The sequence below is a fragment of the Brevundimonas denitrificans genome (assembly GCF_030160755.1).
GTDB lineage: Bacteria > Pseudomonadota > Alphaproteobacteria > Caulobacterales > Caulobacteraceae > Brevundimonas > Brevundimonas denitrificans.
The window spans coordinates 1-55,388 of sequence record NZ_BSOY01000006.1; the positions used below are offsets into that span (position 1 = coordinate 1).

Genomic DNA, 55,388 nt, shown 5'->3' on the forward strand with positions numbered 1-55,388 from the left:
CGGTCGCCGCCGCGCCGCGCGCGGCCGCGCCGGTTCGCGCCGCCGCCCCGGCCAAGAACTAGGGCCGGGACCATGAAAAACCTGTCGTCCTGGTCCATCCGGAACCCGGTTCCGATCATCCTCATGTTCGTGCTGCTGACCCTCGCGGGGATCAACGGCTTCATGGGGATGCGGATCAACAACAACCCCGACATCGATTTCCCGCTGATCAACGTCTATGCGGGCCGCCCCGGCGCGGCGCCCAGCGAGATGGAGGTCCAGGTCACCCGGCTGATCGAGGATTCCCTCGCCGGCCTGCCGGGCGTGCGCCACATCAACTCCCAGGTCACGGACGGCTCATCCTCGACCACGATCGAGTTCGAACTGGGGACCGACACCGAACGCGCCACCAACGACGTGCGCAACGCCATGAGCGGCCTGCGCGCCGACCTGCCGCAAGACATGCAGGAACCCAGCGTCCAGCGCATCGACATCACCGGCGACGCCCTGATCACCTGGGTGGTCCGATCGTCGACCATGACGCCGGAAGAGATCAGCTGGTTCATCGACAACGAGGTCAGCCGTTCGCTGCTGTCGATCCAGGGCGTCGGCGAGGTCAATCGCTCCGGCGGCGTGGACCGGGAAATCCGGGTCGAACTGGATCCCGACCGTCTCGCCTCCGTCGGCCTGACGGCGGCTGCGGTCAGCCAGGCCCTGACCTCGGTGAACAACGACCTGCCCGGCGGGCGGGTGACCATCTCGGGCTCCGAACGGTCCATCCGGACCCTCGGCGCCGCGGGTTCGATCGAACAGCTGCGCGAGACCCTGATCCCCCTGGGCGGCGGCCGGTCCGCCCGCCTCGGCGATCTCGGAACGGTCACAGACCACTGGAGCGAACCCCGCCGTCTGGCCCGCTACAACGGCCAGGAGGCTGTGACCTTCAACTTCCTGCGTTCACGGAGCGCCAGCGAGGTCAAGGTCGCCGAAAAGGTTCGCGACCGCGTCGCCGAGATCGACGAGGCCCATCCCGAGCTGACCATCGAAAAAGTCACCGCCAGCGTCGAATATATCGAGGAAAGCTATCTCGCCTCGCTGGAGGCGCTGGGCCTTGGCGCATTGCTCGCCGTCATCGTCGTCTTCATCTTCCTGCGGGACTGGCGCGCCACCTTCATCACGGCCATGGCCATGCCGCTGTCGCTGATCCCGGCGTTCGCCATTCTGGGGCCGCTGGACCAGTCGCTGAACGTGGTCACCCTGCTGGCTCTGTCGCTGACGGTCGGCATTCTGGTCGACGACGCGATCGTGGAGATCGAGAACATCGTCCGGCACATGCGGGACGGAAAGTCTCCGTACAATGCGTCGATGGAGGCCGCCGACGAGATCGGCCTGGCCGTCGTGGCCACCACGGCCACCATTCTGGCGGTGTTCGCGCCCGTCGGCTTCATGCCGGGCATCATCGGCCAGTTCTTCAAGGCCTTTGCCCTGGCGGCGTGCGTCTCGGTCGCCTTCTCGCTGGTCGTGGCGCGGACGCTGACGCCGCTGATGGCCGCCTATATGCTCAAGCACCAGAAGCACGAGGACGCCGATCCGTTCTGGATGAGCGGCTATCTGAAGGCCCTGCGCTGGTCGCTCGCCAACCGCTGGAAGGTGTTCGCCCTCGGCACCGTCCTGTTCATCGGTTGCGGCTTCCTGGCGTCCAGGGTGCCCTTCGAATTCTCGCCTTCGGGCGACGAGGGCCGGGCGGCCTTCTCGGTCGAACTGCCGCCCGGCGCGACCCTGGCCCAGACCGACGCCATCGTCCAACGGCTGACCCGCGACCTGCGACAGCGGCCGGAGGTGACCTCGGTCTATGCCTCGATCGGCGGCCAGGAGGTCAGTCAGGCCTTTGTCTATGCCGACATGGTCGACAAGGGCGAGCGCGCGCTGAGCCAGCAGGAATTCGCCCGCGAGATGGTCGACGGGTGGAAGACGATTCCAGGCGCCCGGATCGGCGCCGGGACCGGCAACCAGGGCGGCGGACCTTCGGACGGCACCAGCTACACCTTCGCCATTCTGGGCGACAATCCGGAGGCGCTGGCGACCGCGGCCCGCCAGATCGAGGCCGAGATGCGGACCGTTCCGGGGCTGGCCAATGTGGTCAACACCGCCTCGATCGCCCGACCCGAAATCCTCGTCACGCCACGGGCCGATGAGGCCGCCCTGATGGGCGTCTCGACCCGCGATATCTCCCAGACGATCCGCGTCGCCACCCTCGGCGACGTGGCGCAGAACCTGCCGAAATACAATCTCGGCGACCGGCAGGTGCCGATCCGGCTGCAGCTGACCCGCGAGGCTCGCGAGGACCTTTCGGTGCTGGAGACCCTGCGCGTGCCGACAGACAGCGGCGGGTCCGTGCCGCTGAGCGCCGTGGCCGACATCCAGTTCGGCGCCGGGCCGTCGCAGGTGCTGCGTCAGGATCGGTCGCGGATCGCCTCGATCACGGCCGAGCTGGACGGCATCCGCTCCGGCGAAGCCGATGCGGCGGTCAAGAAGCTGCCGTCGGTCAACAATCTTCCCGCGGGCGTACGTCAGGTGCCCGCCGGCGACGCCGAGTTCATCCAGGAGATGATCACCGGTTTCGCCGTCGCCTTCCTGACCGGCATCCTGCTGATGTACGCGGTGCTGGTGCTGCTGTTCCGCAGCTTCGCCTATCCGGTGACCATCATGGCCTCGCTGCCGCTGGCCATCGGCGGCGCCTTCGTGGCCCTGATGATCGGCGGCTCGAGCTTCTCGATCTCGTCCCTCATCGGCATCCTGATGCTGATGGGGATCGCGGCCAAGAACTCCATCCTCCTGGTCGACTACGTCATCATGTCCGAGAAGGATGGAATGGCGCGCTTCGACGCCATCATGGACGCGGCCCACAAGCGCGCCCGACCGATCCTGATGACCACCTTCGCCATGGGCGCCGGCATGATGCCGGTGGCCATGGGCTGGGGCGCCGACGTCGAATTCCGCCAGCCCATGGCCATCGCGGTGGTGGGGGGGCTGATCTCCTCGACCTTCCTGTCGCTTCTGTTCATCCCGCCGATCTTCACCATCGTCGACGACATTCCGGGCTTCGTGAAACGCGGGCCGGGCAATGTGATGAAGGCGGGACGGTGGGTCGCCCGGAAGGCGCGTGGCGGTCGCACGGTCAGCTTCGGCGGGTCGCGGGAGCGGTAGGCCCGGACCGGCCGGGGCTGGCGGCTAGTGGCTAGTGGCTAGTGGTTCGGCGCGTCCGGCGCGTCCGGCGCTGAACACCGTGCAGGCGGCGATCCGGCTGACCAGACCTTCCTTCCCTCCCCTTCAGGGGGACGGGCGGCGAGGCGCAGCCGGCCCCCGGGGGGGGCGCCAGTCACGCACCGGCGGCGCCCGGCCTGCAATTCCCCACCCTCTCGTCGCTCCGCGCCGACATCCCTCCCCACTTCGGGTGAGGGAAAGGCATCCGCGCGCCCTGTGCCGCGGCCCAAAACAAAACCGGCCGGGGTTTCCCCCGGCCGGCTGGTTCGACCCGCCTTGCGGCGAGGCGGTCTAGTATTTGAAGCGCAGGGTCGCGCCGTAAGTGCGCGGCTGACCCAGGAAGGCGTCGTAGGTCTGGGAGTCCAGCGCCGGGTTGTAGTAGGTGCCGTTCGGCTGGATCGTGGACTGGAACGCCGAGCCTTGCAGCGGAGCGTTGTAGGCGACCTGGATATACTCTTCGTCGGTCAGGTTCTGGACCCAGAACTCGGCGGTCCAGCGCTCATCCTCGGCGCCCAGCATGATGCGGCCGTTCAAGGTCGTGAAGGCCTCCTGCATCTTGTAGGGCAGCAGGTCGGAGCCGGTGTTGTAGTCGTCCATGTATTTGGCCGCCAGGCTGAAGCCGGCGCGGAGGCCGTTGCCGACGTTGCGGTCATAGTTGATCGAGCCGGTGGCCGACCATTCCGGAGCGAACGAGGCGCGGGCGCCCGGCAGCAGGGAAAGCTGCGGGAAGTTGCCCGGGCTGGACAGGTCGGCGGCGGTGAAGTTTCCGTACTGGGCGTCGGTGTAGGTGACGCCGCCCTGGAAGCTCAGGCCCTCGATCGGGGTGAACCAGACCATGTCGGCATCGACGCCGCGCGAGGTCAGCTCGGGGATCGACTCCACCACGAAGGCGGTGCCGAGGAAGGTGTTGAGCTGGAAGTTCTCGAACGTCTGGTCGAAGTAGGTGGCGTTCAGCAGCAGGGTGCGATCCAGCAGCGTCATCTTCACGCCGGCTTCGTAGCTGTCGACCACTTCCGACGGGAAGAACAGCGAGGCGTTGGGCGTGATGCCCGTCTGCACGCGGTCCAGGTTGTAGCCGAAGCTCTTGTAGCCGCGGGCGTACGACACATAGGTCAGGATCGACGGGTTCAGGCGGAAGGCGGCCTTGATCGTGCCGCTCAGTTCGCCGTCATCGAAGCTCTCGGAAACGCCACGGTTGGCATAGGCCGCGTTCGACCAGGGAAGGCAGAAGTTGCCGAGAATGGTCGGGGTGTTGGCGGCGCCGAGAACGGCGCCGATCGCTGCGGCGTTGCCGAGGGCGGCGGCGCAGGCGCCGCCGTTGCCGTTCACGTTGCGCTGCAGGCCCTGCAGGCTCTTGTCATCCATGGTGTAGCGAAGACCCAGGGTGATGTCGAACTGCTCGGTGACGTGCCAGGTGTTGTTGGTGAAGACCGCGTACGAGGTCGAATCCTGGTCGTAGACGTCTTCGAAGCCCTGCCCGACGGTGAAGCCGGGGCCCCCGCCGTTGACAGCGCCGCCGGTGCCCAGGCAGGCGCCGAAGCCCGGCGCCGTCTGGGCGGCGCGGGTGTAGCAGCCGATGGTGCTCGGGCTGATCGGCAGGGCCGGGTTGACGGCGTTCAGACGGGCGCTGAGCAGGAAGGACAGGAAGGGCGTGTAGTCGGCGCCGAAATACCAGCTGTCGGTGCGGCCGACCTCTTCCGAGGTGGCGAACACGCCGAGCAGCCAGTCGAACCGGTCGTTCGAGCCGGCCAGACGGAACTCCTGGGTCAGGTTGTCGACCGTGAAGCCGTAGTCGCCGTCGTTGACGCGGTAGGCGATGTCGGCGCCGGTGTAGTCGATGTCCTGGCCGAGGGTGGATTCCCACTCACGCCAGGAGGTGACCGAGGTCAGGGCGCCGTTGATGCCCGGGATGTCGATGTTGGCCTCGAGCGAAACGCCGCGGTCCGTGACTTCCTGATACGACGAACGGTTGGCGAAGCCCGTGCGCAGGAAGGGCAGCGGGCCGTTGCCGGCGGCCGGCGGGCGCTGGCCCGTGCCGGTCGAGAGGCCGTCGACGAACGGATAGGTCGGGCCCGTGCGAATCTGGGTGCCGACGCAGCAGAACTCGTCACGGCGCGAATAGTCGCCGATCAGGCGGAAGGAGACGTTGTCGCTGGGCAGCCACAGCAGCTGGCCGCGAACGGTGCCGAAGTCCTGGTTGTTGTCGGTGGTCTCGGGCCGCGGGCCGTCGCCGGTGTCGATGTTCATGAAGCCGTCGCGGACGCGGCGACCGGCGTACAGGCGGAAGGCGAGAGTGTCGCTGATCGGGCCGGTGACCGAGCCCGAGGCGCCCATGGCGCCGTAGTTGCCGACGTTCAGTTCGGCGTTGAACTCAGGCGTGAACGACGGGGCCTCGGTGATGATGTTGATGACGCCGGCCGAGGTGTTCTTGCCGAACAGCGTGCCTTGCGGGCCCTTCAGGACCTCAATGCGGGCCATTTCGCCCAGATCGCCGAAGCCGACCGAGTTGCGCGAGCGATAGACGCCGTCGATGACCACGCCGACCGAGCTTTCCAGACCGGGGTTGTCGCCGACCGTGCCGACGCCGCGGATACGGGCGGTGGTCGAGGCTTCCGACGACGTCGAGGTGACGGTCATCCCGGGGGTCAGGATCTGCAGGTCCTTGATGTCCCGAACGCCGGCGTCCTGCAGGGTCTCGGCCGACAGGCTGGTGACCACGATCGGCACGTCCTGCAGGTTCTGCTCACGCTTCTGGGCCGTGACGATGATGTCGTCGATGGTCTGCGGACCCTCCTGGGGCGCGTCCTGGGCGGAGGCGGCGCCGGCGAGGCCGAAGGCGCAGGCCCCGACCACGGCGGCCGACACTGTGGTGCGAAGAAGGTTGGTAAGGCGCATGGTGGCTCCCCGACATGGGCCGGGCCCCCGTCATGGACGGCGACCGCAGCGTTTCCTGATCCCTGGACCGCACCCTTCTGTGGAGCGCGGTAAGTCCAGTCTCCGGGGTAATCCAAGCGGGACTCAGCGACAAGGAGCGGGGGCCCTCAGCGCCTCATTTCCGCCACGGGGGAAGCCTGACTGTGACGCAAAAGCGACAGAAATCGATGACGCTAGGTCAATATTCGCCTAGTCCGTGCGAGTATCCATGGCCGCTTGGGCCAAAATCTTGCGCCTTCGTGTCGCCACGGCAAGAACCGCAGCCCCGGCGACGGCGGACAGGAACGAGCCGCCCAGCACCCCCAACTTGACCTCGACCTGTTCCGGCGAGTCGATGGCGCCCGGGAAGGCCAGAATCCCGACAAACAGGCTCATGGTGAACCCGACTCCGCACAGCAGACTGACGCCATAGAGCTCCAGCCAGGTCGCATCGGTCGGGCGGCGGCCGATCCTGAGGGCCGACGCCAGCCAGGCGGCGCCGAACACCCCGATCTGCTTGCCGGCAAACAGGCCGAAGGTGATGCCCAGCACCAGCGGCGCAAACGCCTGTTCCAGCGACAGGCCGGCGAAGGAGACGCCGGCCTTGGCGAAGGCGAACAGCGGCAGGATCAGATAGGCGACCCACGGATGGAGGTCGTGCATCGCCTCCCTCAACGGACTCTGGCCGTCTTCAGTCCGGTTGGAGACGGGCACGATAAGGGCGAAGGCCACGGCTGTCAGGGAGGTCGAAAGGCCAGCCAGCACGGTCAGGTACCAGACGAGGCCGAAACCCAGCACCCAGAAGGGGGCGGCGACCTTGCGCCGCGCGGCGAACAGGGCGCCGACCGCCAGCAGGCCCGCGACCCAGGCCAGAGGGACCCAATCGACGCCGCTGGAGAACAGGACGGCGATCAGGGCGATGGCGCCGAGGTCGTCGACGATGGCGAGGGTCAGCAGGAAGACCCGCAGCGAGGAGGGCAGCCTGCGCGCGGCCACGGCGAAAACCGCAAGGGCGAAGGCGATGTCGGTCGCCAGCGGGATCGGCCAGCCCTCGTGTGGTCCGTTCAGAAGGCCTGAAACGGCCAGATAGACCAGCGCCGGCGCGGCCATGCCGCCGACCGCGGCCAGGACCGGCGTCGCCAGCTTGCGCGGATCGCTGAGTTCGCCCTTGAGAATCTCGTATTTGATCTCCAGCCCGACCACGAGGAAGAAGACCGCCATCAGGCCTTCCTTGATCCACTCCGAGATCGTCAGCTCCAGCATCAGCGGGCCGATCTGGAGGATATGCTCGCTCTTCAGCCAGCCGAAATAGGCTGCCGACAGGGGCGAATTGGCCGCTATCAGGGCCATCGCCGCGGCGAGGCCCAGCACGATGCCCGAGGCGGCCTCGGTCTTGAGGAAGTCGAGGGTGATCTTGCGCGCCACGGCGGCCTCCGGAAACCTGGAAAGGACTGTCGTGGCGTCAGGTTATCGACGGACGCCGGACCGGATTCACGCCGCATCGGCGGGCGCGCCAGCCTGACCGGTGAAGCCCGGCCTGATCTCTGCGTCCTACAATACGCGAGGGCGCGCGGTATTCAACCGCCGGGCGGCGGTTGCGTCCGAAGGCCGGAGGCCGCATCTGCGGCGGATGCCCGTCTCGCCCAACTATGCTCCCGATCCGCGCTTCTTCGATCTGGGAGAGGACTATGGCGACGCCGTCCGGGCGGCGGCGTTCCCGAAGACCATCCTGCGGGTCCGCAACGACCGGGCCGCCGCGAGCGTGGGCCTGGAAACGCTGACCGACGAGGAATGGATCGCCCATTTCGGCCGGTTCGAGCCCCTGCCCGGCCAGCCCGGCCCCGTCGCCATGCGCTATCACGGACATCAATTCCGCACCTACAACCCCGACCTCGGCGACGGCCGCGGCTTCCTTGCGGCGCAGATGCGCGAAGCCCCCCTTGGCGCTCAGGCAGCGAGCGACCGCGTCGCAAGGGATAGCGCCTCCCCGGGTCGACTTCTCGACCTGGGAACAAAAGGCTCAGGACAGACGCCGTGGTCGCGGGCGGGGGACGGGCGGCTGACGCTGAAGGGCGGCGTGCGCGAGGTGCTGGCGGCGGCGATGCTGGAGTCGCAGGGCGTGCCGACCAGCCGGGCCTTTTCGCTCATCGAGACCGGGGAGGATCTGGAACGCGGCGACGAGCCGTCGCCGACGCGGTCGGCGGTGCTGGTGCGGCTGTCGCACAGTCATATCCGCTTCGGGACTTTCCAGCGGGCGGCGTATCTGGGCCGGACCGACATGGTCGAGGCGCTGGTCGAGCACGCGCGGTCCCTTTACCACCCAGGCGTCGCGGCCGGCGATGCGCCCGGCTTCCTGCGCGCCGTGGTCGAGGCGTCGGCGCGGCTGACGGCGCGCTGGATCGCGGCCGGCTTCGTCCATGGCGTGCTGAACACCGACAATCTGAACGTCACGGGCGAGAGTTTCGACTACGGCCCGTGGCGGTTCCTGCCGCACTACGAGCCCGGCTTCACCGCCGCCTATTTCGACCAGACCGGCCTCTACGCCTTCGCCCGTCAGCCCGAGGCGGTGTTCTGGGCCCTGACCCAGCTGGGCGGCGCGCTGAAGCTGGTCGCCGACGCCGGGCCGCTGACCGAGGCGCTGAACGGGTTCGGGCCGGCCTATATCCGCGAACTGCGCGCCGCCTTCCTGGCGCGGCTGGGGGTGCAGAGCCTTGGCGAGGCCGCCGACCAGCGGCTGCTGGACGCGACCCTGGCCCTGCTGCGCGAGGGTGGCGAGGCGCAGCGCTGGGAGCCGCTGTTCTTCGACTGGTTCGGCGGCTTCGCCTCTTCGGCGCGGGCGCTGCAGGGGCCGCGCGGGAAGCTGTATCAGGGCGAGGCCTTCGACGCCTTCCGCTTCGCCCTGTTCGAGCATGCCCCGGACCGTCCCGAGCGGCTTGAGGCGCCGATGTTCGCCGCCGCAGAGCCCGAAGAGATGCTGATCGACGAGGTCGAGGCGATCTGGGCCGCAATCGAGGCCGACGACCACTGGGCCCCGCTGCACGCCAAGCTGGCCCGGCTGGAGACCGCGCGTCAGGTTCTGTCGCTTAACCCCGCCTAAATCGGATTCAGATTACAGAGAATTATGCATACGGCCACGCTTCGGCCCCGTAGCTCTCGCAGAAGGCGGTCACGGATGGTTACGCTCACGCTTCGCGCACTTGCGGAACGGGTCATGCGATCCGACATCGCTACTGTTGCAAATCAAGAGAGCGCCCTCCCCGGCGTAGCCAAAATGACGACCCAGACCCTCACCCCCGCCCGCGCACGTCTCAACGCCAGCTATCGCAACCTGACCCTCTGGACGCTGCAGGGATGGATCGCGATGTTCTTCATCGCGGCCGGCTACGCCAAGCTGAGCGAGCCGATGGAGAACCTCGTCGAGCTGATGCGCTGGCCCGCCCTGGTGGCGCCGGAGATGGTGCGCGGCCTCGGCGTCGCCGAGATCATCCTCGCCGTTCTGGTGCTGGCCCCGCTGGTGTCGTGGACACACGGGCGACCCCTGCTGGTCATGGCCGCGAGCGGCCTGCTGGCGCTGGAGGCGGCGATGCTGACCCTCCACGCGGCGGGGATGGACGTGGGCCCGGCCGTGACCAATCTGATCCTGATCGCCATGACTGCGACCGTGCTCTGGAAGCGGGCGCGCGAGGTCCGCTGAGGCCTGGCCCTTGAGTGACGAATCCCGTCCCGCAAGCGGGCATGGCTGAAGACCGGGCCGGCGCCGCGCGAGGTGCGCGCCGGTCCAGAACGCCTGTCCTGAACTCATTCAGCCGGAGCCGGTGGCGCGTTCACGGGGCGCAGCGCTGCAATCCTGACTGACGGCCTCCCGGTCGGGGCGCATGGCCTGTTTGAGGCGAGCGATCTCTTCCTCGTCCAGTTCTTCGGCTCCCATCAGATCATTCCGGGCGCGACGGCTCGCATGGACCAGTTCGTCGAGTTTGGCGTGCAGGGCGACGTCCCGGCGATGCGCGTCCGCCGATCGCTCCTTCTGCTGGTTCAGAACCATTTGCGTCAGCGTAATGGCGAGGATCGACAGCGCGGCCGTCAATATCTCGACCGGCAGCCTGAGGGCGAACCAGGCGAAGCAAAAGGCGATCAGCGCGATCTGGGCGAAGGGATGTGCGGAGAGGTCGGCCACTCCGCTGCTCACACGGCAGCCCCAGGTCTCCAGCTTGTTTCGATCGTCGCCCAAGGTGCGCCTCGCGGTCGGCTGCTGACATGACGCCGGACCCGCAGACGACCGCCTCCCGTACGACGGTCGCCCGCGCCTTGTCCGCAGAACCCGTGTTCGCGCCGCCCCATAAGCACACGGCGCTGCCGACGGGTTCCATATCGCCGCGCGCCCGGAGGGGGTCAGGATCCGGGAGCCGCCATCCGGCAACGGTCGGAACAGACCTTCACACTTTCCCAGTCCCGCGCCCATTTGCGTCGCCATGAGAACGGCCGGCCGCAGACGACGCAGGTCTTCTGCGGCAGGTCGCGCTTGTCCGGGGCGCGGCCCAGATTGACGTGTTTGCGAGCCATGCCGACCTAAAGGCTTCCCTTTACGTCCACGTCAAGTTATGACTTGGCCATGGCGACCGCCGACGATCATCGCACCTATTCGATCCGCCAGCTCTGCCGGGAGTTCGGGGCGACCGCGCGCGCCCTGCGATTCTATGAGGACAAGGGCCTGCTGACCCCGGCCCGCAAGGGTCAGACGCGGGTCTATGACGCCCGCGACCGGGCCCGGCTGAAGCTGATCCTGCGCGGCCGACGCATCGGCTTTTCGCTGCTCGAGATCCAGGAGATGCTGGATCTGTACGACCACGACAATCACAACGCCCACCAGATGTCGGTCGCCCTGCGCCGGCACCGGGCCCAGATCGCCGCCCTGAAACAGCAGCGCGAGGACCTCGACGCCGCCATCGAGACGGCCGAGGAGGCCTGCGCGGTGATGGAGCGCAAGCTGGCCGAGTTCCGCCCCGACCTGCTGCCCGGCGCCGACGAATACGCCGACCTGCTCAAATCCCGTCTGAGCCCCGACCCCCTTCACCAGCCCTTCAAAGCGAGAGCGTAGTTCCATGGCCTACAAGGCGCCTGTCCGCGACCTGACGTTCGTCCTGAACGAGGTGCTGGAGATCGATCGCTATTCCAACCAGCCCGGTTTCGCCGACGTCTCGTCGGACCTGGTCGGCCAGATCCTCGAGGAAGGCGCCAAATTCGCCGAGGAGGTCATCGCCCCCCTGAACCGCATCGGCGACCAGGAAGGCTGCAAATGGGTCGACGGCAAGGTCACCGGTCCGACCGGCTGGAAGGAAGCCTACAAGGCCATGGTCGAGGCCGGCTGGCCCGCCCTGTCGGCCCTGCCGGAACACGGCGGCCAGGGCATGCCGGCCGTGGTGGCCATGGCTTTCGGCCAGATGACCGCCGCCGCCAGCGCCGCCTTCTCGATGTATCCGGGTCTGACGGCCGGCGCCTATTGGGGCCTGAACGCCAACGGCTCGGACGAGCAGAAGGCGATGTATCTGCCGAAGATGGCCACCGGCGAATGGGGCGGGACCATGAACCTGACCGAGCCGCAGTGTGGCACGGACCTGGGCCTGATCCGCACCAAGGCGGTCCCGAACGGCGACGGCAGCTATAATATCACCGGCCAGAAGATCTGGATCTCGTCGGGCGAGCACGACTTCACCGACAACATCATCCATCTGGTGCTGGCCCGGATCGAGGGCGCGCCGGCCGGGATCAAGGGCATCAGCCTGTTCGTGGTGCCGAAATTCTTCGTCAATGAGGACGGCAGCCTGGGCGCGCGCAACGAAGGCGCGGCCTGCGCCGGGCTCGAGCACAAGATGGGCATCCACGGCAACGCCACCTGCGTCATGGCCTATGAGAACGCCAGGGGCTGGCTGGTCGGCACCGAGAACAAGGGCATGGCGGCCATGTTCGTGATGATGAACGAGGCCCGCCTCGGCACCGGCCTGCAGGGTCTGTCGATCGGGACCGCCGCCTATCAGGCCGCCGTGGAGTTCGCCCACGACCGGCTGCAGGGCCGGTCGCTGACCGGGCCGAAGAACCCGGACGGCCCGGCCGATTCCATCATGGTTCACCCGGACGTGCGCCGCATGCTGCTGGAGGCCAAGGCCTTCGTCGAGGGCGGCCAGGCCTTCACCCTGTGGACCGCGCTGCAGGCCGATCTGCAGCATTCGAACGACGAGGCCGAGGCCCAGAAGGCCCGCGACTACATGGGTCTGATCACCCCGGTGCTGAAGGCCTATCTGACCGACAAGGGCTTCCACGTCGCCAGCCTCGCCATGCAGGTGCACGGCGGCAGCGGCTACACCGAGCATTTCCCGGCGTCGCAGTATCTGCGCGATGCGCGGATCACCATGATCTATGAGGGCGCCAACGGCATCCAGGCGCTCGACCTGGTGGGCCGCAAACTGCCGGCCAACGGCGGCCGGGCGATCATGACCTGGTTCGCCGACATCGACGCCTTCGTGTCCGAGAACGGCGCCGAGGGCCCGATCAAGCCCTTCGTCGACGGCCTGGCCGACGCCAAGAAGAAGCTGCAGGAAGGCACGATGTGGCTGATGCAGAACGGCATGCAGAACCCGGACAACGCCGGGGCGGCGAGCACCGACTATCTGCACATCTTCGGCCTGACGGCCCTGGCCTATATGTGGGCGCAGATGGCCAAGGCGGCGCAGGCGCAGGTGGACGCGGGGTCGAGCGACCCCTTCTACGCCACCAAGCTGATGACCGGCCGCTATTTCGTCGAGCGGATCCTGCCGGATACGGCGGCGCATCTGGCCAAGTTGAAGACCGGCGCGGACGTGCTGATGGCGATGCCGGCAGAGGCGTTCTAGGGACGCACTGATTTTCTCCCTCCCCCTCCGGGGGAGGATCGTCGGCGCAGCCGACGGGGTGGAGAGGGCTCGGCAATCCAGCCGCAGCGCCCTCGTCGCCCAGCCCCTCCCACCCGGCCGCTTCGCGGCCACCCTCCCTCGGAGAGGGAGGGAGAAGCTGAGCGTATGCCCATGAACGTCCTCAACGTCCCCGAGCCCGATTTCATGCAGGAAGAGGAGATCGTCCTCTTCTCCGACTCCGTCGGCAAATGGATCGACGAGCACGCCTCGCCCGAGACCGTGCAGACCTGGCTGGCCAATTCCAGCGTGCCGCGTGAACTGTGGAACGCGTCGGGCGACGCCGGCCTGCTGGGCCTGTCGATGCCGGAGGAAGACGGCGGCATGGGCGGGGACTACCGGCATGAGGTGGTGCTGATGCGCCAGCTGGGCTGGAAGGGCGCGGATCACTTCGGCATCTCGCTGCACAATGCGATCGTCATGCCCTACATCTGGCACTACGGCACCGCCGAGCAGAAGGCGCGCTGGCTGCCGCGGCTGCAGTCGGGCGAACTGGTCGGCGCCATCGCCATGACCGAGCCGGGCGCCGGCTCCGACCTGCAGGGGGTCAAGACCACCGCCATCAAACAGGGCAACCAGTATGTGGTGAACGGCTCCAAGACCTTCATCACCAACGGCCAGCTGGCCAATTTCATCATCGTCGTGGCCAAGACCGACCCGTCCGAAGGCGCCAAGGGCACCTCGCTCATCGTGGTCGAGACGGACGGGGCCGAGGGCTTCGAGCGCGGCCGGAACCTGCACAAGATCGGCATGGAGGGGAACGACACCTCCGAGCTGTTCTTCAACGACGTGAAGGTCCCCGGCGAAAACATCATCGGCGGCGGCGAGGGCCAGGGCTTCATCCAGCTGATGCAGCAGCTGCCGCAGGAGCGGCTGAACATCGCCGTCCAGGGGGTCGCCGCAGCCGAGCGCGGGCTGAAGGAGACGCTGGCCTACGTCAAGGAACGCAAGGCCTTCGGCAAGCGGGTGATCGACTTCCAGAACACCCAGTTCAAACTGGCCGAGGTGAAGACCAAGCTGACGGTGGCCAAGGTGTTCGTCGACCACTGCATCGGCCTGCATCTGAAGGGCCAGCTGGACGCCGTCACCGCCTCAATGGCCAAATACTGGGTCACCGACATCCAGGGCGAGGTCATCGACGAGATGCTCCAGCTCCACGGCGGCTACGGCTATATGAACGAATATCCGATCGCCCAGCTGTACAAGGACGCCCGCGTCCAGCGCATCTACGGCGGGACGAACGAGATCATGAAGCTGCTGATCGCGCGGACTCTGTAGGCGGGGTCCCGTCCTCGGGCCCGGCGCAGATGGCGAGGGCGTTGATCTGCGCCACGGGCCACAGCTGGCCTGCCCCGTCCTGGACCAGCACTTCGACGTCGTGGTCCGACGCCACCGCCTCGCGCGCCAGCGCCATGGCCGCGATGGCCGCCTTCTCGCAGGTCGCATACCGGCCGATGCGGCGGCGTTCGCAGACGATGCGCCAGCATCCGTCCGCCCTGATGATCGCGTAGACGAGCCGGGACATGGCCACCTCCACGATCAAAAATTACCGCGATATGTTAACGGGATTTTACGGCCAAGCTACGTTAACCGCGAATGATTTGATTTACACAGCTTTAGATGGTCACCAGGAGCCGGGCCGCAGACAAGACCGGGGGCCGTGGACTATGAAACCCCGATGATCCGCCTCCATGTCCCCACGCCCCTCGCCCCCGACGCCGCCGTCCTGCCGACGCTCGACCAGTCGCGCTACCTGACCCAGGTGATGCGGCTGAAGATCGGGGACGGGCTGCTGGTCTTCAACGGCGTCGACGGGGAGTGGCGGTGTGTGATCGCAGAGGCGCTCAAGAAAGGCGTGGTTCTGCGGGCCGCAGAACAGGTGCGGCCGCAGACCCTGGGGCCGGACGTGCAGTTGCTGATCAGCGTGGTGAAGAAGTCCGCACTGGAGTTCGCGGTCGAAAAGGCGACCGAACTGGGGGTGCGGCGCATCCGGCTGGTGGTTACCCACCGGACCCAGGTCCAGCATGTGCGGATGGACCGGCTGGACGCCATCGCCATCGAGGCGGCCGAACAGACCGGGCGGATGGACGTGCCCATGATCGATGAACCGGTGAAGCTGGGCGAGGTGCTGGACGACTGGGAAGCCGGCCGGCGGCTGATGTTCTGCGACGAGACCGGCGGGGCGCCGGCGGGGCCCGCCCTTCAGGCCGCGGGCGGGGACCCATGGGCCGTCCTGATCGGTCCCGAGGGCGGGTTTTCGCCGGAGGAGCGGGAGCGACTGCGGGCCCTGCCCTTCGCCACCGCCGTGTCGCTGGGTCCCCGGATCCTGCGGGCCGACACCGCCGCCGTCTCCGCCCTCACCCTCTGGCAGGCGGCCGTCGGCGACTGGGACCGCTAGCGGGAGCGCCGGCTTCGGAGCAGGATGCCGCATGTTCAACGAATTGGCCCTGTCGACGGTTATGGCCCTGCTCGCCGTCAGCATCCACGGCTTCGGCCTGTTCAGCCTCGGCCGCGTCCTTGAACTCTACGAAATCCGGGCCGGGCGATCCTATGTCGAGGGGCCGCTGTGGCGGCACGTGCTGCTGACCATCGCCGTGGTCCTGGGCCTGTTCGTCATCCATGGGGTCGAAATCTGGATGTACGCCGCCCTCTACAAGATGATCGGCGCGGTGCCCGACCTGCGCGAGGCGGTCTATTTCTCCAGCATCAGCTATGGCTCGATCGGCTACGACGACTCGCTGATGGCGCCGCAGTGGCGGCTGCTGGGCGCGATCGAGGGTGTGGCGGGCGCGATTCTGCTGGGCTGGTCGGTCGCCTTCTTCGTCAGCGTCATGACCCCGTTCACCGCCCGCAAGAAACACGGCATGGTCCACCGCGACATCCCTTGAGGAACGCGTCGTTTCGCCCCATCTAGCCGCGACAAGAGGGCTGAATGCATGACCGACGCCGCGCCGCTTTCCCGCGAAGACCTGATCAGGGCCATGTCGAAGGGCGCCAAGCCGAAGGACCAGTGGCGCATCGGCGCCGAGCACGAGAAATTCGGCTTCGACCGGTCGACGCTGCGTCGCCCCGCCTACGAGGGCGAGGGCGGCATCCTGGCCATGCTGACCGGCCTGCAACGGTTCGGCTGGGCGCCGGTCGAGGAGGCCGGCTACGTCATCGCCCTTGAGCGCAAGAACGAGGAAGGGATGACCGCCTCCATCTCGCTGGAGCCGGGCGGGCAGTTCGAACTGTCGGGCGCGCCGCTGAAGGACGTGCACGACATCTGCAACGAGACCGGCCAGCATCTGATGGAGGTCAAACAGGTCGCCGACCAGTTGAACCTCGGCTTCATCGGCGCCGGCTTCGACCCGCTGTGGCGGCGCGAAGACGTGCCGGTCATGCCGAAGGGCCGCTACAAGATCATGCGCGCCTATATGCCGAAGAAGGGGTCGCTGGGCCTCGACATGATGCTGCGCACCTGCACCATCCAGTCGAATCTCGATTTCTCGGACGAGGCCGACATGGTGGCCAAATTCCGCACCTCTTTGGCCCTGCAGCCGGTCGCCACCGCCCTGTTCGCCTGCTCGCCCTTCATCGAGGGCAAACCCAGCGGCTTCCTGTCCTCCCGCGCCAATGTCTGGACCGACACCGATCCGGACCGGACGGGCATGCTGGACTTCGTCTTCCAGGACGGCTTCGGCTACGAGCGCTACGCCGACTATGCGCTGGACGTGCCGATGTATTTCGCCAAGCGCGGCGAGACCTATGTCGACCTGTCGGGCCAGTCCTTCCGCCGCTTCATGACCGAGGGGCTGGACGCCCTGCCCGGCGAGCGGGCGACGAAGAAGGACTGGAACGACCACCTGACCACGCTTTTCCCCGAAGTTCGGCTGAAGTCGTATCTGGAGATGCGCGGCGCCGACGGCGGGCCGTGGAGCCGCATCTGCGCGCTTCAGGCCCTGTGGGCCGGGGTGCTGTACGACGGCGCGGCGCTGGCCGCCGCCTGGGATCTCGTCAAGAACTGGGACATCGCCGACCACGAGCGACTGCGCCGCGACGTGACCCGGCTGGGCCTCAAGGCCGAGGTGGCGGGCCGGTCGGTGCGCGACGTCGCCGTGGACATGGTCCACATCGCCCGCGAGGGACTGAAGAACCGCGCGCGCTTCAGCGGCGGCATGGTCGACGAGCGCGGCTATCTGTCAGAGCTGGAAGACATCGCGGACAGCGGCATCACCCCCGCCGACCGGCTGCTGGCGCTGTACAACGGAGAGTGGCAGGGCGACCTGACGCGGATGTACCGGGATTTCGCCTACTAGGCGGAAATGCGCCCTTAACACTGCCGGGCCTAACCTGTTTTCCATTGGGGACGGGGACGGCAGTATCGTGAGTTGCACCGCACAGATCGCACCGGATGATCAGGGCTTTGCATCAGCCTTTCTCGCCAGTCCGACCGCGGAAGGCGGCGGCGACCTTTCCACCTTCTTCGACGTCTCCCTCGACCTGCTGGTCATTCGCGAGATCGGCGGACGCGTGGCCAGGGTGAGTCCGTCCTGGCACACGACGCTGGGCTATACCCCCGAGGAGATGCGCGGCTTCCCCCTGCTGGCGCTGGTCCACCCAGATGACCTGCCAGGGACGCAGGACAGCGTCCAGGAGGTCGAGAACCGGCGGCCGGACGCCCCCGTCCTGGGCCATATCAATCGGTATCGTCACAAGGACGGGCACTATCGCACCCTGGAATGGCGCGCCCGTCGGGTCGGCGATCACGTCTACGCCGTCGCCCGGGACGTCACCGACCGGGTCGCCGCCGAACAGGCCCTGATCGACGCCAAGGCGGCGGCCGAGGCGGCCAACACCGCCAAATCCGAATTCCTCGCCAATATGAGCCATGAGATCCGGACGCCGCTGAACGGGGTCATCGGCATCGTCGACGCGCTGTCGCGCACCCCGCTCTCGCCGGAACAGGCGGAGATGGTCGACCTGATCCGGGGGTCTGGCGTGACCCTCGAACGGCTGGTCTCGGACATCCTCGACGTCTCCAAGATCGAGGCCGGTCAGCTGGATCTGGAATCCCGGCCCTTCGATCTGGAGGAGGCGCTGGAGCCCCTCGCGGTCATGGGCGCGCGGGCCGAGGACAAGGGTTTGGCCTTCCATGTCGAGCGCACGCCGGAGGCCCGCGGCGTATTCGTGGGCGACAGCACCCGCATCCGTCAGGTGCTGGGCAATCTGCTGTCCAACGCGATCAAATTCACGGCCTCCGGTTCGGTCACCGTCCGCATCGAGGCCTGGCCGGATGATCCGGACGCGCCGTCGGCCGCACACCAGCTGGCGATCATGGTCGAGGACACCGGCGTCGGCTTCAACGCCGGGCACGCATCCCGGCTGTTCGAGCGTTTCAACCAGGCCGACAGCACCATCACCCGGCGGTTCGGCGGCACGGGCCTGGGTCTGTCCATCTGCCGGTCTCTGGTGGTGATGATGGGCGGATCGATCGAGGCCCGCTCGACTCCCGGGGTCGGCAGCCGCTTCCGTTTCGTCCTGCCGCTGGACCGCGCAGGGAGCCTCGCCGACTATGACGCGCGCGAGACCAGCGCCGGACCGGCGGTCCCGACCCTCGCCGGGCGACCCATGCGGGTCCTGCTGGCCGAGGATCACCCGACCAACCAGCGGGTGGTGCAACTGATCCTCGGCGGTCAGGGGGCCGAAGTCATCACCGCCGACGACGGCGCCCAGGCGGTCGCGGCCTTTGAGGCCGGGACCTTCGACGTCGTGCTGATGGACATGCAGATGCCCGTCATGGACGGCCTGACCGCGACCCGGGCGATCCGCGCCTTCGAGGCCGCCATGCCCCACCGGCCGCGCACGCCCATCGTCATGCTGAGCGCCAACGCCATGGCCGAGCACCGGGCCGAATCCCGGGCTGCGGGCGCAGACAGCCATGTGGCCAAGCCGATTACGGCGGTCAGCCTCATTGCGGGCATTCAGGCTGTGCTTGAGGCCTGAGCGCGGGCTGCTGTCCGGGTCCGGGCCCCACCATGCTGAGCCGGTTGAGCCTCGGGGCCGGAACTGCGCGGGCCAGGCCTTGATCACCGGCCCCAACGGGCACAGGCTCGGCCGCAGCAGGCGGGAGGCTGATCATGAACGGGTTTGGCGTTGTCGCGGTCGTGGCCACACTGGGACTTGCCGGATGCCGGGAGCCCGCCGCGGTCGCCGGGCCTGAAGCGCTCCAGGCGGCGCCCCGACCGCCCGCGGCTCTGGGCGTCGCTTTCGACAAGGCCGCCGGCCTGCAGATGCGACCCTGCGATGCAGAGATGGGGCCGCGCTGCATGATCCTGTCTGACCCGGCCGCCGAGGAATTCATGCGCGACCTGCTCACCGTCCAGGTTCACGCCGGTCCGCTTGAGGCCGTCGCGGCTGAAGAAGCGGGATTCGTGCGCGACGCCGGGGGACGGCTGATGACCACCTACGGCCGGTTCGAGCCGGTCGCGGTCGAGGCGTTCGAAGTGAACGGCAAATCCGGCCTGCGCGCCGTGGTCGCCTGCGGCATCAGCGACCCCGAGACCGGCTTCCACGCCGCCGCCGGTGAATGCCTGTGGGCTGTCGTCAGCGACGGGGCGCAGTCCGTGGTGATCTCATCGAGCGGTTTCGGCAACGGCCTGGACGCCGCCGAGACGGCAGTGCGATCGGTGCGGTTCACGGCGGATTGACAAGGATTGCCATTAATCGGACCCTTTGGGTTGAAGGAGCACCGCCCATGGCCACCATGAACATCTCCCTTCCCGACCAGATGAAGGCGTGGGTCGAGGAACAGACCCGCAGCGGCCGCTACGGCAATTCCAGCGATGTTGTTCGCGACCTGATCCGGCGCGAACAGGTCAGGGCCGAGAAGATCGCCCACATGCAGCGGCTTGTGGACGAAGGGCGCGCAAGCGGCACTAGCAACAGAACGCCCCGCCAGATCATAGACGCGGCGCGCGGCGACCTTCGCAAGCGAGCCTAGACCTGCCTCGGCTGACGGTCAGTGAGGAAGCCGACCGCGACCTCGACACCCTATACCGTCTGGGTGTCGAGATGTTCGGCGTTGCGCAGGCTGACCGCTATATCGACGGGCTGCTTGGCGCGCTTGACCTGATCGCGGACTTTCCCGCCGCCGCCCGCTTGCGAACCGAGCTAAAGCCGCCGATCCGGGCCTATCCATACAAGTCGCATGTAATTCTCTACGACATCGAAGCGACAGGCGACGTTCTCGTCGTGCGCATCCGTCACGGGCATGAAGAGTGGTCCGACCTGGCCGGTGACATCCCGGACTGACATCGCGACCAGGCCTGGGCCTCGTGACCGCGCCGAGCCCATGCGCGCGCCCCTACCGCACCGCCGCCGTATTGCACTGGGCCAGTTGCACGTCCGTCAGGGCCGCACCGTCGCGCTCGTAGCGGGTGACCGCGCCGAAGCGGGCGACGAAGCGGCGGCATTCGCGACCGATCGGTTGGGAGACGCCGGGGCCGCGGGCGACGCAGACGCCGTCGGGGCCGCAGGTCCAGTTGCGTCCGTCGAAGATTTCGCTGCGAGCCTCCCCGGGCGCGGCCAGGACAGCGGCGGCGCCCGGGGTCAGGGCCGGAGCGGGTTGGGCGGAGATCAGGGCCGCCGTCGAGATCAGGGTCATGAGAAGCATGGCGCTTCCTCCAATGGGTCTTTCCAAACCGACCGGCTCAGGATAAAAGTAACCGGTCGGTCACCGATAAGTGCACGATCGGTCACTTTTGGTCAAGAGGTAATTTCGTTGGGCAAGGGCGAGGACACGCGGGCGCGGATTCTGGACGAGGCGATGCGTCAGGTCAGCGTGCGCGGCATGACCGGCGTCAGCCTGGGCGACCTCGCCGCCGCGATGAACCTGTCCAAGAGCGGGGTGCTGAAGCATTTCCAGTCGATGGAGACGCTGCAACTGGCCCTGCTGGACGCCATGACCGACCGGTTCGTGGCCGAGGTGTGGAAGCCGGCCGAGCCGTTCGCGCCGGGCCGTGAGCGGCTGGAGAAGCTGTTCGAGCGCGAACTGGCCTGGAACGACAGCGAGAACCTGCCAGGCGGCTGTCCCCTCACCTCCGCCGCGACCGAACTGGACGACCAGCCCGGCCCGTTGCGCGACAAGCTGAAGGACAACCGGGTGCGCTGGGGCCGCACGCTGAAGCGCGAGTTCCGCGCCCTGAGGCCCGAGGCCGACGACGCGACGCTGGAGACGCTGGTGTTCCAGTGGAAGGGCATATTGCTGGCCTATGGGCATTCCAAGCGGCTGCTGGACGACGAGTCGGCCCGGGCCCAGGCGACGGCGGCCTACCGGATGCTGATCGGCGGCTGAGACCGCAGCCGAAGTCCGCCAGACGCGCGTTTCCAGCGGGGCCGCCGCCGCGCTAGAACCGCGCCATGCCGACCGAGAACGAGCGCAAATACGTCCTGTCCGATCCGGCGGCGGTGCTGGCCCTGTGGGCCCCGGCGGAATGGAGCGAGATCCGGCAGGGCTACCTCCCCGGCGACGCCCGCATCCGGCGGCAGACCCGGGACGGGGTCGCGTCCGACAGCTTCACCTACAAGATCGATGCGGCGGGCCGGCTGATCGAGATCGAGACGGCGATGACCGAGCCGCGCGACTTCGACGACCTGTGGCCGCTCACCACGCGGCGCATCCACAAACTGCGGCGGACCGAGACCGACCGCTACGGTCTGCAGTGGGATATCGACCTGCTGCTGGACGCGGCGGGGGCCTGCTATTTCGCCATGGCTGAATGCGAGATGCCGGAGACCATGGACGCCCCGCCGGAGGTCCTGCCCGCGCTGGCGCCGTTCATCGCCTGCGCCGTGCCGCGCGAGAGGCAGGCGGAGTTCGCCAATGCCCGGCTGGCCGATCCCGGCTATGCTGCGGCGCTGAGATTCTGACCCGAGCGGAGCACGACATGACCGGAACCATTCGCGTCGGCATCGGCGGCTGGACCTATGAGCCATGGCGCGGCGTCTTCTATCCGGACAAGCTGAGCCAGAAGAAGGAGCTGGAATACGCCAGTTCGAAGCTGACCTCGATCGAGATCAACGGCACCTACTATTCCGGCTTCAAGCCCGAGACCTGGATGAAGTGGCGCGACGAGACGCCCGACGACTTCGTCTTCGCGGTCAAGGCCAGCCGGTTCTGCACCAACCGGAAAGTCCTGGCCGAGGGCGGCGAGAGCGTGGGACGGTTCCTCGACCAGGGGCTGACGGCGCTGGGCGACAAGCTGGGCCCGATCAACTGGCAGTTCATGGCCACCAAGAAATTCGATCCAGTCGATTTCGAGGGCTTCCTGAAGCTGTTGCCGAAGGAGAAGGACGGGATCCGGCTGCGCCACGCGCTGGAGGTCCGGAGCGGGACGTTCGACACGCCGCAGTTCCATGATCTGGCGGCGAAATACGGCGCGGCCATCGTCTATGCGGTCGATGAGGAAGCGCCCGAGTGGCCGCGGATCGACCAGCCGACGGCCGACTTCAGATACGCCCGGCTGATGTCGAGCCGCGAGGACGAGCCGACCGGCATGTCCCCGGCCGAGCTGGACGCCATCGTCAAACAGACGCGTGCCTGGGCGAAGGACGGCGACGTCTTCGCCTATTTCATCGCGGGGGCGAAGGTCCGCAATCCGGCGGCGGCGCAGGCGCTGATCGCCAGGCTGGGCTGAGGGGAAAGGGTCTTCCGGCGGTCCGCGGCCGTTCGACCGCGCCGCCGCCCGTCTTGAGCTGGATCAAGGCGCTGCACCCCCGGAAGGGGGGACCATCGGCTGATCGCCGGAGGACCTCATGGACGCGCAGTGGAAGCAGAAGATCGTCGCCATACTCGACGGCCACCGGACCATGACCATCGCCACGAACAGACCGGACGGCTGGCCGCAAACGACGGCCGTCGGCTACTCCAACGACGGGCTCACCCTCTACTTCCTGTGCGGGAAGGACAGCCAGAAGGCGGCCAACCTGGCCCGGGACGAGCGGGTCTCGCTGGCGATCAACAACGATCCCGATCAGGTGATGGCCATCAAGGGACTGTCGATGGCGGCGCATGCCCGGCGGGTGGTCGACCGGGCCGAGGGCGAGAAGGCCCTGGCCTTGCTATTCGCCCGGTATCCCGCCCAGAACGGGGTGACCATGACCCTGCCCTCGCCGGACGATGTCGCGCTCTTCCGCGTCGTGCCGAAGGTGATCTCGATCCTCGACTACACCCTCGGCTTCGCCCACACCGATCTCGTCCCCTGCGACGACGAGCCGGCCGGCCAATGAGCGGTCCGGACTTGTGCCGGACAGGGTGAAGGCACAAGTGGAGGCCAAAGGAGCCCTCCCCCATGCCCATCGCCACCCGCGCCTTCGCCGCCACGTCCAGCACCGCCCCGCTGTCGCCCTGGAGCTTCGACCGGCGCGACCCGGGCCCGGACGACGTGGCCATCGAGATCAAATTCGCGGGGGTCTGCCACTCCGACCTGCACATCGTGAAGAACGACCTGGGCAATACGACCTATCCGATCGTGCCGGGTCACGAGATCGCCGGCGTGGTGACGGCGGTTGGCGCCAATGTCGCCCGCTTCAAGGTCGGGGACCGGGTCGGCGTCGGCTGCATGGTCGACAGCTGCCGCCAGTGCAAACCCTGTCTGGAGGGCGAGGAGCAATACTGCGTGCCCGGCATGGTCCAGACCTATGGCTCGCCCGATCCCAAGGGCGCCGCCGTCGGCCAGAAGATCACCCAGGGCGGCTATTCCACCGCCATCGTCGTCGACCAGAACTATGTCGTCACCATCCCGGACAGCATCCCGCTGGACGCGGCGGCGCCGCTGCTGTGCGCCGGCATCACCACCTATTCGCCGCTGCGGCACTGGAAGGTCGGGCCGGGCTCGAAGGTGGCGGTGATCGGTCTGGGCGGCCTCGGTCATATGGCGGTCAAACAGGCGGCGGCCATGGGGGCGGAGGTGACCGTCCTGTCGACCTCGGACCGCAAGAAGGCCGACGCCGAGCGGATGGGGGCCAGGCATTTCCTCATCAACTCCGACAAGGCGGCGATGCAGGCGGCGGGCGAGAGCTTCGACCTGATCATCAACACCGTCTCTGCCACGCACGAGATCGCCAGCCATGTCCAGCTGCTGGCCAAGGACGGCACCATGGTCATGCTGGGTCTGACCACCGAGGGTCTGCCGGTCTACGCCATGGGCCTGTTGTGGCGCCGTCGGGCGGTCGCCGGGTCGCTGATCGGCGGCATCCGCGAGACCCAGGAGATGCTGGACTTCTGCGCCGAGCACGGTCTGGCCTGCGACATCGAGGTGATCGCCCCTGACCAGATCAACGACGCCTATGCGCGACTGCAGAAGTCCGACGTGCGGTACCGGTTCGTGCTGGATATGGCGCGGATCTGAAGAGTGGCTAGTGGTTAGTGACGAGCGGCGAGTGATTGCCGCTTCACTGACGGCGGGGGGCGGCGCTGACAGCGCCACTGCGCAGCCGGCGACCAGCCACTGACCACTAGCCACCAGCCGCCCTTCCCGCGCACCCGCCATCCGGCTAAAGCGTAGTCCTTGAAGGCCGTGCGTCAGACGCGGCTCCAAGGGACAAGGAAACGCACATGGCTCGAGTGGCTCTGGTCACGGGTGGAACCCGCGGCATCGGCAAGGCGATCGTTCAGCGGCTCAAGGAAGACGGCATGCTCGTCGCCGCCGGCTATTCCGGCAATGTCGAGGCGGCCGAGGCCACGGCGAAGGAACTGGGCGTCTCCATCGTCAAGGGCAACGTCGGCTCGTTCGACGACTGCGCCCGGGCCGTGAAGGAGATCGAGGACCAGCTCGGCCCCATCGACATCCTGGTCAACAACGCCGGCATCACCCGCGACGGCTTCTTCCACAAGATGAGCTCGGAGCAGTGGTCGGACGTGATCCGGGTGAACATGGACAGCGTGTTCAACATGACGCGCCAGGTCATCAACGGCATGCGCGACCGCGGCTTCGGCCGGATCGTCAACATCAGCTCCATCAACGGGCAGAAGGGCCAGATCGGCCAGACCAACTACTCGGCAGCCAAGGCCGGGATGATCGGCTTCACCAAGGCGCTGGCGCTGGAGAACGCGCGCAAGGGCGTGACGGTCAACTGTATCGCGCCGGGCTATATCGACACCGAAATGGTCGGGGCCATGGACGAGAAGGTCCTGGCCGGGATCATCGCCCAGATTCCCGTGGGAAGGCTCGGAAAAGGCGAGGAAATCGCCGACATGGTGTCCTGGCTGGCCGGTGAACGTGCCGGATATGTCACAGGCTGCACCCTGTCGCTGAACGGGGGTCAGTATCTGGTCGGCTGACCGGGTCCTGCCCAAAATCCGCCGCGTGCCGATTGCACCACTGCTCGCCATGGAGTTGACGGCGAGGGTCAGAACGGCGCGAACGCCGCTTCCGGCGGCGATTGCGATCGCCCTCGCCGCGGCGGCGCTGTCGTCTCTGCCCATGGCCTCCCAGGCTCAGGCCCAGAACCAGGCCAACGCCCAGGCCGAACAGGCCCAGGCCCTGCGCAACCGCAACGCGGCGGCCGCACGCGCCGTGCCGCCGACCGGCCGCTATGTGGCGGAGTCGGGCGAGGCCTTCATTCTCGACCGGTCCGGCCAGCGCCCCCTGTTGCGCTTCGATCGACGGGACGAGACCTGGGTGCTGCGGCCCACCGCGGCCCCGCGCGGCGACGTGATCTATCGCAATGACGCCGGCGACCAGTTGCTGCGGGTCACCCCCGGCGGCGGCATGACCGTTTATACGCCGCGCGCGCCCGGCGGCTCGCCCGCCTCCTTCACCGGCCCTGGCCAGAGCCTGACCCCGCCGATTCTGGGGCCTTTACAGCTATGGAGCTTGATGGCGCGACGGAGCGACATGATCAGTCAGGCCCTTGGCCGTCTGGTCGGCATCAATCTGACCGGCGAGCGCTCCGAGCCCCTGTGCGTCGAGGCCCTGATTGTGACGACCGACGCCGTCCTTCGCATCGCCCGTTCGCCGACGGCACGACGAAGCCTCGACAGACTCACCAGCATCACCATCATCGAGGGCGAGCGCGCCTCCGTCACCTATATTGGCGGACGACTCGTGGTGACGGTGGATCCCGATGAAGGAATGGCGGGCCGACCATCCTCGGCGCGCGTTATCCAGGTCTTCCTGGCGGCGCCGCCAGCGCGACGCTGACTCTCCCTCTCCGAACTCTTCACGCGGTCCGAGGTCGTCTGGACCCGCTAGGTTGTGAAGACGTCCTTGGCGGCCCGCACGGCCGCGAAGACCTCGGCGTCGCTCGCCCGCACGAACGGATTTGAGGCCTTTTCCGCGCCGATGGTGGTCGGGACCGTCGCCTCGCCCCGCTCACGCATCGCGAAAATCTCCGCCGCCCGCGCGGCCATTTCAGGCCGGTCGTCGACGCTGAGGGCGAAACGGGCGTTGGCCGCGGTGTATTCATGGGCGCACCAGACGACAGTCTCCTCCGGCCAGGCCGCCAGGGTCTGCAGACTGTTCCACATCTGCGCCGGCGTGCCCTCGAACAGCCGTCCGCAGCCGAGGGTGAACAGCACGTCGCCGACGAAGGCCTGGGCGTCCGCGGGCGAGCGGTAGACGATGTGGCCGAGGGTGTGGCCGGGCGCGGCGGTCACCTCCAGCGCCGTGGTTCCCAGCATGACGGTGTCGCCGCCGGTGACGATCCGGTCGATCGGCGCGGCCTTGCGCACCTCTTCCGGGCCGACGATCTCGCAACCGGTCTCCGCCTTCAGCCGGGCGTTGCCCTGGGTATGGTCGGGGTGCCAGTGGGTGTTGAGGATCAGGTCGAGCCGACCCCAGCCGCTGCGCTCCAGATCGGCCAGAATGGCGTCCGCATCGGGCGTATCGATCGTAGCCACCGCCCCTGTGTCCCGGTCCCGAACCAGAAAGCCGTAGTTGTCGTTGAGACAGGGAAACAGGCGCACGTCGAGGGTCATGCGCGCATTCTAGCAGCCGCCCCCGGCGCGGCCTATGGTGGCTCCATGCGGCGCAGTATCGAGGAACTCCGGACCTTCTACGGCGAGCCCACGGGGGCCCTGGCGCGCCGGCTGCTGGCGCGACGACTGGAGGACGCCTGGGGCGAGGCGACCAACAGCGACGTCCTGGGCATCGGCTACGCCACGCCCTGGCTCGACGCCTTCGTCGGGGCCCGTCGGGTGATCGCCGCCATGCCGGGCGGCCAGGGCGTGGAGCCCTGGCCCTCGATCGGCAAGAACCGCAGCCTGCTGGTCGACGACCGCCGCCTGCCCTTCGCCGCCGGGTCGTTCGACCGTATTCTGCTGATCCATGCCCTCGAGGAGGCGGACGACGCCCAGGGGCTGATGAATGAGGCGGTGCGCGCCCTGTCTCCGGCCGGGCGGATCATCCTGGTCGCGGCGGCGCGCGGCGGCCTGTGGGCGCGGGCCGAGACGACGCCTTTCGGTCACGGACGGCCCTTCACCCGCCGCCAGCTGGAAAAACTGGTGCGCGGCGCGGGTCTGGAGCCGACCGCCTGGTCCCAGACCCTGTATGTGCCCCCCTGGGGGCCGCTGCTGCCGCTGGCCGACGGGTTCGAACAGGTGGGCAAGCGGGTCATGCCGGGCGCGGCGGGCGTCATCCTGCTGGAGGCGACGCGGCAGGCCTATGCCCGCATCCGGCCCGGCGGGGCCGTGGCCACGGCGCCGGTGATGACGCCCGCGATGCAGCCGCAGCCGGCGTCGCGATCATCGCGCGATCTGCCCGGTGATGATCTGGCGGGAAGCGGCGAACGCCCTTAAAGCCCTGCCCATGCAGCGATTGATCCTGATGCGTCACGCCGAGGCGGAACGGGCGGCCGGTTCCGGTCGCGACCGCGACCGCGTGCTTTCCGCGCGCGGCCGCAGGGACGCCGCCGCCATGGGTCGGGCGCTGGCCGCGCGCGGCATGCGTCCCGATCTGGCGCTGGTCTCGCCCGCCGCCCGCACGCGCCAGACGTGGGACCTGCTGCATGACGCCTTCGGGGACGTGCAGGTCCGCGACGACGAGCCCCTGTACAACGGCGGTTCCGAAACCCTGCGCCGCTTCGTGGAAGCCGGAGAGGATGAGGCCGGCTGTCTGATGGTCGTGGCCCACAATCCGGGAATCCACCTGCTGGCGGTGGAATATCTGGTCGAGGGCGCGGCCTCGCCGGCCATTCTGGACCGGATGAGCGGCGGCTTTCCGCCGGGGGCGGCGGCGATCTTCACCGTCGACGTCGCCGGACGCTGCGCCTTCGAGGGCTTCATCCAGCCGCGTGATCTGGGCGGCGAATGACCGGGGTCGCCTACAAGCTGGTCGACCGGGCCGAATGGACGGCGGCGCTGGCCGCCGGCGCCTATGCGGGCTCGGCGGTCGATCTCGCCGACGGCTATATCCATATGTCCACGGCGGCCCAGCTGGCCGAGACCGCGCGGCGGCACTATGCCGGACGGACCGGTCTGGTGCTGGTCGAGGTCGCCCTGGAGCCGCTGGGCGAGGCGCTGAAATGGGAGGCGTCGCGCGGCGGCGACCTGTTTCCGCACCTGTTCGCCCCCCTTCCCGCCACGGCCGATGCGCCGCAGCGCGGGTTGTCGGTCGATGCCCAGGGCGTGATGCGATTTGAGGACGGAACCGTCGGATGGCCGTAACCGACATCGGCGCGGCCCTGCTGCGCGCGCTTGATCCGGAAACCGCCCATGGGCTGGCCATCCGGGCCCTGCAGCTGGCGCCCCTGCCGCCCGCGCGGGCCGATGACCCCATACTCGCCACCACCGTTGCCGGTCTGGCCCTGCCCAATCCGGTCGGTCTGGCCGCCGGTCTGGACAAGAACGGCGAGGCCCTGCACGGCCTGTCGCGGCTGGGCTTCGGCTTTGTGGAATGCGGCTCGGTCACGCCGCTGCCGCAGCCCGGCAATCCGAAGCCGCGCCTGTTCCGCCTGAGCGAGGACCGCGCGATCATCAACCGGATGGGGTTCAACAACGCCGGTCTGGAGGCCTTCGCCGCCCGGCTGGCCGACCGGCCCCGCGACGCTGTCGTCGGCGCCAATCTGGGAGCCAACAAGGATACGGAGGACAAGGCCGCAGACTATGTCGCCGGACTGATCCGGCTGAAGGGTCTGGCCGACTATGTGACGGTCAATGTCTCCTCGCCGAACACGCCGGGCCTGCGCGCCCTGCAGGGGCGGGCCGCCCTGGACGACCTTCTGGGCCGGCTGGCTGAGGCTCGCGGGGACGACCCGACTCCCGTCTTCCTCAAGATCGCGCCGGACCTGACACCGGCCGAAATCGCCCTGATCGTCGAGGCCAGTCTGGACCACGGGATCGACGCGCTGATCGTATCCAACACGACCCTGGACCGGCCCGACAGCCTGCGTTCGAGCCATCGGGCCGAAGCCGGAGGACTGTCCGGCGCGCCGCTGAAGGCGCGGGCCGGGGCGGCCCTGCGCGCCGCGGCGGAGGCCGCAGCCGGCCGCCTGCCCCTGATCGCGGCCGGGGGGATCGACAGCGGGGCCGAGGCCTATGCCCGCATCCGGGCCGGCGCGTCCGCCGTCCAACTGTATTCCGCCCTGATCTATGAGGGTCCGGGCCTGATCGGGCGGATCAAGCGAGACCTCGCCGCCCGCCTGCGTGCCGACGGGTTTTCCACCGTCGGCGAGGCTGTTTCGACCGCCCGTTGACGGAGCGTTAGGGCAAGCAGGCCATGATCACGGGACGGGCGAAAACGCTCATTCCGGGGACCCGCATGGCGATAGCCACAGCCGACATGCCAGCTGACGAGTCCGTCGCCGATCCCGGCGACTGGGCCGGCGCGATCCGTCAGCGGCGCAAGGCGCTGCTGCAGCGGCTCGGCATGGCCTCGGCCAGCGCCCTGATCTTCAGCCCGCTTCTGGGCTGGTCGCTGAGCTTCGCCTGGGTCGTCGGCTATTTCGTCGTCCAGCTGCTGGACCTGTGGGTCTTCGCGCCGATCGTCAGCGGCAAGACCGAGCGGCTGCGCGGCCTGCGCCGTGTCGCCGGCTGGATCATGCTGTCCGTGAACGCGGCCTATTTCGGCAGCCTGTCGGTGCCGCTGTGGATGACTGGCGGAGCCATGGGCGGCATCTGCGCCGTCATGCTGCTGTCAGCCGCCGCCATCTACGCGGTGGTCAACGCCCCCCGGTCGACCTCGGTCATGCTGATGACCGCCTCGATCCAGTTCCTGTATCTGGCGGCGACGCCGGTGTTCATGGCCATCCACGGGGCGACGCCCGGCTTCGTCACGGCGGCGGCCATCGCCGTCGGCGTCTTCATCACCTACTGCCTCTCGACCTGGCAGCGCATGAACGAGGCGCGACTGTCCGAGAGCGCCGCCCGTGTCGAGGCCGAGGAAAAACGGGCCCAGGCCGAGCACATCATGGCCGGCCGCAGCGCCTTCCTGGCCGCGATCGGACACGACCTGCGCACCCCGATCAGCGCCATCCTGACCGGCGCCGCGGAACTGGAGCGCGGCGCGACGGACGCCGCGGCCCGCTCACAGGCCCATCTGATCACCGACGCCGGCTTCATGATGAAGGCCATGCTCGACGACCTGCTGGACCACGCCAAGCTGGAAGCCGGCCACATGACGGTCGACCAGGTCGACTTCAACCTTCGCGACCTGCTGAACCAGACCACCCGCCTGTGGCGCGGACCGGCCCGGGCCAAGGGGCTGAAGCTGCGGGTCGAGGGCGCCGCATGCATCCCGGCCTCCGTACGGGGCGATCCGATGCGGGTGCGTCAGGTGCTGAACAATCTGATCTCCAACGCGATGAAATTCACCGAGACGGGGTCGATCACCCTGCGTCTCAACGCCTGGAGCGAGGAGCCCGCCGGGCATGCGGTGCTGATCACGGTGGAGGACACCGGGCCCGGCATGACCGCCGACCAGGTCTCGCGCCTGTTCACCCCCTTCGACCAGACCATGTCGGGTGTCAGCGCCGTCCACGGCGGCACCGGCCTGGGCCTCGCCATCAGCCGCCAGCTGGCGGAACTGATGGGCGGCCGGGTGACCGTCCGCACACGTCCCGGCGCCGGCGCCAGCTTCACCCTCTCCCTGTCCCTGCTGCAGGGCGACGCCGTCGCGGCCGCGCCACAGGCGCTGGATCAGGAAAGCCGCGACGCCGTCGCCCACGCCCTGTCCGGCCGTCCGGCCAGTCCTTCCGCGCCCGCGCCGGCTGCGCAGCCGCTGGCGCCGGCGTCCCGGCCCGTCGCGGCGGCGGCTCCCACGGCTCCGGTCCCTGAGGCCCTGTCCGCCGAAGCCATGGCCGCCCGGATCCTGGGCTCGGTGGCGGACCCGATGGATATCGCCGTCGCGGCCGGGGCCCAGCCTGATCCGGTCATGGAGGACGGCGAGGAGGACGAGGATCGGCCGATGCGGGTGCTGGTGGTGGACGACCACGACATCAACCGCCGCGCCATCCAGTTGATCCTGCAGCCGCTCGGCTGCGACATCGCCACGGCCGCCGACGGCATGGCCGCGCTGAAGATCTGCGAGCACACGGCGTTCGACCTGATCTTCATGGATGTGCGGATGCCCGAGCTGGACGGCCGCGAGACCACCCGCCGCATCCGGGCCGGGGACGGTCCCAACGCCGGCGTGCCGATCATCGCCGTCACGGCCGACACGGCGGCCGAAGACATCGCCGCCTGCACCGCAGCCGGCATGACCTATTTCGTGCCCAAGCCGATCACGCCGCCGATGCTGCTGGGGGCCATCACCCATGTGATGACCATGGCTCAGGCGGACGAGGCCCCGGAGCCCGAAACCGTGGCGGCCTGACCACGGACCTCGGCGACCAGTCGGTCGGCGAACCCCGGGTCCTTCATCCCGCATTCCCAGACCGTGACCACGCGCCAACCCGCAGCCTCCAGCGCAGCCGTCGCTGACAGGTCGCGGGCGCGGTTGCGCCCGATCTTGGCGGACCAGTAGTCCGCATTGGCCTTCGGCGCCCGCGCGCCGCGGGGGCAGTCGTGGCCATGCCAGAAACAGCCGTGGACGAAGACCGCCACGCGCCGCCCCGGCATCACCAGATCGGGCCGCCCCGGCAGGCCGCGCCCGCCGAGCCGGTAGCCGATGCCCGCCGCGCGCAGAATGCGACGCACGGCGAGCTCAGGCGTGGTGTCGCGGCCCTTCACGGCGCGCATGACGGCGCTGCGCTTTTCCGGGGTGAAGACGTCGGTGCTTTTCACGATCCGCTCATCCCGGCGAAAGCCGGGACCCAGTTCTGTCCAGCATGACGCCGGCGCCTCAGGACAACCGCCCCTCATCACAACACCATGCCCATCACCCAAAAGCACTGGGTCCCGGCTTTCGCCGGGATGAGCGGAGAGAGAAGGATCCTAAAGCTGAGCCAGAAGATGCTCGGCCGAGGAGACGCGGAATTCGCCGGGCTGTTCGATGTTCAGCTGGCTGACCACGCCGTCCTTGACGATCATGGAATAGCGCTGCGAGCGCTCGCCCATGCCGAAACCCTTGGCGTCCATGGACAGGCCCAGCTGGCGGGTGAAGTCGCCGTTGCCGTCGCCCAGCATGATGATCTCGTCCTTGGCGATGCCCTGGCTGTCGGCCCAGGCGCCCATGACGAAGGCGTCATTGACCGAGACGCAGGCGATGGTGTCGACGCCCTTGGCGGTCATCTCGCCGCGAAGATCCTTGAAGCCCGGAAGATGGCGGGCCGAACAGGTCGGGGTGAAGGCGCCGGGCACTGCGAACAGGGCCACGGTCTTGCCTGCGAAGATCTCGTCGGTGGTGACGGGCTTGGGGCCGTCGTCGGTGGCGCGGGTCAGGTTGGCCGAGGGGATGCGGTCGCCGATCTGGACGGTCATGGGCAGGCTCCGAAGGGGTGTGAGGACGCAACGTCCCCGACCAGATAGGGGTTGCGGCGTCGGACGCCAACCGCATCGTGTTCCCATATCGTGTACCGGCGCCGCCTTGCGTCCGCGGGCCCGCGTCCCGATGATAGGACCATGGACGATTTCCAATCCCTGGTCGGACGGCTGCTGGTGGCCATGCCGGGCATCAGCGACAGCCGGTTCGAACACGCCGTGATCCTGATCTGCGCCCACCGGCCGGACCACGCCATGGGGCTGAGACTGGACCGGCCCGCGCCGGGGGTGAACCTGAAGAAGGTGCTGACCAAGCTGGCGACCGAGGCCCCGGACGACGCGGCCGGGCGGCAGGTGCTGATCGGCGGGCCGGTGGAGCGGGAGCGCGGCTTCGTACTGCACACCGACGACTGGCTGATCGACGACGCCTCCGTAGCCTTCGCCGAGGGTCTGGCCATGACGGGCACGCGCGAGGCCCTGCTGGCCATGGTCGACCCCGCGTCGGGGCCGCACCGGTCCGTGCTGCTGCTCGGCTACGCCGGCTGGGGCGAGGGTCAGCTGGAGGATGAGCTGGGTGAGAACGTCTGGCTGACGGCCGACGCCGATCCGGAACTGATCTTCGACCCCGACTACGAAGGGAAATGGGCCAAGGCGCTGGCGGGACTGGGCGTGGACCCGGCGCAGTTGTCGGGGCAGAGCGGGCGGGCGTAGGCGGCCGAACGGCGATCAAAGGCCAGCAGAGCTTCAGCCCTCAGACGATCATCGCGTTCCGGCCGTCATGGCTCGCTTCAGGGACACGTGCGGGTGGGCCTCCGGCTCTGGAGGGTCCAGTCATTGGCCGACTCATTCCATCGCGCATAGATCGTGTGCCGGCAGGTCTCCCGGATAATCTGCTGGCCAACCCTGTCGGTGCGCGGCTTGCGCCACTGGTACTGGCGGCGGCCGTCCGGCATGTCCAGAACGGTGTCAGGCTGCCCGTAGCGGGCGATCGCGACCTCAACGGGCTGGTTGAGGAAGTCGATCCTGTGCGTCGGGGTCGTGGCGCACGCGCCCAGCGCCAGCACGCCCGCGAGCACGGTGATTATCCGGTGCATGTCGATTCCTCCCAGAGATGCATCCAGCACACGATAACACAACCTCTGCGCCCGACCTAACCGCGCCAGGCGGGCGGGATCCGTGCCTAAGCCGACCGCGCCTTGATCGGCGCCGTCCCGTCGGCCAGCGACTCGTTCAGATAGACCTCGGCCTCCTGGGCTGGGAGGGCCTGGGCGTAGCCGAAGCCTTGGCCGTAGTGGCACTGGGCCTCGAGCAGGAGCTTGGCGAGGCCGGCGTTCTCGACGCCCTCGGCGACGACTTCCAGCGACAGGTCGCGGCCCAGGTTGACCACCGACTTGACGATCTTGGCCGAGCCCTCGTCCTTGTCCATGGTCAGAACGAAATAGCGGTCGATCTTCAGCGTATCGAACGGCAGCTTGGCCAGCCAGGTCAGGGAGCTGAAGCCGGTGCCGAAGTCGTCGAGCGCCAGCGAGGCGCCGGCCTCGCGCAGCCGGGTCAGGGTCTCGGCGGCGCGCGAGGTGTCGCGCATGATGTCGCCCTCGGTGACCTCCAGCTTCAGCGCGCCCTTGGGCAGGCCGGCGTCGGCGATGATGCGGGTCACGTCCTCGACCAGATTGGGCCGTTCGATCTCGCCGACCGACAGGTTCACGCTGCAGAACAGCTTGCCCGCCGAAGGGTGCCGCCCCAGCCATTCGGCCAGCTGGCGCGAGGCGGAGGTCATCATCAGCAGGCCGAGGTCGTTCATCAGGCCCATCTCGTCGGCCAGGCCGAGGAATTCGTCCGGCGGCACCAGACCGCGCTTGGGGTGGCGCCAGCGGGCCAGGGCCTCGAACCCGGCCACGGCGCCGGTCAGCAGGTTCACGATGGGCTGGTAGAAGGGCTCGATCTCGCCGCGCACGAAGGCGTTGCGCAAATCCGCCTCAAGAGCCAGCCGGGACAGGCTGTCGCTTTCCAGCGCCCGGCCATAGGCGGCGACCCCGCCGCGGCCCGCCGTCTTGGCCTGTTCGACGGCCAGCTCGACCCGGCGCAGCATTTCCGCCGGGTCCGGCGCGTCGGGACCGCCCTCGGCCTGGGCCGAGCCGATCGAGACGGTCGGATAGATGTCGAAACCGGCGACCCGAAGGGGCTGTTCCAGCGCCTCGCGCACCCGCTCGGCCACCGTGCCGGTTCCGCGCGGGGCCAGGACGGCGAACTCGTCCTCGCCGATGCGGGCGGCGTTGGCGTCCTGGGCAAAGGCCGCGTTCAGGCGCGACCCCAGGGCCGCCAGCACCAGATCGGTGCGCTCATGCCCGAGGGCCTCGTTCAGGCGGCGGAGGCGATCCACATCGGCCACCACCAGCTCATAATCGCCCGGCTGGGTCAGCTGCTCGCCGGCGCGGACCAGGAAGGTGCGCCGGTCCAGCAGGCCGGTGAGGTGATCCCGGTGCGAGGCGGCGAATTTGGTTTCCAGGGCGACCACGCCCGCGGCGCGCAGGCCGTCCTCCAGCCAGACGCCGCGCCAGATGCAGGTCTCGGAATCGCGCATGCGCAGGCGGACGGCGACCTCGGTCCCCTCTTCCTGCGGCTTGAGGATCTTTTCGGCCAGCGAGCGATCCTGGGGAATAGCCACGGCGGTGAAGGCGGCGCCCGAACACTCCGGCGCCAGCGGGCCGAGCCCCAGCGCCCGGGTCGCGCCGGTGAAGCGCATCTGGTCGTCGGACGGCGTCCAGATCCACAGGGCGGTGTCCGCGGCGGCCAACGCCTCAATGGCGGTCGTCGCGTCCCAGGCCAGACTTCTGGAGCGAGTGTTCAAACGCCTGAAGGGTCCCGACAGGACGGCCGGAATCAGCCGCCGCGCCCGACCCCGTCATTAACGACGCCGAACAGGAGATGATCTGCCCAAGCGCCGTTAATTTTGAGATAAGCCCGGGCCTGTCCCTCAAGCTGGAAGCCGGTCTTTTCGAGCACCCGGCGCGACGCCGTGTTGTCCGGCACACAGGCCGCCTCGACCCGGTGCAGGTTCAGCTCATCGAAGGCCCAGGCGACCATGGCCCGGACCGCGGCCGTGCCGTAGCCGCGACCGGCGAAGCTTCGTCCGATCCAGTAGCCCAGCGTCCCGGTCTCGGCGACGCCCCTGCGGACGTTGGACAGGGTGATGGCCCCGACCAGCGACTGATCCGAATCGGCGAAAACGAAGAAGGGCCAGGCGTTCCCGGCCTCCATTTCCCGACCGTAGATCGACAGGCGCCGCTTGAAGGCCGCGCGGGTCAGGTCATCCTCGGGCCAGATCGGCTCCCACGGCTGGAGATAGGCGTGCGACGCCAGCCGCTCGGCCGCCCAGGCCTCATGATCCGACGCGCGGGGGGGACGCAGGGTCACGCCCTGGCCCTTCACCACCGGCCCGGTCGCCTCATTGATCCAGTCCAGCAGGGCCATGGGCGAACGATAGCGGGCCGGAGATCAGCCGAAAAGGGCTTCGCGGAAGGCCGCGCCCGCCGGGGCTGCGGCCCTGGGTCCCAGCACCGCCGTGGCGCAGCGGCCGGGTGTCAGGGAGGCCGCGGCGGCGCTCCGGACCGTGTCGACGGTCTGGGCCAGCGTCCGTTCGGACATGGTCTGCGAGGGGATCAGGGCGCCGAAGATCAGCACCTGGGCCGCGGCGCGGGCGGCGCGGGCGGCGGGGCTGTCATCCGACATCCACAGGCCGGCGTTGAGCACCGCCTTGGCGCGGGACAGTTCGGCGGCGGTCGGACCGGTTTCGGCCAGCCCCTTCAGCTCGGCGGCGCACACCCGGGCGAGCTCGACGGCCCGGTCGGCGGCGGCCCCGGCGTAGACGCCCAGCAGGCCGGCGTCCTCATAGGGCTCGTGATAGGCGTCGATGGCATAGGCCAGGCCGCGCTCCTCGCGGGCGCTCTGGAACAGGCGCGAGGCCATGCCGCCGCCGAGGATCTCGGTCATCAGCCGCGCCGCCGCATAGGCCGGATCGGCGGCCGAGGGCGCGGGCAGCTGGAAGACGATGTTGGCCTGTTCGATCCGACGGGTCAGGGCGGCGGCGCCGCCGGTGAAGCGCGGCGCGTCGGGCGCTTCGGCGGCCGTTGACGTCTCGCCCCCGAACCAGCGCTCGGCCAGGGCCAGGAGTTCGTCCTCGTCGACGGCGCCCGAGACGGCGACGACCATCCGGTCGGGCGAATACAGGCGGGCGCGCCAGTCGCCGATGGCGGCGCGGGTGATGGGCTTCAGGCTGGCGATGGAGCCGAGGATCGGCCGCCCGAGGGGCTGGCCCTCGAAAGCGCGGGTCTGGGCCATTTCGAAGACGTGGTCGTCGGGCGTGTCGAAGGCCTCGGCGATCTCCTGGGCGACCACGTCCTTCTCACGCTCGATCTCGGCCGGATCGAGCGTGGGCCGGAAGACGAGGTCGGACACCACCTGCATGGCCAGCGGCAGGGAACCGTGCAGGGCGCGGACCTCGAAACTGGTGCGCTCATAGCCCGTGGCGGCGTTGAGCGACCCGCCCTCGGCCTCGATCCGTTCGACGATCTCGCGCGCGCCCATGTCGCCGGCGCCCTTGAACACCAGGTGTTCGAGGCAGTGGGACCAGCCGGAGGTCGCTTCGGTCTCCCACTTGGCCCCGCCGCGCACGGCGACGGTCAGGGCCAGGGTGCGCAGGCCGGGCATGGGATCACAGACGACGCGGACGCCGTTGGACAGGGTGTGGAGCGTGGCGGTCAGGAGGTGAGCCTTCGGCGAAGCAGGACGACGTAGAAAACCGCCAGCGCCAGCGCCAGCCCGAACCATGTCAACGCATAGCCGAGGTGGTTGTTCGAAAAGGCGGCGGGCGGGGCGGACGGCTGGAGCGCCTCCCACTCCGGATTGGACGAGGTCAGGGCGAACAGGGTGTTCGGATCGGGATCAGCCACGCCCAGAGCCCGCGCCATGGCCGGCGTATCCCGGGCGAAGAACCGCCCTTCGTCCACCGGCAGGGCCATCGGACCCGGCGGCGGCGTTTCGCGCACCTCGGCCACCAGGGAGAAGGACTCCGTCGAGGCCGCGACGGGCGGGCGGGCGGAAATGGTCTCCGCGACAAAGCCGCGGTCGATCAGGAAGACCGCCGGGAAGCCTGCGGGACGACAGACCGAGATAAGCCGGACGCCCGGCTCGCCGGCGTGAATGGTCTGCAATTCGACATACGGGGCCGTCGCCAGCCCCGGACAGTCGACGGCGACCTTGCGGAAGGCGGGGTCGTGCAGGGCCATCACCGAGGCGAGCGGTGCGGGCGGGGTCGCGGCGGCCGCCTCCGCCCGGTCGATCAGGCCGTTCTTCCACTGCATCCGCTGCACCTGCCAGACGCCGAGACCGCAGAGCAGGGCGAAGGCCAGGGCGGCTGCGAGGGTCAGGAGGACGGGAAACCGTGCGCGTGTCGCCTCAGCTGTCATGGCGCGACTGTCCCTACTTGTTGCGCATCTGCAGGGCGATCATCACGCCCTTGCCGGGTCGCATCAGCCCCAGCGACAGGCCCGCGACCAGCGGCAGGGCGACGAGGAGCATGGCCCAGATCGGGGGATTGTACGCGACCTGAACGAACAGGGCGCCGAACACCACGATCCCGCCGGCGATCTGCATGATGAAGATGGCGGCGCCGTCGCCGGTGTTCAGGCGGGTGAAGTCGAACCCGCAGGCGGCGCAGCGATCGACCACCTTGAGAAAGCCCGTGAACAGCGTCCCCTTGCCGCAATGCGGACAGCGGCAAAGCAGACCGGCGCGGATCGGGTTGATCCGCGCCGGCTCAATATCAAGCCCTGTGGGGCCGTCGGTCACCCGAAGGTGACGTAGACGAAGGCGAAGAGGAACAGCCAGACCACGTCCACGAAATGCCAGTACCAGGCCGCCGCCTCGAAGCCGAAATGCTTCTGCGGGGTCATCTGGCCGGCCATCAGACGCAACAGGCAGACCAGCAGGAAGATGGTGCCGAGCAGGACGTGGAAACCGTGGAAGCCGGTCGCCATGAAGAAGATCGAGCCATAGAGCCCCGAGTTCGCCGCCTCTTCGTTGAAGAACAGGTTCTCGTGGAGAATGTGCTGGTACTCATAGACCTGCACGGCCGTGAACAGGACGCCGAGCAGCACGGTGATGAGCAGGCCGGTCTTGGCCGCCTTGCGGTCGCCGACCTGCAGCGCATGGTGGGCCCAGGTCACCGTCGTGCCGCTGAGCAGCAGGATGACGGTGTTCAGCAGCGGCAGTTGCCAGGCGTCCAGGGTCTCGATGCCCTTGGGCGGCCAGGTGGACCAGGCGGCGGCGGTGTCGGCCCAGTTGCTGATTTCCGGAATGTGGGCGCGGGCCTCGTTGAAGACCGCCATTTCGAAGAAGATCCAGAAGAAGGCGGCGAAGAACATCACCTCGGAGGCGATGAACATGATCATGCCGTAGCGCAGACCGATCGAGACGACCGGCGTGTGGTCGCCGGCCTTGCTTTCCTTGATCACATCCGCCCACCAGGCGAAGGCGGACAGCAGCACCCCGGCCAGGCCCGCGAAGAACAGCGCAGCCTTGCCGTCCGACAGCAGGGCGGTCGCGATCGGGCCGGCGTCAGGGCCGACGATGCCCTTCATCCACACCACCGCCCCGACCATCATGATCGTGACCGCGATCGAGGCGATCAGCGGCCAGGGGCTGGGATTCACCAGGTGATAGTCGTGATGCGGAGTGGCGTGTGCGTCGGCCATCTGGGTCTCTTGCAGCAGTCGAGAGTCGTATGAGGCAGGCTATAGCGTCGGCTATCCGGCCGCGCCAGTGGGGGCGGCGGCGTTTGCGGCCTGATCGAAGCCCTGGGTGGGGTAGAAGGTGTAGCTGAGGGTGATCTCCTCGACCCCGCGGGCCTCGCGATCGGTCGCCATCTCGGGGGCCACGAAATACTGGACGGGGAATTTCATCGTCTGGCCGGGCTGGATGGTCTGCCCCTCGAAGCAGAAACACTGCAGCTTCTGGAAATAGGGTCCGGCCCGTTCCGGCACGACATTGTAGGACGCCGTCGCGTGGATCGGCGCGTCAGAGGTGTTGGTCACGTCGAAGAAGGCGATGCCGGTCTCGCCGATTCGCACCCGCTGGGTGACCTGTTCGGCGCGGAAGGTCATGGGCAGGCCGCGCACATTGGTGTCGAAACGGATCAGGACGGACTGGTCCAGCTGCACGTCCGGCGCCTTGTCGGCCTTGCGAACCGTGCCGTCGAAGCCGGTGACCTGGCAGAACATGCGATACAGCGGCACGGCGGCGAAGGCCGCGCCCGTCATGAACATCACCCCGCCCACACAGGCGATGGCCGCCATGGCGTTGGCGCCGGGCCTCTTCATCGGGCGTATTCGACCGGCTGACCGGCCGCGATGGCGTCGGCCCGGGCGTCGATGTTGCGCTTCAGGTTCAGCACGGTGACGGCGAACACCAGCACGATGAAGGCCACGAGGGCGCCGGCGATGGCGAGATTGCGCTTGTTGCGGGCGGACAGTTCTTCAGGTGTCAGACGGCGCATGATCTTTACAGTCCGGGAAGTGTGGTCAGGCTCTCGACCAGCAGGGCGGCGAACAGGGCCATCAGATACAGGATCGAGAAGGCGAACAGGTTGCGCGCCGGTTTGGCCTCGGCGCGGACATCATACAATGCGGCCTCTCGTCCCACGGCCTCGGCCTTGTCGGGCTGGTCGCCGGCGCGGCTGCGCCACAGGCGGACGGCGAGGAACAGGAAGCCCAGGCCGCCGATCCCCGACACCGCCAGATACAGGACCCCGCCGAGGCCCAGCAGGCCCGGAGCGACGGCCACCGGCACGAAGACGAGGCTGTAGATGAGGATCTGCAGGCGGGTGCTCTTCGCCCCGCGCGCCACCGGCATCATGGGAATGCCCGCGCGGGCGTAGTCTCCGGCCGAATACAGCGCGAGGGCCCAGCTGTGCGGCGGGGTCCACAGGAAGATGATGGCGAACAGCAACCAGGCCTGCCACGGGGCCTGACCCGTCGCCGCCGCCCAGCCGATCACCGGCGGAAAGGCCCCCGCGGCGCCGCCGATCACGATGTTCTGGGGCGTCCGGCGCTTCAGCAGCAGGGTGTAGAAGACGGCGTAGTAGAGAATGGTCATCAACAGCAGGCCGCCGGCCAGCCAGTTGGCGGTCATGCCGAGCAGCATGACCGAGAAGATCGACAGGATGACGCCGAAGGTCATGGCGTCATTCTTGTTGACCCGCCCGGCCGCCACGGGCCGTCCGCGGGTGCGCCGCATCAGGGCGTCGGTCTCGCCCTCCAGCGCCATGTTCAGGGCCCCGGCCGCCCCCGCCCCGACCGCGATGCACAGGATGGCGATCGCAGCCGACAGCCAGTCGAGCTCGCCGCCCGCCACGACCAGACCGGTCACGGCGGTGAAGATGACCAGCGACATCACGCGCGGCTTCAGCAGCTGGAAGAAGTCATCCGGCTGGGCCATCGAGATCGCGGGCGGGGGGGCGGTTTCGGTCATCGCATTTTCAAAAAGCCAGAGGCCGCCCTTTCGAACTGAAAGAGCGGCCCCCGATTGGTGTGGTCCGGACGGACCGGTCTAGTGCTCGTCGTCCTTGACCACCGGCAGTTCGTTGAACTGGTGGTGAGGCGGCGGCGAGGACAGGGTCCACTCCAGGGTCGTGGCGCCTTCGCCCCACGGATTGGCGACGCCGGGACGACGCCGGATGGCGGCCTCGGCCAGCATGATCAGGAACACCAGCACGCCGACGAGGGTGATGACGTAGCCGATCGACGAGACATAGTTCCAGTAGGCGTAGCCGTCAGAGTAGTCGACGTAGCGCCGCGGCATGCCCTGCAGGCCGAGGAAATGCTGCGGGAAGAAGACCAGGTTCACGCCGATGAACATGATCCAGAAATGCAGGCAGCCGAGGAACTCGTTGTACTTCACGCCGAACATCTTCTCGAACCAGTAGTAGAAGCCCGCGAAGATGGCGAAGACCGCGCCCAGCGACAGCACATAGTGGAAGTGGGCGACGACATAGTAGGTGTCGTGCAGGCTGTAATCGATGCCCGCATTGGACAGGACCACGCCGGTCACGCCGCCGATGGTGAACAGGAAGATGAAGCCCATCGCCCACAGCATGGGCGTCTTGAAGCTGATCGAGCCGCCCCACATGGTGGCGATCCAGCTGAAGATCTTCACGCCCGTGGGCACGGCGATGATCATGGTCGCGGCGATGAAATAGGCGCGCAGGTTCACGCCCATGCCCACCGTGTACATGTGGTGCGCCCAGACGATGAAGCCGACGAAGCCGATGGCGACCATGGCGTAGGCCATGGCGAGGTAGCCGAAGATCGGTTTCTTCGAGAAGGTCGAGACGATGTGGCTGATGATGCCGAAGCCCGGCAGGATCAGGATGTAGACCTCGGGGTGGCCGAAGAACCAGAACAGGTGCTGGAACATGACGGGGTCGCCGCCGCCGGCCGGGTCGAAGAAGCTGGTGCCGAAGTTGCGGTCCGCCAGCAGCATGGTGATGGCGCCGGCCAGGACGGGCAGCGACAGCAGCAGCAGGAAGGCGGTGATCAGCACCGACCATGCGAACAGCGGCATGCGGTGGATGGTCATCCCCGGGGCGCGCATGTTGAAGATGGTGGTGATGAAGTTGATCGCGCCGAGGATCGAGCTGGCGCCCGCGACATGCAGCGAGAAGATGGCCAGGTCCATGGCCGGTCCCGGGTGGCCCATGGTCGACAGCGGGGGGTAGATGGTCCAGCCGCCGCCGAAGCCGAGGCCGCCGCCGGGCTCGCCGGGAACGAACAGGGAGATGATCAGCAGCACCCAGGCCGCAACCAGCAGCCAGAACGAGATGTTGTTCATGCGCGGGAAGGCCATGTCCGGCGCGCCGATCATGATCGGCACGAACCAGTTGCCGAAGCCGCCGATCATCGCGGGCATGACCATGAAGAAGATCATGATCAGGGCGTGGCCGGTGACGACGACGTTGTAGCCGTGCTTCGACTGCTGGACGAGGCCGAGCAGGTCGACCACCGAACCGTCCGTGAAGATCTGGATGCCCGGCTGGGCCAGTTCCCAGCGAATCAGGCCCGACAGGGCGCCGCCGACCAGGCCCGCCATGATGGCGAACAGCAGGTAGAGGGTGCCGATGTCCTTGTGATTGGTCGACAGGAACCAGCGGGTGAAGAAGCCCGGCTTGTGGTCATGATGCCCGTCGTGGTCGTGGGCGAGGTTTTCGGCTGCGGTGGCCATATCTGTGGGGCTCTCGCGGTTCGTTACTGAGCGGCCGGAGCGACGGCGGGAGCCGTGGCGGGCGCAGCGGGTTGAGCAGGGGCGGCGACGGGGACAGCGGCCTCGACGGCGGTGGGGGCGCCGGTGGCGCCGGCGGCGACCTGGGCGGCCGTGCCGCCCGGAGCCTGATCCGGCGTACGGGGCGTCATCGAGCCGCCCTTGGAGGCGACCCAGGCGGCGAATTCAGCCTCGGTCACGACGTTGATCTGGATCGGCATGAAGGCGTGGTCGACGCCGCACAGTTCCGAGCACTGCCCGTAGAAGACGCCAGTGCGGTCCGCGCGGAACCAGGTCTCGTTGATCCGGCCGGGGACGGCGTCGGTCTTGAGGCCGAAGGCCGGCAGGGCGAAGGCGTGAATCACGTCCGTGGCGGTGACCAGAACCCGCACCGTCTTGCCGACCGGCACCACGATCGGCTCGTCGGCGGCCAGACGATACAGGCTGTGCGGCATGCCGCGAGCGGCGATCTCGTCTTCCGGCAGCATGTTGGAGACATATTCGGCCACGCCCTGGTCCGGATATTCATAGGACCAGTTCCACTGGTTGCCCGTGGCCTTCACCGTCAGGTCGGGCGTCGGCATGTCGTGATAGGCGAACAGCAGGCGGAACGAGAACAGCGAGATGCCTACCAGGATCAGCACCGGCAGCACCGTCCAGACGATCTCGATCAGGGTGTTGTGGCTCCACTTGGCCGGAACCGGATTGGCCTTCTTGTTGTAGCGGATGCAGATCCAGATCAGCAGACCCAGCACCAGCAGGCTGATGAAGGTGATGATCGGCATCAGGATGGCGTCATGGAAGAAATGCGCCTCGACCTTCAGCGGCGACGCGGCCGGCTGCAAACCGAGACCGCCGTCGGTCGGCTGACCGACGAGCTCCTGCGCCCACGTCGGCGTAGCGGAGAAAACGGCCAGGCTCAGGGCGGTGATCCCACCGCCGATGATCGCCCGGGCCCGCGTGCCCATCCCCATGCGAGATATCCTCATTAAACCGTTTCGCCGCAAACGCTTGCGAGTGAATCGCAAACAATCGCCGGGACCCGGCGGTCCGCAGCGGTACTTCGCGCGGTCCATATCGCCCCCTCCTGCACTTGCCAAGCGATTGCGGTCGGAATGAACGCCGCAGGACATTCCGTCGCTGGATTAAATCTCCGTCATGTTATGACAGCTACCTTGCGTCACCAGATACCTTGCGATACGTCATCTTCATCACAAGGAGGGCTCACAGTGCCTGAAACAATCGAGATACAGCTGAAGAAGGGGGTCCTGACGCTCTGCGTCCTGGCCCTGCTGAACCGGCACGACAGCTACGCCTACGAGATCGCCTCCACGCTTTCGGACGCGATCGACATGGGCGAGGGCACCATCTACCCGCTGATGCGGCGGATGCAGTCCGACGGGCAGGTGGAGACCTACATGGTCGAATCACCCTCGGGGCCTTCCCGCAAATATTACCGCCTGACCGACGCCGGACGCCGGGCCTTCGAGGCCCAGACGACCGAGTGGCGGGCCTTCGCCCGCGCGGTCGAATCCATCCTGGACGCCACGGCGCAACCCGCCGCGCCGGTCCGGACCACCGAAGACGTGACCGCCGAAAGGGGAGCTGAACAATGACCCGCGCCGAATTCATGGGCCGGTTGAGGCGAGGACTGGTCGGCATGCCGGCCGCCGCCGCCGACGAGATCGCCGCCGACTACGAGATCCATTTCGAGGACGGCGCCGCCGCCGGCCGGTCCGAGGCCGAAGTGGCCGCGGCGCTGGGCGACCCGGACCGTCTGGCCCGCGAGTTGCGCGCCGAGGCGGGGGCGCAGCGCTGGCACCAGGAGCAGAACCCGTCCGCCGCGGCCGGGGCCATCTTCGGCCTGATCGGCCTGGGCGCGATCGACATCCTGATCCTGCTGCCGATCGTCTTCCCCGTCTTCGGGGCGGTGCTGGCCGTGCTGGTCAGCGGCGTGGCGATCTTCCTGGCCGGCGGCGCCGTGCTGGTCGCGGGGCCCTTCCTCGGCGCCCCCGGCGGGGTGCTGGCGGCCATACTGATGGGGGTCGGCCTGATGGGGCTGGGCCTGTTCATGGGCGGCCTCATGGCGGTCCTGACCAAATGGCTGATCGACGCCACCGTCTGGTACGCCCGTCTTCACTACCGGGTGCTGAAGCCCGCGCTCGACAACCAGCCTCAAGCCTGGGGGAGGAACTGACATGATCCGCAATCTTCTGATTATCACCGGCGTCGGCTTCGTCCTGGCCCTGGCCGGGATCGGGGGCGCCGTGGCCCTGGTCGGCAATGACGTCCAGCGCCACGACTGGACCTGGGTCGTCACCGAAGGCCCCGCCGGCGACGACAGCATTCGCTTCGAGCGCGGCGAGGTCGATCCCGAGGTCACCCGCACCCTCCCCTGGACGGGCGGCGACCAGTTGTCCGTGATGATGCCGGGGCACGTCGTCTATCGTCAGGGCGAGGAGGCCGGCGTCTCGGTCACCGGTCCCCGGGGCATGGTCGACCGCGTCCGCCTCGAGAACGGGCGACTGACCCTGACCGGCTATGACGAGGACGAGGAGGAGCGGGGCTATATCCGCTGGAGCCGTAACGGCATCCGCGCCTGGAGCGCCACCGAGGCCCTCAAGGTCGTGGTCACCGCCCCCTCGGTCACCCGTTTCGAGACCGCCGCCGACGGCGACCTGTCGATCCGGGACTACGACCAGCCGGCGCTGGAGGTGACCGTCAACGGCTCGGGCGACGTCCGCGCCCGGGGCCGGGCGACCACGCTGAACCTGACCGTCAACGGCTCGGGCGACGTCGAGCTCGACGAGCTTGTGGTGACCGACGCCAAGGTCTCGGTCGCCGGACGGGGCGATGTCCGTGTCGGGCCCACGGGCCGGGCGGATATCGAGGTCTCGGGGCGGGGCGACGTGACCCTGACCCGGACCCCGGCCCAACTGGCCCAGTCGATCACGGGGTGGGGCGAGGTCGATCAGGACTGAATACGGACGCCCCCGGTGACGCGGGGACGGTCAGCCCCTACTTAGGCTCCATGACCGTCCCCGTATCCCTCCCCGCGATTCTCGATTCCGCCGACGTCGGCTCCGATGAAGCCCTTTCCATTCTCCAGGACGTCCTGACCGGGGCGGACGACGGCGAACTGTTCCTCGAGCGGTCCGAGCTCGAATCCCTGGTCTTCGACGACGGACGGCTGAAGTCCGCCGCCTATGACGCCTCCGAGGGCTTTGGACTGCGGGTGGTGGCCGGCGAGACGGCCGGCTACGCCCACGCCAATGAGATCAGCGGCCCGGCCATCCGCCGCGCGGCCGACAGCGCGGGCCTCGCCCGATCCGGTCATGCCGGGGTCGTCGCCGAGGCGCCGCGCGCCACCAACCAGCAACTGTACGCACCGGTCGATCCCCTCGCCTCGCCCGCCTTCTCCGACAAGATCGCCCTGCTGGCCGAGATCGACGCCTGGGCGCGCGCCCGCGATCCGCGCGTCGTCCAGGTCTCCGCCAGCATGGTCGGCGAGCGTCGCCACATCGAGATCCTGCGCGGCGACGGCCGGCGCGTCACCGACATCCGGCCGCTGGTCCGGCTGAACGTCTCCGTCACGGTCGAGAAGGACGGCAAGCGCGAGAGCGCCTCGTCCGGCGCCGGGGGCCGGGCCGGGTTCGAGACCTGGATCGCGCCCGAGCGCTGGCAATGGCAGGTCGACGAGGCCCTGCGGCAGGCGCTGGTCAACCTCGAGGCCGTCGACTGCCCCGCCGGCGAGATGGACGTGGTGCTGGGCGCCGGGTGGCCGGGCGTGCTGCTGCACGAGGCCATCGGCCATGGCTTCGAGGGCGATTTCCACCGCAAGGGCAGTTCCGTCTTCACCGGCATGATGGGCAAGCGGGTCGCGGCGCCGGGCGTCACCGTCGTCGACGACGGCTCCATCGCGGGCCGCCGCGGCTCCCTGTCGGTCGATGACGAGGGCACGCCGACCTCGCGCACCGTCCTGATCGAGGACGGGATCATGGTCGGGCTGATGCACGACCGGCTGTCGGCGCGTCAGCTGGGCGCCAAGGCCACGGGCAACGGCCGGCGCCAGTCCTTCGCCCATATGCCCATGCCGCGCATGACCAACACCTTCATGGAGGGCGGCAGGGACTCGCAGGCCGATATGATCGCCTCGACCAAGCGCGGCCTCTACGCCGCCAATTTCGGCGGCGGGCAGGTCGACATCACCAACGGGAAGTTCGTCTTCCAGTGCACCGAGGCCTACCTCATCGAGGACGGGAAGATCACCGCCCCGGTGCGCGGCGCGACCCTGATCGGCGACGGGGCCACGGCCCTGCAGCACGTGCAGATGATCGGCGACGACTTCGCCTTCGACCCCGGCGTCGGCGTCTGCGGCAAGGGCGGCCAGGGCGTGCCGGTCGGCATCGGCCAGCCCAGCCTGAAGATCGCCGGACTGACGGTGGGCGGGACGGCGGTCTAGGGGGCGGGCTTCCACTCCGGCCCCACGACGTCGAACCCCCGCGCCACGAGCCCGTCCAGCACGCCGCCTTCGTCCGCCAGCAGGCGGAGCGGGGCGACACCCATGGTCACGCCCGGCGAGATCATCGCTGTCTCGATCGCCGCCGCCCATTGCTGTCTCAACTGGGGTGCGATCTCGGGGTCGCCCCACGGCCAGCACTGGTTCAGCGCCCGGTCGATCGGAGACGCCACGACGTCGGCGACGCGCAGGGCGCGCCAGTCCTCGGCCCGCTCGCGCGCGGCGTCAGGGCCCTGTTCGGCGGCGGCGATGGCGGCCTCGACACAGGGGACGTGGGCGGTCTGGGGGGCGGTGATCAGGCTGTCGATCAGTTCGTCGCCGCGAACCGTGCCGACCGGCCGCACCGACACCCGCGCCCGCCGCGCCGCGCGCCGGATCACGTCCATGGCGTCGTCGCCGCTTCGGCCCTGCCTGTAGCCGGCCTTGTCCTGCATCAGGTCGAAGCCGACGAAGAGCAGGCTTTTGGTCCGCCAGTCCTGATTGCGGTCGTCGGCCATGATCGCCTCCAGCCGCGCCTGGTATTCCGGCGTCAGATAGTCGGCCGTCGTCTGTCCCTGCGGCATCAGGCCGATGGTCCGGGCGCGCCAGATGACCCGCAACAGGTCTGTGACCGAGGCCCGGCCCTCCTGCGGGGACAGGATCTGGTCCGACCGCGCCGCCGCCGCCTCAAGGTCGTCGGGACGCCAGGCCAGGTCACGCGGAATGCCGGTGATGGCGCCGACGAGAATCAGGGTGCTGTCGCCCCGGGTCACCGTCCACATCGGCGCGCCGGAGCGGCGGGCCAGCACCACGATCTCGTCCAGTTCCGCCGCCTGCGGCTCCGGCGTCTGGGCCCCGGACCGGTCCGGCAGCCCCGCCCCGGCCAGCAGAACCAGGGCTGAGACGGCGATGGCGAATATTCTCACGACTATACCTGTTTCATTTCAATATAACCAAGTAACGCCGCGCCCACTTCAGAACACAAGCGTGACATTCTCGTAATGATGACTTCGATTTAATCCACCTGTCTGTCTTGTAACTGGAGAGCGGCGCGACAGGACGCCACACCTTCGTCACACGACGAGGGGAATCCTGCAATGACCAAGACCATCCTGCTGGCGACGACGGCCATCCTGTTGAGCGCCGGCGCGACCGCGGCCCAGACGCCGCCGCCGGCCCCCGCGCCCCAGGCGGAAGCCTCGCAGCAGGGCGTGCTTGTCTTCACCCCCGACTTTTTCGCCAGCCAGCGCCCGAACACGGCTCTCGACATGGTCAGCCGGGTCCCGGGCTTCTCGGTTCAGGACGGCGACGGCTCGCGCGGCTTCGAAGGCGCGGTCGGCAACATCCTGATCAACGGCTCGCGACCGGCGTCCAAGAACGACACGGGCTCCTCGGTCCTGTCGCGAACCCTGGTCCCCCAGGTCGAACGCATCGAGCTGATCCGGGGCGGAGCGCCCGGCATCGACATGCAGGGCTATTCCGTCGTCGTGAACGTCATCACCAAGGGCCAGGCCAGCACCGAGCAGATCCTGACGGCCAATATGGCCTTCTTCGAAGGCGGTACCGATCGCGGTTTCGGCCAGTACCAGTTCACCCGCCGCAACGGCGACCGGGTCTGGGGCTTCACCATTGCCGACGGCGTGTCGATAAACGATTCGAACGGCGTAGGCCGTGTCATCCGCCGCGACTCCAACGGCGCCGTGACCCGCGACGAGGGCTACTTCGACGACCAGACCGGCGGGGGTCAGGCCGTGCGGGTCAATTTCGCCGACGCCTTCATGGGCGGAAAGATCGACCTGACCGCCCGCCTGGGCGTCAACGACTACAGCCAGTACAGCCTCCAGGACGGGCCGACGACCCTGCGCGACAGCCGCTTCGCCGAAGAAGGCACGAGCGGCGAGGTCGGCGCGGTCTTCACCCGGCCGATGGGCACGGGCCTCACGTCCGAGACCCGCTTCATCCGCGAGTGGAACGACTTCGAGAACGCCTCCACCTTTGTCACCACGACAAACGGCGTCGCCGGACCGCTTCAGCGCTTCGCCTCGGAGGGCAACGCCTCCGAAACCATCCTGCGCTCGCTGCTGCGCTGGGAACGTTCGCCGGCCCTGACGCTCGAGGCCGGCGGCGAGGTCGCCTACAATATGCTCGAAATCGACCAGGCGCTCACGGACGGCGGAGTCGCCATTCCCCTGCCGTCCGATCAGATCATGGTCGAGGAGACCCGGGGCGAGCTGTTCGGCAAGGCGACGTGGCGCGTGCGGCCGGACCTGAATTTCGAAGGCGGACTGCGACTCGAGGCTTCGACCATCACCCAGTCCGGGGACGCCGACCAGGAGAAGAGCTTCTATTACGCCAAGCCGCGCCTGCAGCTGACCTGGACGCCACGCCCGCAGAATCAGGTCCGTTTCCGCTTCGAGCGCGACGTCGGCCAGCTGGACTTCGGTGACTTCGCGGCGGGCGCGGACCTGGAAGACGAACAGCTGTTCGGCGGCAATGTGAACCTCGAGCCCGAGGAGCGCTGGATCTCCGAGCTCACCTATGAGCGCCGGTTCCTGGGCGACGGCATCTTCTCCATCGGTTACCGGCACGACGAGATCATCGGCGTCATCGACCGTCTGCCCCTGCCGCAAGGCCTGTCGGCAGTCGGCAACATCGGCGACGGGACGCTGGATCAGCTGGCCGTCAACTTCGTTCTGCCGCTCGACTGGACCGGCTTCTCGGGCGGCCAGTTCCAGTTCCGGAACACCTGGAACGACACGGCCGTGACCGATCCGACCTCGGGCGAGGAACGGCCGATCTCGGGCGTGCGGCCTTCGCAACCCGCCTTCACCATCTCCCAGGACATCACCACCTGGAAGATCAACTGGGCGGTGACCTATCTCGAGAGCCTGCGCCAGTTCAACTACGCCCCGGACCAGGTCTCGGGCTTCACGGGCAGCGACTATTTCGAGGCCAATATCGAATACAAGCCGACCCCGACCCTGGCCATCCGCGCCCAGGTCAATGTCTGGAATGACTTCCAGGTGGAACGCACCGTCTTCGCCGACCGGTCGCTCGCCCGCCCCGTCGCCTTCACCGAACTGCGCCCCACGGATCCGCGCACCTTCTGGCAGATACGGGTGCGCAAGACGTTCTGAGGACCGCCATTCCAGCGCCCCAAGCCTGACGGCGATTTAATGCACCTGTCCGGCTTGTAACTGTATGCGCGGCCGATCGCCGGGCACCGTTCGTCCAGCAGGGAGAGGGACGTATGACCAAGGCGATCTGGCTGGCCGGAGCGGCCGCGTGCGCGTTGCTGGGCGGCCCCGCCGCGGCCCAGACCGCGCCGGGCCAGAGCCTGCCCGCGGCCGGCGCCGCCCAGCAGGGCGTGCTGGTCTTCGAGCCCGTCTTCTTCACTGACGCCCGTCCCGATACGGCCCTGGACATGATCGCCCGCCTGCCGGGCTTCGCCTTCGAGTCGGGCGACAGCGGGACGCGCGGCCTCGCGGGCACGGCGGGCAATGTCCTGATCGACGGCCGCCGGCCTTCGACCAAGAGCGACAACCTGGATCAGATCCTGCGCCGCATCTCGGCCGCCGGCGTCGCCCGCGTGGAGCTGATCCGTGGCGGCGCTCCCGGCATCGACATGCAGGGCCGGTCCGTGGTCGCGAACGTCGTCCTGATCCGCACCGTGACCACCGAGCGGGTGATTGAGACCAACGCCTATTTCTATCCCGACGGCTATATCGGCCCGGTGCTCTCGGCGCGGTATTCGCGGCGCGAAGGCGACGACCAGATCGAAGGCTCGATCAGCGGCTTTTCGGACCGCACCGACGGCACCGGGGACGGCTTTCGCCGCCGTTACGACGCGGCCGGCACTCTGATCCAGGACGCCGATCTGGTGTTGTGGGACCGGATCCGGAACCTGCGCGCCACCGGCGCCGTCCAGCGTCGCGTCGGCGGCGGCCTGCTGCGCGTCAACGGCCTGCTGGGCTGGTTCGGCAATGAGAACGCCCAGGACCTGCTGATCCGCTCGGGCGCCGGCGTCGACAGTTTCAACGACGAGGAGGCGGACAACGTCAACAGCGAGCTGGGCGCCAACTGGACCCTCGACCTCGGCCCCCGCACCGGTCTCGAACTGACCGGCCTGCAACGCTATTCCACCGAGGACTACACCGGCGTCTCGGAAAGCAGCGGCGACAGCTCGACCTTCTCCGCCGACTCGACGTCGGGCGAATCCATCGGCCGGGCCATCCTGCGGTTCCGCCCCAATGACCGCTGGTCGTTCGAGACCGGCGGCGAGGTGGCCTACAACTTCCTCGACAGCGCCACCGCCTATTCGGAAAACGGCGTGCCGATCCCGCTGCCGTCGTCCTCGGTCAAGGTCGAGGAACTGCGCGGCGAGGTCTTCGGCCAGGCGACCTGGCGGCCCGCCCCGACCCTGACCGTCGAGGGCGGCCTGCGCGTCGAGGTGTCGGAGATCAGCCAGTCCGGCGACAGCGATCTGACCAAGGCCTTCGTCTATCCCAAGCCCCGCATCCAGGCGACCTGGACGCCCTGGACCGGCCACCAGTTCCGCTTCCGCGCCGAGCGCGAGGTCGGCCAGCTCGACTTCGGCGACTTCATCGCCTCGGCCGACATCGACATCGGCCAGGTCGAGGGCGGCAACCCCGATCTGGAGCCGCAGAAGCAGACGGTTCTCGAGGCCATCTACGAGCGCCGCTTCTGGGGCGAGGGCGTGTTCGACGCCACCTACCAGTATGCCGAGGTCGAGGACGTCGTGGACGTCATCCCCCTGACCGGCGGCTTCGACGGCGTCGGCAACATCGGCGACGGAACCGCCAGCTTCTTTCAGCTGCGGCTGACCCTGCCGACCGATCGGCTGGGCATTCCCAACGGCCGGCTCCAGACGCGCGGAAGCTGGTCTTCGACATCGGTGCTCGACCCGGTCACGGGCGAGGAGCGCCGCTTCCAGGGCAACCAGGCATTCGGTTGCGGCGTCGGCTTCAACCAGGACCTCATGGGCGGCCGGTGGTCGTGGGGCTTCAACCACGGCTGCAATGTCGACAAGGGCCGCGGCTTCAGGGTGCGCGAGATCCGCGCCTTTTATGCCGAGCCCGAGGTCAGCGCCTTCGTGCAGTGGAAGCCGGAGCGGGACCTGACGGTGAAGATCGACCTCGGCAACGCGAGCGATCGCGCCACCGGCTATGATCGCGAAATCTACTCCGGCCCCCGCGACGCCGCCCCGCTGGCCTTCCGTGAGACGCGCCGCACCCGGATGAGCCCCTGGCTGTTCGTCCAGATAAGAAAGACCTTCTGAAGAAGGCGTCCCCACACCCCCAACTGACGGCGCGCCCGCCCTCGACGCGCCAAAAAGGGCGGAACCTTGCGGTTCCGCCCTTCCTGTATTCAGCACCCGGCCCGATCAGTGGGACGGATGGTTGCCCGCGTCATTGGCCCCGTGGGACCAGCCCTTGATCAGGAAGCTGATCAGGATGAAGCCGATGCCGATGCCGACACCCCACCAGCCGAGCTTGCCGAAGCCGTCCAGCGAGGTGGCGAGCGCCCCCTCCGGATCCAGCACCTGGCCACCGACGGTTTCGGTGCCCATCAGGCCGGCGATCTTGCCGCCGACGAACTGGGCGATGGAGCTGGCCAGGAACCACACAGCCATCATGAAGCTGACCACGGAGGGCAGCGACAGCTTGGTGATCTCCGACAGGCCCACCGGCGACAGGAACAGCTCACCCGTCGTGTGCAGCATGTAGAGCAGGGCCAGGATGATCAGCGGCATCTGGAAGGCGCTGCTGACCATGCCCGAACCGGCGGCCCAGACCACCACCAGGAAGCCGAGGCCGACCTGCACGAGGCCGAGACCGAACTTCATGGTCGGGTTGGGGTCCATCTTCTTGCTGGCCAGCCAGGCCCACAGGGCCGCGAAGATCGGCGCGAAGATGAGGATGAAGCCGGCGTTGAACGACTGGACCTGGGCGGCCGTGATGGTCGCGTCGATCCAGAAGCCGGTGGGCGTGATGCCCGCCGCCTCCAGCTGGGCCGGCGTGCCGATGGTGATGCCGAGGAACTGCATCGCGGTCGGGGCGATGGTCAGGTCCACGTTGCGGTCGGCGAACAGGTTCAGCGAGGTGCCGGCCTGTTCGAACAGGGTGAAGAAGACCACGGCGCCGAAGATCAGCACCACGGCCAGCATCATCCGCTGGCGTTCGACCCAGGTCTTGCACACGAAGGCGATGATCCAGGCGATGAAGGCCAGCGACAGCAGGGTGGAGACGGCCAGAACCGAGCCGACCAGGGCGTTGCGCTGGACCATGAACCAGACGATGCCGACGCCGAGAATGGCGAGGATGTAGATCAGCCATTCGCGGTTGAGCGGGCCGAACAGCGGCCGCTTGAGCAGCTCGGGATTCGGCGGCTCGCCGTTGCCTTGCAGCAGGGGCTTGCCGAGAACGAAGACGACGAAGCCGAGGGCCATGCCGACGCCGGCGAGTCCGAAGCCGGCCCACCAGCCCACGGTCTGGCCGAGGAAGCCGCACAGCACGGCGGCCCAGAAGGCGCCGAGGTTGATGCCGTAGTAGTAGAGGGTGAAGCCCGAATCGCGCCGGGGATCGCCCTGCGGATACAGCTGGCCGACGATGGTCGAGATGTTGGGCTTCAGGAAGCCGACGCCCATGATGATCAGGGACAGGGCCAGGTAGAAGCTGTTGACGCCCGTCGTGTCGCGCGTCGCCTCCATCGTGTAGGTCCCGGGCTCCATGACCAGCGGCAGGCTGGCGTTGGCCGGCAGGTTCGTCAGGGCCAGGCCGCCGCTTTCGGCGGCGGTGAAGGCGTAGCGCTGGCCGTCGACCATGATGCCGACCTCGCGGGCGGCGCCGCGGCCTTCGCTGACGACCTCATACTGCGCGCCGGCGTAGGTCAGGGTCTCGGTCGCCGGGCGGCCCTCATAGGCCATCAGGCTGTGGCCCGCGACCAGCAGCAGGGCGCCGAAGGCGATGGCCTTGCGGGTGCCGATGTAGCGGTCGGCCAGAATGCCGCCGACCAGGGGCAGCAGGTAAACCAGCGAGGTGTACGAGCCGTAGGTTGAGGACGCGGTGGCGTCGTCGAACAGGAAATGTTGGGTGAGATAGAAGATCAGGATGCCGCGCATGCCGTAGTAGGAGAACCGCTCCCACATCTCGGCGAAGAACAGGATGATCAGTCCGCGCGGATGGTTCTTCAGAATCTGCATCAGCACGGGGATGCCCGTGAGCAGCGTGATGATCAGACCTGCGATGATGACGATGTTCATGCCTGGTCTCCCCGGATGCGTCGGGATTCGAACCCGCCAGGCGCCGAAAGCGCCTCCCCAATGTCCGTTCTACTCAACGGCTCACTCCCAAATTGCTGCGCCCCACCTGACGCGCGAGGCCGCATAAGCAGCACGCGGCGCAACACCGGACAAGTGTTAAGGGTAAATTGGCTGTGAGATTGCGCGTCGCCCGGGACGGTCCTCGCGACGTTCAGGCCTTGAGTTGAGCCCGCGCTTGCCCGACTCTGACGCATCGCTTTCCGGAAGGTCGACCATGTTCCGTTCCCGCCTGACCCTCGCCGCCCTCGCGCTCGCCCTGTTCGCCTCCCCAGCCGCCGCCCAGGAGGCGCCGCGCTGGTCGTTCGC

The 55,388-nt window shown here is 68.2% G+C and carries 56 protein-coding genes (1 of these 56 running past the window's edge); 33 read left to right on the plus strand and 23 right to left on the minus strand.

The window, feature by feature from the left end; genetic code table 11:
- The first annotated feature begins 72 nt into the window (after positions 1–72).
- Positions 73–3,183 carry an efflux RND transporter permease subunit gene (locus QQJ79_RS02365; RefSeq protein WP_284220705.1) on the plus strand — a complete coding sequence of 1,037 codons (3,111 nt, stop codon included), beginning with the start codon at positions 73–75 and terminating at the stop codon, positions 3,181–3,183.
- 348 nt (positions 3,184–3,531) lie between these two features.
- Here QQJ79_RS02365 and QQJ79_RS02370 read toward each other — a convergent pair whose 3' ends face one another.
- Entirely contained in the window at positions 3,532–6,135 is a 2,604-nt protein-coding gene (locus QQJ79_RS02370) for a TonB-dependent receptor (protein ID WP_284220706.1), read from the minus strand.
- 228 nt (positions 6,136–6,363) lie between these two features.
- A complete protein-coding gene (nhaA, locus tag QQJ79_RS02375) occupies positions 6,364–7,578 on the minus strand; it encodes a Na+/H+ antiporter NhaA (protein ID WP_284220708.1) in 1,215 nt (404 codons plus the stop codon).
- Positions 7,579–7,783: 205 nt separating this feature from the next.
- Here nhaA and QQJ79_RS02380 point away from each other — a divergent pair, with 205 nt between their 5' ends.
- Positions 7,784–9,250, plus strand: a complete 1,467-nt coding sequence (locus QQJ79_RS02380; protein WP_284220710.1) for a protein adenylyltransferase SelO family protein — start codon at positions 7,784–7,786, stop codon at positions 9,248–9,250.
- Positions 9,251–9,424: 174 nt separating this feature from the next.
- The gene (locus QQJ79_RS02385) at positions 9,425–9,847 is read left to right on the plus strand and encodes a DoxX family protein (protein WP_284220712.1); all 423 of its coding nucleotides are present in this window, start codon (positions 9,425–9,427) and stop codon (positions 9,845–9,847) included.
- 108 nt (positions 9,848–9,955) lie between these two features.
- Here QQJ79_RS02385 and QQJ79_RS02390 read toward each other — a convergent pair whose 3' ends face one another.
- Both QQJ79_RS02390 and QQJ79_RS02395 read right to left on the minus strand, forming a co-directional pair.
- Positions 9,956–10,327, minus strand: coding sequence for a low affinity iron permease family protein (locus tag QQJ79_RS02390; protein ID WP_284220715.1), 372 nt, complete (start codon positions 10,325–10,327; stop codon positions 9,956–9,958).
- Positions 10,328–10,542: 215 nt separating this feature from the next.
- Positions 10,543–10,713 carry a DUF2256 domain-containing protein gene (locus QQJ79_RS02395; RefSeq protein WP_284220719.1) on the minus strand — a complete coding sequence of 57 codons (171 nt, stop codon included), beginning with the start codon at positions 10,711–10,713 and terminating at the stop codon, positions 10,543–10,545.
- A gap of 49 nt (positions 10,714–10,762) precedes the next feature.
- Between QQJ79_RS02395 and QQJ79_RS02400 the strand changes: the two genes are divergently transcribed.
- From QQJ79_RS02400 to QQJ79_RS02410, 3 genes are all read left to right on the plus strand, one after another.
- Positions 10,763–11,248 carry a MerR family transcriptional regulator gene (locus QQJ79_RS02400; protein ID WP_284220721.1) on the plus strand — a complete coding sequence of 162 codons (486 nt, stop codon included), beginning with the start codon at positions 10,763–10,765 and terminating at the stop codon, positions 11,246–11,248.
- 4 nt (positions 11,249–11,252) lie between these two features.
- Entirely contained in the window at positions 11,253–13,037 is a 1,785-nt protein-coding gene (locus tag QQJ79_RS02405) for an acyl-CoA dehydrogenase C-terminal domain-containing protein (protein ID WP_284220724.1), read from the plus strand.
- A gap of 171 nt (positions 13,038–13,208) precedes the next feature.
- On the plus strand, positions 13,209–14,372 hold the full coding sequence (locus tag QQJ79_RS02410) for an acyl-CoA dehydrogenase family protein (protein ID WP_284220867.1): 1,164 nt from the start codon (positions 13,209–13,211) through the stop codon (positions 14,370–14,372).
- On the opposite strand, the gene QQJ79_RS02415 is transcribed toward QQJ79_RS02410, so the two are convergent.
- Positions 14,341–14,619: a hypothetical protein gene (locus tag QQJ79_RS02415; RefSeq protein ID WP_284220726.1), complete on the minus strand. Its 279-nt coding sequence runs from the start codon at positions 14,617–14,619 to the stop codon at positions 14,341–14,343. The genes QQJ79_RS02410 and QQJ79_RS02415 overlap by 32 nt on opposite strands.
- Before the next feature lie 153 nt (positions 14,620–14,772).
- On the opposite strand from QQJ79_RS02415, the gene QQJ79_RS02420 reads away from it, so the two are divergent.
- The 7 genes from QQJ79_RS02420 to QQJ79_RS02450 all read left to right on the plus strand — a co-directional run bounded on the left by QQJ79_RS02420 (position 14,773) and on the right by QQJ79_RS02450 (position 20,387).
- Positions 14,773–15,492 (plus strand): 16S rRNA (uracil(1498)-N(3))-methyltransferase, encoded by a 720-nt coding sequence (locus QQJ79_RS02420; protein ID WP_284220727.1) that lies wholly within the window; start codon positions 14,773–14,775, stop codon positions 15,490–15,492.
- A 31-nt stretch (positions 15,493–15,523) separates the two neighbouring features.
- On the plus strand, positions 15,524–15,982 hold the full coding sequence (locus QQJ79_RS02425) for an ion channel (protein WP_284220729.1): 459 nt from the start codon (positions 15,524–15,526) through the stop codon (positions 15,980–15,982).
- A gap of 48 nt (positions 15,983–16,030) precedes the next feature.
- The gene (locus QQJ79_RS02430; protein ID WP_284220730.1) at positions 16,031–17,392 is read left to right on the plus strand and encodes a glutamate--cysteine ligase; all 1,362 of its coding nucleotides are present in this window, start codon (positions 16,031–16,033) and stop codon (positions 17,390–17,392) included.
- Between the two features lie 67 nt (positions 17,393–17,459).
- Complete coding sequence (locus QQJ79_RS02435) at positions 17,460–19,079, plus strand: PAS domain-containing hybrid sensor histidine kinase/response regulator (RefSeq protein WP_284220733.1); 1,620 nt, start codon at positions 17,460–17,462, stop codon at positions 19,077–19,079.
- 134 nt (positions 19,080–19,213) lie between these two features.
- Positions 19,214–19,783 carry a hypothetical protein gene (locus QQJ79_RS02440; protein ID WP_284220734.1) on the plus strand — a complete coding sequence of 190 codons (570 nt, stop codon included), beginning with the start codon at positions 19,214–19,216 and terminating at the stop codon, positions 19,781–19,783.
- Between the two features lie 47 nt (positions 19,784–19,830).
- Entirely contained in the window at positions 19,831–20,076 is a 246-nt protein-coding gene (locus QQJ79_RS02445) for a type II toxin-antitoxin system ParD family antitoxin (protein WP_284220735.1), read from the plus strand.
- A gap of 11 nt (positions 20,077–20,087) precedes the next feature.
- Entirely contained in the window at positions 20,088–20,387 is a 300-nt protein-coding gene (locus QQJ79_RS02450; protein WP_284220870.1) for a type II toxin-antitoxin system RelE/ParE family toxin, read from the plus strand.
- A gap of 52 nt (positions 20,388–20,439) precedes the next feature.
- Here QQJ79_RS02450 and QQJ79_RS02455 read toward each other — a convergent pair whose 3' ends face one another.
- The gene (locus QQJ79_RS02455; RefSeq protein ID WP_284220736.1) at positions 20,440–20,748 is read right to left on the minus strand and encodes a CC_3452 family protein; all 309 of its coding nucleotides are present in this window, start codon (positions 20,746–20,748) and stop codon (positions 20,440–20,442) included.
- A 108-nt stretch (positions 20,749–20,856) separates the two neighbouring features.
- Between QQJ79_RS02455 and QQJ79_RS02460 the strand changes: the two genes are divergently transcribed.
- The 7 genes from QQJ79_RS02460 to QQJ79_RS02490 all read left to right on the plus strand — a co-directional run bounded on the left by QQJ79_RS02460 (position 20,857) and on the right by QQJ79_RS02490 (position 26,278).
- Positions 20,857–21,429, plus strand: a complete 573-nt coding sequence (locus tag QQJ79_RS02460) for a TetR/AcrR family transcriptional regulator (RefSeq protein ID WP_284220737.1) — start codon at positions 20,857–20,859, stop codon at positions 21,427–21,429.
- Between the two features lie 65 nt (positions 21,430–21,494).
- Entirely contained in the window at positions 21,495–22,004 is a 510-nt protein-coding gene (locus QQJ79_RS02465; protein WP_284220738.1) for a CYTH domain-containing protein, read from the plus strand.
- Positions 22,005–22,021: 17 nt separating this feature from the next.
- Positions 22,022–22,771, plus strand: coding sequence for a DUF72 domain-containing protein (locus QQJ79_RS02470; RefSeq protein ID WP_284220740.1), 750 nt, complete (start codon positions 22,022–22,024; stop codon positions 22,769–22,771).
- A 118-nt stretch (positions 22,772–22,889) separates the two neighbouring features.
- The gene (locus tag QQJ79_RS02475; protein ID WP_284220742.1) at positions 22,890–23,363 is read left to right on the plus strand and encodes a pyridoxamine 5'-phosphate oxidase family protein; all 474 of its coding nucleotides are present in this window, start codon (positions 22,890–22,892) and stop codon (positions 23,361–23,363) included.
- A gap of 62 nt (positions 23,364–23,425) precedes the next feature.
- A complete protein-coding gene (locus QQJ79_RS02480) occupies positions 23,426–24,484 on the plus strand; it encodes an NAD(P)-dependent alcohol dehydrogenase (protein ID WP_284220744.1) in 1,059 nt (352 codons plus the stop codon).
- Between the two features lie 206 nt (positions 24,485–24,690).
- Entirely contained in the window at positions 24,691–25,416 is a 726-nt protein-coding gene (gene phbB, locus QQJ79_RS02485) for an acetoacetyl-CoA reductase (protein WP_284220746.1), read from the plus strand.
- Between the two features lie 25 nt (positions 25,417–25,441).
- Positions 25,442–26,278 (plus strand): DUF4908 domain-containing protein, encoded by an 837-nt coding sequence (locus tag QQJ79_RS02490; RefSeq protein WP_284220748.1) that lies wholly within the window; start codon positions 25,442–25,444, stop codon positions 26,276–26,278.
- A 47-nt stretch (positions 26,279–26,325) separates the two neighbouring features.
- Here the strand turns inward: QQJ79_RS02490 and gloB are convergent, their stop codons facing one another.
- Positions 26,326–27,054, minus strand: coding sequence for a hydroxyacylglutathione hydrolase (gloB, locus tag QQJ79_RS02495; protein WP_284220750.1), 729 nt, complete (start codon positions 27,052–27,054; stop codon positions 26,326–26,328).
- Positions 27,055–27,099: 45 nt separating this feature from the next.
- Between gloB and QQJ79_RS02500 the strand changes: the two genes are divergently transcribed.
- The 5 genes from QQJ79_RS02500 (at position 27,100) to QQJ79_RS02520 (ending at position 31,885) form a co-directional block, all read left to right on the plus strand.
- Positions 27,100–27,873, plus strand: coding sequence for a class I SAM-dependent methyltransferase (locus QQJ79_RS02500; protein WP_284220752.1), 774 nt, complete (start codon positions 27,100–27,102; stop codon positions 27,871–27,873).
- Between the two features lie 10 nt (positions 27,874–27,883).
- Positions 27,884–28,387 (plus strand): SixA phosphatase family protein, encoded by a 504-nt coding sequence (locus tag QQJ79_RS02505; RefSeq protein ID WP_284220755.1) that lies wholly within the window; start codon positions 27,884–27,886, stop codon positions 28,385–28,387.
- Positions 28,384–28,740 carry a DUF952 domain-containing protein gene (locus QQJ79_RS02510; protein WP_284220756.1) on the plus strand — a complete coding sequence of 119 codons (357 nt, stop codon included), beginning with the start codon at positions 28,384–28,386 and terminating at the stop codon, positions 28,738–28,740. The genes QQJ79_RS02505 and QQJ79_RS02510 overlap by 4 nt, the downstream gene beginning before the upstream one ends.
- Complete coding sequence (locus QQJ79_RS02515; protein WP_284220758.1) at positions 28,731–29,768, plus strand: quinone-dependent dihydroorotate dehydrogenase; 1,038 nt, start codon at positions 28,731–28,733, stop codon at positions 29,766–29,768. The genes QQJ79_RS02510 and QQJ79_RS02515 overlap by 10 nt, the downstream gene beginning before the upstream one ends.
- 65 nt (positions 29,769–29,833) lie before the next feature.
- A complete protein-coding gene (locus QQJ79_RS02520) occupies positions 29,834–31,885 on the plus strand; it encodes an ATP-binding protein (protein WP_284220759.1) in 2,052 nt (683 codons plus the stop codon).
- Here the strand turns inward: QQJ79_RS02520 and QQJ79_RS02525 are convergent.
- Together QQJ79_RS02525 and QQJ79_RS02530 are read right to left on the minus strand one after the other, a co-directional pair.
- The gene (locus QQJ79_RS02525) at positions 31,843–32,295 is read right to left on the minus strand and encodes a very short patch repair endonuclease (RefSeq protein WP_431307564.1); all 453 of its coding nucleotides are present in this window, start codon (positions 32,293–32,295) and stop codon (positions 31,843–31,845) included. The two genes, QQJ79_RS02520 and QQJ79_RS02525, sit on opposite strands and share 43 nt — an antisense overlap.
- A 150-nt stretch (positions 32,296–32,445) precedes the next feature.
- Positions 32,446–32,931, minus strand: coding sequence for a peroxiredoxin (locus tag QQJ79_RS02530; RefSeq protein ID WP_284220760.1), 486 nt, complete (start codon positions 32,929–32,931; stop codon positions 32,446–32,448).
- Between the two features lie 141 nt (positions 32,932–33,072).
- On the opposite strand from QQJ79_RS02530, the gene QQJ79_RS02535 reads away from it, so the two are divergent.
- On the plus strand, positions 33,073–33,642 hold the full coding sequence (locus QQJ79_RS02535) for a YqgE/AlgH family protein (protein WP_284220761.1): 570 nt from the start codon (positions 33,073–33,075) through the stop codon (positions 33,640–33,642).
- A 77-nt stretch (positions 33,643–33,719) separates the two neighbouring features.
- Here the strand turns inward: QQJ79_RS02535 and QQJ79_RS02540 are convergent, their stop codons facing one another.
- The 12 genes from QQJ79_RS02540 to coxB form a co-directional block, all read right to left on the minus strand.
- Complete coding sequence (locus tag QQJ79_RS02540) at positions 33,720–34,025, minus strand: hypothetical protein (protein ID WP_284220763.1); 306 nt, start codon at positions 34,023–34,025, stop codon at positions 33,720–33,722.
- 86 nt (positions 34,026–34,111) lie between these two features.
- A complete protein-coding gene (locus QQJ79_RS02545) occupies positions 34,112–35,779 on the minus strand; it encodes a putative bifunctional diguanylate cyclase/phosphodiesterase (RefSeq protein WP_284220765.1) in 1,668 nt (555 codons plus the stop codon).
- Positions 35,780–35,811: 32 nt separating this feature from the next.
- Positions 35,812–36,402 carry a GNAT family N-acetyltransferase gene (locus tag QQJ79_RS02550; protein ID WP_284220767.1) on the minus strand — a complete coding sequence of 197 codons (591 nt, stop codon included), beginning with the start codon at positions 36,400–36,402 and terminating at the stop codon, positions 35,812–35,814.
- A 24-nt stretch (positions 36,403–36,426) separates the two neighbouring features.
- Positions 36,427–37,638, minus strand: coding sequence for a M16 family metallopeptidase (locus tag QQJ79_RS02555; protein WP_284220769.1), 1,212 nt, complete (start codon positions 37,636–37,638; stop codon positions 36,427–36,429).
- Positions 37,639–37,688: 50 nt separating this feature from the next.
- Positions 37,689–38,396: an SURF1 family protein gene (locus QQJ79_RS02560; RefSeq protein ID WP_284220772.1), complete on the minus strand. Its 708-nt coding sequence runs from the start codon at positions 38,394–38,396 to the stop codon at positions 37,689–37,691.
- 13 nt (positions 38,397–38,409) lie between these two features.
- Positions 38,410–38,778, minus strand: coding sequence for a DUF983 domain-containing protein (locus tag QQJ79_RS02565; RefSeq protein WP_284220774.1), 369 nt, complete (start codon positions 38,776–38,778; stop codon positions 38,410–38,412).
- Positions 38,775–39,683: a cytochrome c oxidase subunit 3 gene (locus tag QQJ79_RS02570; protein WP_284220807.1), complete on the minus strand. Its 909-nt coding sequence runs from the start codon at positions 39,681–39,683 to the stop codon at positions 38,775–38,777. The genes QQJ79_RS02565 and QQJ79_RS02570 overlap by 4 nt, the downstream gene beginning before the upstream one ends.
- A 51-nt stretch (positions 39,684–39,734) precedes the next feature.
- The gene (locus QQJ79_RS02575; protein WP_284220812.1) at positions 39,735–40,307 is read right to left on the minus strand and encodes a cytochrome c oxidase assembly protein; all 573 of its coding nucleotides are present in this window, start codon (positions 40,305–40,307) and stop codon (positions 39,735–39,737) included.
- Positions 40,304–40,483: a hypothetical protein gene (locus tag QQJ79_RS02580; RefSeq protein WP_284220814.1), complete on the minus strand. Its 180-nt coding sequence runs from the start codon at positions 40,481–40,483 to the stop codon at positions 40,304–40,306. The genes QQJ79_RS02575 and QQJ79_RS02580 overlap by 4 nt, the downstream gene beginning before the upstream one ends.
- Before the next feature lie 5 nt (positions 40,484–40,488).
- On the minus strand, positions 40,489–41,457 hold the full coding sequence (gene cyoE / locus QQJ79_RS02585; protein WP_284220816.1) for a heme o synthase: 969 nt from the start codon (positions 41,455–41,457) through the stop codon (positions 40,489–40,491).
- A 78-nt stretch (positions 41,458–41,535) separates the two neighbouring features.
- Positions 41,536–43,206, minus strand: a complete 1,671-nt coding sequence (gene ctaD / locus QQJ79_RS02590) for a cytochrome c oxidase subunit I (protein WP_284220817.1) — start codon at positions 43,204–43,206, stop codon at positions 41,536–41,538.
- 23 nt (positions 43,207–43,229) lie between these two features.
- Positions 43,230–44,216: a cytochrome c oxidase subunit II gene (gene coxB, locus QQJ79_RS02595; protein WP_284220818.1), complete on the minus strand. Its 987-nt coding sequence runs from the start codon at positions 44,214–44,216 to the stop codon at positions 43,230–43,232.
- 255 nt (positions 44,217–44,471) lie between these two features.
- Between coxB and QQJ79_RS02600 the strand changes: the two genes are divergently transcribed.
- Genes QQJ79_RS02600 through tldD form a run of 4 tightly spaced genes read left to right on the plus strand, consistent with a single transcriptional unit; the run spans position 44,472 to position 47,704 of the window.
- Positions 44,472–44,858 (plus strand): PadR family transcriptional regulator, encoded by a 387-nt coding sequence (locus QQJ79_RS02600; RefSeq protein WP_284220819.1) that lies wholly within the window; start codon positions 44,472–44,474, stop codon positions 44,856–44,858.
- The gene (locus tag QQJ79_RS02605) at positions 44,855–45,439 is read left to right on the plus strand and encodes a DUF1700 domain-containing protein (RefSeq protein WP_284220820.1); all 585 of its coding nucleotides are present in this window, start codon (positions 44,855–44,857) and stop codon (positions 45,437–45,439) included. The genes QQJ79_RS02600 and QQJ79_RS02605 overlap by 4 nt, the downstream gene beginning before the upstream one ends.
- A 1-nt stretch (position 45,440) precedes the next feature.
- Positions 45,441–46,223, plus strand: a complete 783-nt coding sequence (locus QQJ79_RS02610) for a GIN domain-containing protein (protein WP_284220822.1) — start codon at positions 45,441–45,443, stop codon at positions 46,221–46,223.
- Positions 46,224–46,273: 50 nt separating this feature from the next.
- Positions 46,274–47,704 carry a metalloprotease TldD gene (tldD, locus tag QQJ79_RS02615; RefSeq protein ID WP_284220824.1) on the plus strand — a complete coding sequence of 477 codons (1,431 nt, stop codon included), beginning with the start codon at positions 46,274–46,276 and terminating at the stop codon, positions 47,702–47,704.
- Here the strand turns inward: tldD and QQJ79_RS02620 are convergent.
- Positions 47,701–48,666 (minus strand): TraB/GumN family protein, encoded by a 966-nt coding sequence (locus QQJ79_RS02620; protein WP_284220826.1) that lies wholly within the window; start codon positions 48,664–48,666, stop codon positions 47,701–47,703. The genes tldD and QQJ79_RS02620 overlap by 4 nt on opposite strands.
- A gap of 171 nt (positions 48,667–48,837) precedes the next feature.
- On the opposite strand from QQJ79_RS02620, the gene QQJ79_RS02625 reads away from it, so the two are divergent.
- Entirely contained in the window at positions 48,838–50,877 is a 2,040-nt protein-coding gene (locus QQJ79_RS02625; RefSeq protein ID WP_284220827.1) for a TonB-dependent receptor plug domain-containing protein, read from the plus strand.
- A gap of 113 nt (positions 50,878–50,990) precedes the next feature.
- Positions 50,991–53,039: a TonB-dependent receptor plug domain-containing protein gene (locus QQJ79_RS02630; protein ID WP_284220828.1), complete on the plus strand. Its 2,049-nt coding sequence runs from the start codon at positions 50,991–50,993 to the stop codon at positions 53,037–53,039.
- 105 nt (positions 53,040–53,144) lie between these two features.
- On the opposite strand, the gene QQJ79_RS02635 is transcribed toward QQJ79_RS02630, so the two are convergent.
- Positions 53,145–55,022, minus strand: coding sequence for a peptide MFS transporter (locus QQJ79_RS02635; RefSeq protein ID WP_284220829.1), 1,878 nt, complete (start codon positions 55,020–55,022; stop codon positions 53,145–53,147).
- 274 nt (positions 55,023–55,296) lie between these two features.
- On the opposite strand from QQJ79_RS02635, the gene QQJ79_RS02640 reads away from it, so the two are divergent.
- Positions 55,297–55,388: the 5' end (the start) of an isoaspartyl peptidase/L-asparaginase family protein gene (locus tag QQJ79_RS02640; protein ID WP_284220831.1), read on the plus strand. Its footprint extends 973 nt past the window's final position; the window shows 92 of its 1,065 coding nt (coding positions 1–92); its start codon is at positions 55,297–55,299; the stop codon falls past the right edge of the window.

What these genes read in the sequence shown, in the direction of transcription:
- QQJ79_RS02530 (WP_284220760.1), bottom strand. Translation starts at nt 32,931, where the DNA reads ATGACCGTCCAGATCGGCGACCGCATCCCCTCGGCCAACCTGACCCGC.
- QQJ79_RS02370 (WP_284220706.1), bottom strand. Translation starts at nt 6,135, where the DNA reads ATGCGCCTTACCAACCTTCTTCGCACCACAGTGTCGGCCGCCGTGGTC.
- QQJ79_RS02515 (WP_284220758.1), top strand. Translation starts at nt 28,731, where the DNA reads ATGGCCGTAACCGACATCGGCGCGGCCCTGCTGCGCGCGCTTGATCCG.
- QQJ79_RS02385 (WP_284220712.1), top strand. Translation starts at nt 9,425, where the DNA reads ATGACGACCCAGACCCTCACCCCCGCCCGCGCACGTCTCAACGCCAGC.
- QQJ79_RS02395 (WP_284220719.1), bottom strand. Translation starts at nt 10,713, where the DNA reads ATGGCTCGCAAACACGTCAATCTGGGCCGCGCCCCGGACAAGCGCGAC.
- QQJ79_RS02510 (WP_284220756.1), top strand. Translation starts at nt 28,384, where the DNA reads ATGACCGGGGTCGCCTACAAGCTGGTCGACCGGGCCGAATGGACGGCG.
- QQJ79_RS02550 (WP_284220767.1), bottom strand. Translation starts at nt 36,402, where the DNA reads ATGGCCCTGCTGGACTGGATCAATGAGGCGACCGGGCCGGTGGTGAAG.
- QQJ79_RS02610 (WP_284220822.1), top strand. Translation starts at nt 45,441, where the DNA reads ATGATCCGCAATCTTCTGATTATCACCGGCGTCGGCTTCGTCCTGGCC.
- QQJ79_RS02605 (WP_284220820.1), top strand. Translation starts at nt 44,855, where the DNA reads ATGACCCGCGCCGAATTCATGGGCCGGTTGAGGCGAGGACTGGTCGGC.
- QQJ79_RS02400 (WP_284220721.1), top strand. Translation starts at nt 10,763, where the DNA reads ATGGCGACCGCCGACGATCATCGCACCTATTCGATCCGCCAGCTCTGC.
- QQJ79_RS02630 (WP_284220828.1), top strand. Translation starts at nt 50,991, where the DNA reads ATGACCAAGGCGATCTGGCTGGCCGGAGCGGCCGCGTGCGCGTTGCTG.
- QQJ79_RS02365 (WP_284220705.1), top strand. Translation starts at nt 73, where the DNA reads ATGAAAAACCTGTCGTCCTGGTCCATCCGGAACCCGGTTCCGATCATC.
- QQJ79_RS02575 (WP_284220812.1), bottom strand. Translation starts at nt 40,307, where the DNA reads ATGAAGAGGCCCGGCGCCAACGCCATGGCGGCCATCGCCTGTGTGGGC.
- QQJ79_RS02505 (WP_284220755.1), top strand. Translation starts at nt 27,884, where the DNA reads ATGCAGCGATTGATCCTGATGCGTCACGCCGAGGCGGAACGGGCGGCC.
- QQJ79_RS02425 (WP_284220729.1), top strand. Translation starts at nt 15,524, where the DNA reads ATGTTCAACGAATTGGCCCTGTCGACGGTTATGGCCCTGCTCGCCGTC.
- QQJ79_RS02475 (WP_284220742.1), top strand. Translation starts at nt 22,890, where the DNA reads ATGGACGCGCAGTGGAAGCAGAAGATCGTCGCCATACTCGACGGCCAC.
- phbB (WP_284220746.1), top strand. Translation starts at nt 24,691, where the DNA reads ATGGCTCGAGTGGCTCTGGTCACGGGTGGAACCCGCGGCATCGGCAAG.
- QQJ79_RS02635 (WP_284220829.1), bottom strand. Translation starts at nt 55,022, where the DNA reads ATGAACATCGTCATCATCGCAGGTCTGATCATCACGCTGCTCACGGGC.
- tldD (WP_284220824.1), top strand. Translation starts at nt 46,274, where the DNA reads ATGACCGTCCCCGTATCCCTCCCCGCGATTCTCGATTCCGCCGACGTC.
- ctaD (WP_284220817.1), bottom strand. Translation starts at nt 43,206, where the DNA reads ATGGCCACCGCAGCCGAAAACCTCGCCCACGACCACGACGGGCATCAT.
- QQJ79_RS02520 (WP_284220759.1), top strand. Translation starts at nt 29,834, where the DNA reads ATGGCGATAGCCACAGCCGACATGCCAGCTGACGAGTCCGTCGCCGAT.
- QQJ79_RS02480 (WP_284220744.1), top strand. Translation starts at nt 23,426, where the DNA reads ATGCCCATCGCCACCCGCGCCTTCGCCGCCACGTCCAGCACCGCCCCG.
- QQJ79_RS02420 (WP_284220727.1), top strand. Translation starts at nt 14,773, where the DNA reads ATGATCCGCCTCCATGTCCCCACGCCCCTCGCCCCCGACGCCGCCGTC.
- QQJ79_RS02445 (WP_284220735.1), top strand. Translation starts at nt 19,831, where the DNA reads ATGGCCACCATGAACATCTCCCTTCCCGACCAGATGAAGGCGTGGGTC.
- QQJ79_RS02405 (WP_284220724.1), top strand. Translation starts at nt 11,253, where the DNA reads ATGGCCTACAAGGCGCCTGTCCGCGACCTGACGTTCGTCCTGAACGAG.
- QQJ79_RS02500 (WP_284220752.1), top strand. Translation starts at nt 27,100, where the DNA reads ATGCGGCGCAGTATCGAGGAACTCCGGACCTTCTACGGCGAGCCCACG.
- QQJ79_RS02440 (WP_284220734.1), top strand. Translation starts at nt 19,214, where the DNA reads ATGAACGGGTTTGGCGTTGTCGCGGTCGTGGCCACACTGGGACTTGCC.
- QQJ79_RS02535 (WP_284220761.1), top strand. Translation starts at nt 33,073, where the DNA reads ATGGACGATTTCCAATCCCTGGTCGGACGGCTGCTGGTGGCCATGCCG.
- QQJ79_RS02570 (WP_284220807.1), bottom strand. Translation starts at nt 39,683, where the DNA reads ATGGCCGACGCACACGCCACTCCGCATCACGACTATCACCTGGTGAAT.
- QQJ79_RS02540 (WP_284220763.1), bottom strand. Translation starts at nt 34,025, where the DNA reads ATGCACCGGATAATCACCGTGCTCGCGGGCGTGCTGGCGCTGGGCGCG.
- QQJ79_RS02455 (WP_284220736.1), bottom strand. Translation starts at nt 20,748, where the DNA reads ATGCTTCTCATGACCCTGATCTCGACGGCGGCCCTGATCTCCGCCCAA.
- QQJ79_RS02580 (WP_284220814.1), bottom strand. Translation starts at nt 40,483, where the DNA reads ATGCGCCGTCTGACACCTGAAGAACTGTCCGCCCGCAACAAGCGCAAT.
- QQJ79_RS02625 (WP_284220827.1), top strand. Translation starts at nt 48,838, where the DNA reads ATGACCAAGACCATCCTGCTGGCGACGACGGCCATCCTGTTGAGCGCC.
- cyoE (WP_284220816.1), bottom strand. Translation starts at nt 41,457, where the DNA reads ATGACCGAAACCGCCCCCCCGCCCGCGATCTCGATGGCCCAGCCGGAT.
- QQJ79_RS02465 (WP_284220738.1), top strand. Translation starts at nt 21,495, where the DNA reads ATGCCGACCGAGAACGAGCGCAAATACGTCCTGTCCGATCCGGCGGCG.
- QQJ79_RS02415 (WP_284220726.1), bottom strand. Translation starts at nt 14,619, where the DNA reads ATGTCCCGGCTCGTCTACGCGATCATCAGGGCGGACGGATGCTGGCGC.
- QQJ79_RS02430 (WP_284220730.1), top strand. Translation starts at nt 16,031, where the DNA reads ATGACCGACGCCGCGCCGCTTTCCCGCGAAGACCTGATCAGGGCCATG.
- coxB (WP_284220818.1), bottom strand. Translation starts at nt 44,216, where the DNA reads ATGGGGATGGGCACGCGGGCCCGGGCGATCATCGGCGGTGGGATCACC.
- QQJ79_RS02410 (WP_284220867.1), top strand. Translation starts at nt 13,209, where the DNA reads ATGAACGTCCTCAACGTCCCCGAGCCCGATTTCATGCAGGAAGAGGAG.
- QQJ79_RS02470 (WP_284220740.1), top strand. Translation starts at nt 22,022, where the DNA reads ATGACCGGAACCATTCGCGTCGGCATCGGCGGCTGGACCTATGAGCCA.
- gloB (WP_284220750.1), bottom strand. Translation starts at nt 27,054, where the DNA reads ATGACCCTCGACGTGCGCCTGTTTCCCTGTCTCAACGACAACTACGGC.
- QQJ79_RS02555 (WP_284220769.1), bottom strand. Translation starts at nt 37,638, where the DNA reads ATGCCCGGCCTGCGCACCCTGGCCCTGACCGTCGCCGTGCGCGGCGGG.
- QQJ79_RS02560 (WP_284220772.1), bottom strand. Translation starts at nt 38,396, where the DNA reads ATGACAGCTGAGGCGACACGCGCACGGTTTCCCGTCCTCCTGACCCTC.
- QQJ79_RS02380 (WP_284220710.1), top strand. Translation starts at nt 7,784, where the DNA reads ATGCCCGTCTCGCCCAACTATGCTCCCGATCCGCGCTTCTTCGATCTG.